At 72.0% G+C, this 56,911-nt stretch carries 50 protein-coding genes and 1 tRNA gene (1 of these 51 cut by a window edge); 22 read left to right on the top strand and 29 right to left on the bottom strand.

Annotated elements, in window-relative coordinates; all coding sequences use genetic code 11:
- Positions 1-559 carry the 3' end of a FadD3 family acyl-CoA ligase gene (locus K2224_RS04105; RefSeq protein WP_221905303.1) on the top strand. The gene continues 1,091 nt to the left of window position 1, outside the view, so 559 of the gene's 1,650 nt are visible here — the last part of the coding sequence; the start codon falls outside the window, past its left edge; its stop codon occupies positions 557-559.
- A 109-nt stretch (positions 560-668) separates the two neighbouring features.
- Here K2224_RS04105 and K2224_RS04100 read toward each other — a convergent pair whose 3' ends face one another.
- From K2224_RS04100 to K2224_RS04080, 5 genes are all read right to left on the bottom strand, one after another.
- Positions 669-1,628, bottom strand: coding sequence for a TIGR03619 family F420-dependent LLM class oxidoreductase (locus K2224_RS04100; RefSeq protein ID WP_221905302.1), 960 nt, complete (start codon positions 1,626-1,628; stop codon positions 669-671).
- Positions 1,629-1,761: 133 nt separating this feature from the next.
- The gene (locus K2224_RS04095; protein ID WP_221905301.1) at positions 1,762-3,357 is read right to left on the bottom strand and encodes a class I adenylate-forming enzyme family protein; all 1,596 of its coding nucleotides are present in this window, start codon (positions 3,355-3,357) and stop codon (positions 1,762-1,764) included.
- Between the two features lie 319 nt (positions 3,358-3,676).
- Complete coding sequence (locus K2224_RS04090; RefSeq protein ID WP_221905300.1) at positions 3,677-3,925, bottom strand: hypothetical protein; 249 nt, start codon at positions 3,923-3,925, stop codon at positions 3,677-3,679.
- 308 nt (positions 3,926-4,233) lie between these two features.
- A complete protein-coding gene (locus K2224_RS04085) occupies positions 4,234-4,536 on the bottom strand; it encodes a hypothetical protein (protein ID WP_221905299.1) in 303 nt (100 codons plus the stop codon).
- Between the two features lie 213 nt (positions 4,537-4,749).
- Positions 4,750-7,686: a BTAD domain-containing putative transcriptional regulator gene (locus K2224_RS04080; protein ID WP_221905298.1), complete on the bottom strand. Its 2,937-nt coding sequence runs from the start codon at positions 7,684-7,686 to the stop codon at positions 4,750-4,752.
- 569 nt (positions 7,687-8,255) lie between these two features.
- On the opposite strand from K2224_RS04080, the gene K2224_RS04075 reads away from it, so the two are divergent.
- Positions 8,256-9,542 carry an amidohydrolase family protein gene (locus K2224_RS04075; RefSeq protein WP_221905297.1) on the top strand — a complete coding sequence of 429 codons (1,287 nt, stop codon included), beginning with the start codon at positions 8,256-8,258 and terminating at the stop codon, positions 9,540-9,542.
- 98 nt (positions 9,543-9,640) lie between these two features.
- Here the strand turns inward: K2224_RS04075 and K2224_RS04070 are convergent, their stop codons facing one another.
- The 5 genes from K2224_RS04070 to K2224_RS04050 all read right to left on the bottom strand — a co-directional run bounded on the left by K2224_RS04070 (position 9,641) and on the right by K2224_RS04050 (position 13,222).
- Positions 9,641-9,829: a hypothetical protein gene (locus K2224_RS04070; protein ID WP_221905296.1), complete on the bottom strand. Its 189-nt coding sequence runs from the start codon at positions 9,827-9,829 to the stop codon at positions 9,641-9,643.
- A 336-nt stretch (positions 9,830-10,165) separates the two neighbouring features.
- A complete protein-coding gene (locus K2224_RS04065) occupies positions 10,166-10,984 on the bottom strand; it encodes a helix-turn-helix transcriptional regulator (RefSeq protein ID WP_260693407.1) in 819 nt (272 codons plus the stop codon).
- Positions 10,985-10,995: 11 nt separating this feature from the next.
- A complete protein-coding gene (locus tag K2224_RS04060; RefSeq protein ID WP_221905295.1) occupies positions 10,996-11,505 on the bottom strand; it encodes a DUF6879 family protein in 510 nt (169 codons plus the stop codon).
- Positions 11,492-11,710: a hypothetical protein gene (locus K2224_RS04055; protein WP_221905294.1), complete on the bottom strand. Its 219-nt coding sequence runs from the start codon at positions 11,708-11,710 to the stop codon at positions 11,492-11,494. Before K2224_RS04055 ends, K2224_RS04060 begins: the two co-directional genes overlap by 14 nt.
- Positions 11,711-11,995: 285 nt before the next feature.
- The gene (locus K2224_RS04050; protein WP_221905293.1) at positions 11,996-13,222 is read right to left on the bottom strand and encodes a helix-turn-helix transcriptional regulator; all 1,227 of its coding nucleotides are present in this window, start codon (positions 13,220-13,222) and stop codon (positions 11,996-11,998) included.
- Positions 13,223-13,509: 287 nt separating this feature from the next.
- On the opposite strand from K2224_RS04050, the gene K2224_RS40205 reads away from it, so the two are divergent.
- From K2224_RS40205 to K2224_RS04020, 6 genes are all read left to right on the top strand, one after another.
- Positions 13,510-13,842, top strand: a complete 333-nt coding sequence (locus tag K2224_RS40205) for a hypothetical protein (RefSeq protein WP_260692330.1) — start codon at positions 13,510-13,512, stop codon at positions 13,840-13,842.
- A gap of 616 nt (positions 13,843-14,458) precedes the next feature.
- Complete coding sequence (locus K2224_RS04040) at positions 14,459-15,409, top strand: TIGR03619 family F420-dependent LLM class oxidoreductase (protein ID WP_221905292.1); 951 nt, start codon at positions 14,459-14,461, stop codon at positions 15,407-15,409.
- Between the two features lie 71 nt (positions 15,410-15,480).
- Complete coding sequence (locus tag K2224_RS04035; RefSeq protein WP_221905291.1) at positions 15,481-16,266, top strand: SDR family NAD(P)-dependent oxidoreductase; 786 nt, start codon at positions 15,481-15,483, stop codon at positions 16,264-16,266.
- Between the two features lie 150 nt (positions 16,267-16,416).
- Positions 16,417-17,556 (top strand): LLM class flavin-dependent oxidoreductase, encoded by a 1,140-nt coding sequence (locus K2224_RS04030; RefSeq protein WP_221905290.1) that lies wholly within the window; start codon positions 16,417-16,419, stop codon positions 17,554-17,556.
- 79 nt (positions 17,557-17,635) lie between these two features.
- Positions 17,636-19,375 carry an amidohydrolase family protein gene (locus tag K2224_RS04025; protein ID WP_221905289.1) on the top strand — a complete coding sequence of 580 codons (1,740 nt, stop codon included), beginning with the start codon at positions 17,636-17,638 and terminating at the stop codon, positions 19,373-19,375.
- A complete protein-coding gene (locus K2224_RS04020) occupies positions 19,372-20,874 on the top strand; it encodes an aldehyde dehydrogenase family protein (RefSeq protein WP_221905288.1) in 1,503 nt (500 codons plus the stop codon). The genes K2224_RS04025 and K2224_RS04020 overlap by 4 nt, the downstream gene beginning before the upstream one ends.
- Positions 20,875-20,982: 108 nt before the next feature.
- On the opposite strand, the gene K2224_RS04015 is transcribed toward K2224_RS04020, so the two are convergent.
- Positions 20,983-22,119, bottom strand: a complete 1,137-nt coding sequence (locus K2224_RS04015) for a protein-L-isoaspartate(D-aspartate) O-methyltransferase (RefSeq protein WP_221905287.1) — start codon at positions 22,117-22,119, stop codon at positions 20,983-20,985.
- Positions 22,120-22,156: 37 nt separating this feature from the next.
- The gene (locus K2224_RS04010; RefSeq protein ID WP_221905286.1) at positions 22,157-23,092 is read right to left on the bottom strand and encodes a radical SAM protein; all 936 of its coding nucleotides are present in this window, start codon (positions 23,090-23,092) and stop codon (positions 22,157-22,159) included.
- A gap of 788 nt (positions 23,093-23,880) precedes the next feature.
- Between K2224_RS04010 and K2224_RS04005 the strand changes: the two genes are divergently transcribed.
- Positions 23,881-24,720 carry a DUF5753 domain-containing protein gene (locus K2224_RS04005; protein ID WP_221905285.1) on the top strand — a complete coding sequence of 280 codons (840 nt, stop codon included), beginning with the start codon at positions 23,881-23,883 and terminating at the stop codon, positions 24,718-24,720.
- A 67-nt stretch (positions 24,721-24,787) separates the two neighbouring features.
- Positions 24,788-24,919 carry a DUF397 domain-containing protein gene (locus tag K2224_RS41565; protein WP_399017626.1) on the top strand — a complete coding sequence of 44 codons (132 nt, stop codon included), beginning with the start codon at positions 24,788-24,790 and terminating at the stop codon, positions 24,917-24,919.
- A gap of 128 nt (positions 24,920-25,047) precedes the next feature.
- On the opposite strand, the gene K2224_RS03995 is transcribed toward K2224_RS41565, so the two are convergent.
- The gene (locus K2224_RS03995) at positions 25,048-26,580 is read right to left on the bottom strand and encodes a CehA/McbA family metallohydrolase (protein ID WP_221905283.1); all 1,533 of its coding nucleotides are present in this window, start codon (positions 26,578-26,580) and stop codon (positions 25,048-25,050) included.
- Positions 26,581-26,877: 297 nt separating this feature from the next.
- On the opposite strand from K2224_RS03995, the gene K2224_RS03990 reads away from it, so the two are divergent.
- The 3 genes from K2224_RS03990 (at position 26,878) to K2224_RS03980 (ending at position 31,157) form a co-directional block, all read left to right on the top strand.
- Positions 26,878-27,702 (top strand): TIGR03619 family F420-dependent LLM class oxidoreductase, encoded by an 825-nt coding sequence (locus K2224_RS03990; protein WP_221905282.1) that lies wholly within the window; start codon positions 26,878-26,880, stop codon positions 27,700-27,702.
- A 276-nt stretch (positions 27,703-27,978) separates the two neighbouring features.
- A complete protein-coding gene (locus K2224_RS03985) occupies positions 27,979-28,380 on the top strand; it encodes a VOC family protein (protein WP_221905281.1) in 402 nt (133 codons plus the stop codon).
- A gap of 113 nt (positions 28,381-28,493) precedes the next feature.
- Positions 28,494-31,157: a bifunctional FO biosynthesis protein CofGH gene (locus tag K2224_RS03980; protein ID WP_221905280.1), complete on the top strand. Its 2,664-nt coding sequence runs from the start codon at positions 28,494-28,496 to the stop codon at positions 31,155-31,157.
- 66 nt (positions 31,158-31,223) lie between these two features.
- Here K2224_RS03980 and K2224_RS03975 read toward each other — a convergent pair whose 3' ends face one another.
- Together K2224_RS03975 and K2224_RS03970 are read right to left on the bottom strand one after the other, a co-directional pair.
- Positions 31,224-31,478: a hypothetical protein gene (locus K2224_RS03975; RefSeq protein WP_018538657.1), complete on the bottom strand. Its 255-nt coding sequence runs from the start codon at positions 31,476-31,478 to the stop codon at positions 31,224-31,226.
- A gap of 95 nt (positions 31,479-31,573) precedes the next feature.
- Positions 31,574-32,575, bottom strand: coding sequence for a D-2-hydroxyacid dehydrogenase family protein (locus K2224_RS03970; protein ID WP_221905279.1), 1,002 nt, complete (start codon positions 32,573-32,575; stop codon positions 31,574-31,576).
- Positions 32,576-32,745: 170 nt separating this feature from the next.
- Between K2224_RS03970 and K2224_RS03965 the strand changes: the two genes are divergently transcribed.
- Positions 32,746-33,867 (top strand): ADP-ribosylglycohydrolase family protein, encoded by a 1,122-nt coding sequence (locus tag K2224_RS03965; protein WP_221905278.1) that lies wholly within the window; start codon positions 32,746-32,748, stop codon positions 33,865-33,867.
- A 161-nt stretch (positions 33,868-34,028) separates the two neighbouring features.
- On the opposite strand, the gene K2224_RS03960 is transcribed toward K2224_RS03965, so the two are convergent.
- The 5 genes from K2224_RS03960 to K2224_RS03940 all read right to left on the bottom strand — a co-directional run bounded on the left by K2224_RS03960 (position 34,029) and on the right by K2224_RS03940 (position 38,754).
- Complete coding sequence (locus tag K2224_RS03960; protein WP_221905277.1) at positions 34,029-34,667, bottom strand: DUF2690 domain-containing protein; 639 nt, start codon at positions 34,665-34,667, stop codon at positions 34,029-34,031.
- A gap of 184 nt (positions 34,668-34,851) precedes the next feature.
- Positions 34,852-36,075, bottom strand: coding sequence for a PLP-dependent aminotransferase family protein (locus K2224_RS03955; RefSeq protein ID WP_221905276.1), 1,224 nt, complete (start codon positions 36,073-36,075; stop codon positions 34,852-34,854).
- Positions 36,076-36,345: 270 nt separating this feature from the next.
- The gene (locus K2224_RS03950) at positions 36,346-36,555 is read right to left on the bottom strand and encodes a DUF397 domain-containing protein (RefSeq protein WP_221905275.1); all 210 of its coding nucleotides are present in this window, start codon (positions 36,553-36,555) and stop codon (positions 36,346-36,348) included.
- Between the two features lie 263 nt (positions 36,556-36,818).
- Positions 36,819-37,685, bottom strand: coding sequence for a helix-turn-helix transcriptional regulator (locus K2224_RS03945; protein ID WP_221905274.1), 867 nt, complete (start codon positions 37,683-37,685; stop codon positions 36,819-36,821).
- 298 nt (positions 37,686-37,983) lie between these two features.
- Positions 37,984-38,754: a GPP34 family phosphoprotein gene (locus K2224_RS03940; protein WP_221905273.1), complete on the bottom strand. Its 771-nt coding sequence runs from the start codon at positions 38,752-38,754 to the stop codon at positions 37,984-37,986.
- 267 nt (positions 38,755-39,021) lie between these two features.
- Between K2224_RS03940 and K2224_RS03935 the strand changes: the two genes are divergently transcribed.
- Positions 39,022-41,886, top strand: a complete 2,865-nt coding sequence (locus K2224_RS03935) for a D-alanyl-D-alanine carboxypeptidase family protein (protein WP_221905272.1) — start codon at positions 39,022-39,024, stop codon at positions 41,884-41,886.
- A gap of 323 nt (positions 41,887-42,209) precedes the next feature.
- Complete coding sequence (locus K2224_RS03930; protein ID WP_221905271.1) at positions 42,210-43,685, top strand: glycosyltransferase family 39 protein; 1,476 nt, start codon at positions 42,210-42,212, stop codon at positions 43,683-43,685.
- Positions 43,686-43,734: 49 nt separating this feature from the next.
- Here K2224_RS03930 and K2224_RS03925 read toward each other — a convergent pair whose 3' ends face one another.
- Positions 43,735-44,565 (bottom strand): helix-turn-helix transcriptional regulator, encoded by an 831-nt coding sequence (locus K2224_RS03925; protein ID WP_260692328.1) that lies wholly within the window; start codon positions 44,563-44,565, stop codon positions 43,735-43,737.
- Between the two features lie 63 nt (positions 44,566-44,628).
- On the opposite strand from K2224_RS03925, the gene K2224_RS03920 reads away from it, so the two are divergent.
- Positions 44,629-45,558: an isocitrate lyase/phosphoenolpyruvate mutase family protein gene (locus tag K2224_RS03920; protein WP_221905270.1), complete on the top strand. Its 930-nt coding sequence runs from the start codon at positions 44,629-44,631 to the stop codon at positions 45,556-45,558.
- Positions 45,559-45,572: 14 nt separating this feature from the next.
- Here K2224_RS03920 and K2224_RS03915 read toward each other — a convergent pair whose 3' ends face one another.
- Positions 45,573-45,857 carry a hypothetical protein gene (locus K2224_RS03915; RefSeq protein ID WP_221905269.1) on the bottom strand — a complete coding sequence of 95 codons (285 nt, stop codon included), beginning with the start codon at positions 45,855-45,857 and terminating at the stop codon, positions 45,573-45,575.
- A gap of 354 nt (positions 45,858-46,211) precedes the next feature.
- Here K2224_RS03915 and K2224_RS03910 point away from each other — a divergent pair, with 354 nt between their 5' ends.
- Positions 46,212-46,865, top strand: coding sequence for a hypothetical protein (locus K2224_RS03910; protein WP_221905268.1), 654 nt, complete (start codon positions 46,212-46,214; stop codon positions 46,863-46,865).
- Complete coding sequence (locus tag K2224_RS03905) at positions 46,862-48,154, top strand: HAMP domain-containing sensor histidine kinase (RefSeq protein ID WP_221905267.1); 1,293 nt, start codon at positions 46,862-46,864, stop codon at positions 48,152-48,154. The genes K2224_RS03910 and K2224_RS03905 overlap by 4 nt, the downstream gene beginning before the upstream one ends.
- A gap of 71 nt (positions 48,155-48,225) precedes the next feature.
- On the opposite strand, the gene recQ is transcribed toward K2224_RS03905, so the two are convergent.
- The 5 genes from recQ to K2224_RS03880 form a co-directional block, all read right to left on the bottom strand.
- Complete coding sequence (gene recQ, locus K2224_RS03900; RefSeq protein WP_399019948.1) at positions 48,226-50,217, bottom strand: DNA helicase RecQ; 1,992 nt, start codon at positions 50,215-50,217, stop codon at positions 48,226-48,228.
- A gap of 126 nt (positions 50,218-50,343) precedes the next feature.
- Positions 50,344-50,568 carry a cold-shock protein gene (locus K2224_RS03895; protein WP_221905266.1) on the bottom strand — a complete coding sequence of 75 codons (225 nt, stop codon included), beginning with the start codon at positions 50,566-50,568 and terminating at the stop codon, positions 50,344-50,346.
- 109 nt (positions 50,569-50,677) lie between these two features.
- A tRNA-Arg gene (locus K2224_RS03890) sits at positions 50,678-50,750 on the bottom strand.
- A 90-nt stretch (positions 50,751-50,840) separates the two neighbouring features.
- Positions 50,841-51,131, bottom strand: coding sequence for a hypothetical protein (locus K2224_RS03885; RefSeq protein WP_221905265.1), 291 nt, complete (start codon positions 51,129-51,131; stop codon positions 50,841-50,843).
- Positions 51,128-51,292 carry a hypothetical protein gene (locus tag K2224_RS03880; protein ID WP_221905264.1) on the bottom strand — a complete coding sequence of 55 codons (165 nt, stop codon included), beginning with the start codon at positions 51,290-51,292 and terminating at the stop codon, positions 51,128-51,130. The genes K2224_RS03885 and K2224_RS03880 overlap by 4 nt, the downstream gene beginning before the upstream one ends.
- Positions 51,293-51,460: 168 nt before the next feature.
- Here K2224_RS03880 and K2224_RS03875 point away from each other — a divergent pair, with 168 nt between their 5' ends.
- Positions 51,461-52,102 (top strand): TetR family transcriptional regulator, encoded by a 642-nt coding sequence (locus tag K2224_RS03875; protein ID WP_221905263.1) that lies wholly within the window; start codon positions 51,461-51,463, stop codon positions 52,100-52,102.
- Here the strand turns inward: K2224_RS03875 and K2224_RS03870 are convergent.
- Positions 52,062-53,492, bottom strand: coding sequence for a M6 family metalloprotease domain-containing protein (locus K2224_RS03870; protein WP_221905262.1), 1,431 nt, complete (start codon positions 53,490-53,492; stop codon positions 52,062-52,064). The genes K2224_RS03875 and K2224_RS03870 overlap by 41 nt on opposite strands.
- 338 nt (positions 53,493-53,830) lie before the next feature.
- On the opposite strand from K2224_RS03870, the gene K2224_RS03865 reads away from it, so the two are divergent.
- Together K2224_RS03865 and K2224_RS03860 are read left to right on the top strand one after the other, a co-directional pair.
- Entirely contained in the window at positions 53,831-54,475 is a 645-nt protein-coding gene (locus K2224_RS03865; protein WP_221905261.1) for a TetR/AcrR family transcriptional regulator, read from the top strand.
- Between the two features lie 161 nt (positions 54,476-54,636).
- Positions 54,637-56,160, top strand: coding sequence for an MFS transporter (locus tag K2224_RS03860; RefSeq protein WP_221905260.1), 1,524 nt, complete (start codon positions 54,637-54,639; stop codon positions 56,158-56,160).
- 142 nt (positions 56,161-56,302) lie between these two features.
- On the opposite strand, the gene K2224_RS03855 is transcribed toward K2224_RS03860, so the two are convergent.
- Entirely contained in the window at positions 56,303-56,803 is a 501-nt protein-coding gene (locus K2224_RS03855; protein WP_221905259.1) for a MarR family winged helix-turn-helix transcriptional regulator, read from the bottom strand.
- Between the last annotated feature and the right edge of the window lie 108 nt (positions 56,804-56,911).

The raw sequence follows: 56,911 nt of genomic DNA, 5'->3' as shown, positions 1-56,911 counted from the left end.
GGGCCGCGCGATACCGGACACCGAGATCCGGATCGTGGATGCCGCCGGACGCCCGATGCCGCCCGGCGAGCCGGGCGAGGTCCTGGTCCGCGGCTACCACGTCATGTCCGGCTACTTCGAGGACCCGGCCGCCACCTCCCGCGCGATCACCCCCGACGGCTGGCTGCGCACCGGTGACGTCGGCGTGCTCGACCCGGACGGCAACCTCCGCATCACCGACCGCATCAAGGACATGTTCATCGTCGGCGGCTTCAACGCCTATCCCGCCGAGATAGAGCAACTCCTCCTCCGCCACCCGGACATCACCGAGGTCGCCGTCGTCGGCATCCCCGACCGCCGCCTCGGCGAGGTCGGCAAGGCGTATGCGGTCCGCCGCCCCGGCTCCCGGCTCACCGCCGACGACCTGATCGCCTGGTCCCGCCGCGAGATGGCGAACTACAAGGTGCCCAGAGAGGTGGAGTTCCTCCCCGCCCTCCCGCGCAACGCCGGCGGGAAGGTGATGAAGGGGCAACTGAGGGGCGGGCGTTCGGGCGTGGGGAGGGCGCTGCGGATGCTCTAGGGGCGTGGTGCGGAGAGGTTCGGGGCGCGGCCTGGCTGCGTACCCGATCAGGCTGGGGACGCGGCCTGGCTGTCTTGCCCGGTGAGGTCGGTGAGGTCGGTGACGCGGCCTAGCCGCCTTGCCCCGAGAGGCCGGGGACGCGGCCGTCGGTCACCCCGGTCGCCTCCGCCAGTGCCCGCATCCGATCGGCGAAGCCGTCGTCCGCCGCCCCGAACCACACCCCGAGGTCCGCCGCGCCGGCCGCCTCCCAGGCCGCGACCTCGGCCGCCAGCTCCGCCGCCGTCCGGTCCGGGCCGTCCCAGGCGATCCGGGCCCCGGCCGCCACCCGGGTCCCGCGCCCGGCGGCCCGGCGCCGCAGCCGCGCCGCCCGCTCCGCGAACTCCCGCGGCGCGAGCCCCACGGCCTGCCAGTAGCCGCCGAACTCCGCCGCGCGCCGCAGCGCCGCGTCCGAGTTCCCGCCGACCAGGAACGGCACCGGCTCCTCGGGCCGCGGCTCGAACACCGCCCGCCCGTCGAACGCCAGATGCCCGTCGTCGTACGGCCCGCCCGCCCCCGTGTGCAGATGCCGCACCAGCCGCAGCGCACGGTCCGTCAGCGCACCCCGGTCGCCGAAGTCCACCCCGGCCGCGTCGAACTCGTAGGGCTGCCACCCCACGCCGACGCCCAGCACGAACCGGCCGCCGCTCAGCCGCGCCAGCGTCGCCGACTGCCGCGCCAGCAGCAGCGGTTCCCGCAGCGGGGCGATCAGCACCGACGTCCCCAGCACGACCCGTTCGGTCGCCGCGGCCAGGTACGCGAGGGTGGTCAGCGCCTCGTACACCCCGCCGTAACGCTCCGGCAGTCGCCCGTACGGGCCCGGCGGCAGCAGATGGTCCGGCAGCCAGACCCCCGCGTACCCCAGCCCCTCCGCCTCCCGCGCCAGCTCCACCGGCGCACCGGCGGCCATCGCCCCCGACTCGGACGGCAGCACGACGTGCAGCCGCATCCGCCCCGGCGGTCGCCCGCCGGCTGCGGGGTGGACGGTGGGGAGCACCGTGGGCTGCTGTGCGCTGCGAGCGTCGTCGTTCATGGGGGCCTCCGCGAAGCTGCTTCCCGAAGCACGTGGCTCGGTCGGACGCCCGCCTTTCTACGGCCTGACATGGATGTGAGGGTCAAGGGGCGGGACGGGGCCACGCGCCCGTACGGGAACCCGGCCGAGCGCCCTAGCGCCCGTACCGTTCCCGCAGCGCCGCCTTCAGCACCTTGTTCAGCGGTCCGCCGCGCGGCAGGGTGTCGGTGATCTCCAGCTGTTCGGGCAGCTTCTGCGTCATCAGGCCGGCCGCCCGCAGATGCGCGCAGAGCGTGGCCAGGCTCAGTGCCCCCGCCCCGCCCTCGTCCGCGTCCCTGCCCCCAGCCCCATCCCCCTCCCCGGCGAGCGTGACGACCGCGCAGACCCGCTCCCCCCGCTCCCGGTCCGGCAGGCCGATCACCGCCGCCTCCGCCACCGCCGGGTGGGTGCGTACCAGGTCCTCGATCTCCTGCGCCGAGATGTTCTCGCCCTTGCGGATGATGATGTCCTTCAGCCGCCCGGTGAGCACCAGGTGCCCGTCGGCGCGCAGTCGCCCCAGGTCGCCGGTGCGGAAGAAGCCGTCCGCGGTGAACGCCTCCGCCGTCAGCGCGGGATCGGTGTACCGCCGGCAGACCATCGGCCCGGAGACCGTGACCTCACCGGTCTCGCCGGTCGCGGCCTCGCTCCCGTCGGCCCGTACGATCCGCACCCGCGCGCCCGCCACCGGCCGGCCCACCGTGTGCGCCAGCTGTTCGTCGCTGTCGTACGGCGTCCCCATCGCGATCATCGGGCACTCGGTCATCCCGTATCCGTGCACGACCGCGCAGCCCAGTTCGCGCCCGGCCGCCCGGTACAGCTCGGGCGGCAGCGGCGCGCCGCCGCCGGACAGCAGCCGCAGCGAGGGGATCAGCGGCCCGGCGTCCGGCGCGGCCCGCCGGCGGCGTCGCGACGCGTCGTGGAACGCCTGGTAGAAGGCGGTGCTGCCGCCCGCCATCGTCACCCCGTGGCGCCGGTAGACCGCGGCGGCCCGCTCCGCGTCGAACGTCTCCAGTACGACTGCCGGGAAGCCGCTGACCAGCATGGCGACGACGTAGTCCGGCCCGGCGATATGCGCGTAGGGGAACGCGATCGAGCCGATGTCGGCGGCCGACATCCCGAGCGCGGTGGCCAGCCCCACCCCGCCCGCGATGAGCGAGGCGTCGGTGTGCTCGACTCCCTTGGGCGCGGAGGTCGTTCCGGACGTGTAGTAGATCCATCGGGTGCGGCCGTCCGCTTCCTCCGGGGGCTCCGGCAGCGTGCCCGGGTCCCCGTCCGGCAGCCCGTCCGCCATGGAGAGCACCCGCACACCGTCGCGCCCCCGGGCCGCCCCGCGGGCCATCGCCGCGTAGTCGAACCCCCGCCACACCCCGGGCACGAGGGCGAACTCCGCCGCCGACTCCGCCAGGACGAACCCGACCTCCCGGGCCCGGTGGAGATGGATCACCGGGGTCTGCACGGCCCCGAGCCGGGCCAACGCGAGCGACGCGACGATCGTCTCGACGCGCGTCGGCAACTGCCACATCACCCGTGTCCCGGGCCCGATCCCCAGCTCCCGGAAACCGGCCGCCGCGCGCAGCGCCGCGTCCCGCACCCCGCGGAAGGTGATGCTCGGCCCGCCGCCCCCGTCGAAGAACATCGGCGCGCCGCCGGAGGCCCGCGCCCGGTACTCGACCAGCTCCCACAACGTGCGTACACGGCCGATCTCGAACACGGCGCGCCTCCAGGGGTGGACGGGCGGTGCAGGTCCGGACGGCGCGACTGTAGCAGCGGAGCTGATGGGGCGTCAGATGCTGTGCGGCGCCCCGCGCGATGCCTCGCGCATGCGTCGCTGTGTGGCACCTCGGGCGCCCCTTGCCTGCGCCGTCCGCTGCGTTCTTTGCTGCGTTCTCTGCTGCGTTCTCTGCTTCGTCGGTGCCGCGGAAAGTGTTTCGGAATGAAAACGTCCGGCCCCCGAAAAGCCGGACGGGGCCGGGTCTTCCGCCCGGCCCCGTCCGCGACGCCGCGAGTGGAGGCTGTTCTCCGACTCCCGGTCAGGGCATGTGGTTGTCCAGCGGCAGCAGGCCCGCGTGGTCGCCCTGCGGAGCCACCGGAATGTGGCTGTCCTGCGGAGCCACCGGAATGTGGCTGTCCTGCGGGGCCACGGGCGTGTGGCTGTCCTGGGCCGTCACGGAATTGGACGGGCTGGGTATGTGACTGTCGGCCAGTGCGGGCACCGTGGCGGCGCCGAGCGCGGCCACGGCAATGGCGGCGGCGGCCAGGGACTTCCTCGTGCGGGTCATACCAACTCCTCAGAATCCGGGGGTCGTTGCTGTTCCCAGAAACAAACTAGCGCTAAGTGTGTGCAGATGTTCGACTCTTGTCGGGGAAAACCGCGGAATATCGCAGGTTTCACTTCCCGGGCGGAAACGCCGCAGGGGCCGGTTTTTCCGTGGCTTCCCCTCCCAGCCACGGGAAAACGGCCCCTGCGATCCCCCGGATTCCCCCGAATTCCCCCCGGATCCCCCGGATTTCCCTCGGAGGTCCCCCGACCCCCGGTTGTGCTCCCCCGTATCCCCGTATCCCCCGTGTCCCCCCGTTCGTCGGTGGACTACTTGAGTCCGCCGACGGGCTGGTGGCTGTCCATGGTGGTGATGTTCTTGTCCTTGACCGGCTTCTCGGCGGTGCCGCCCGCGGGCGCCTCCGCGGTGCCGGCATCGGACGCGGCGATGGGCTGGTGACTGTCCATCGGCTTGACGACATCGCGGTCCCGGGGCTTCGGGACCTGCGGCGTGGCGCCGGGGCCGAGGATGGGCTGGTGGCTGTCACGCGGCGCGATGATCGGCTGGTGGCTGTCACGCGGGCCGACGACGTCTCGCTCCCCCGAATTCTGAACTGTGTTCTCGGTGCTCATTGCGATCAACTCCTGATGGGCGCTTGAAGGCTGTCCGCCCGCCCGGCGACTCCCCCGTTGGCCGCCGGACGGACGTGACATGGCCGCTCACGATAACTGTGCGGCCTGGGCACCGAGCCGCTTGCCCCCCGAGGCGGCGGATCGGTAGGAATAAGAGTGGCCCGGGCCGATGAACGATCGATAAACGTCGGCGGCGACCGGTGAAACGGGACGTCAGCCGACCGTCGCCGGGGCAAGAAGCCTCCGGACCGCGGTGCTTTCCGCGGAGCCGAGACGCTCGAAGATGGCCAGGGCCTCCTGCCAGCACACGCGTGCCCGACCGCTGTGCCCTATCTCGTTCAACGCCCGGCCCAGCGTGGTCAGGGCGCAGGCCCGCCAGGATTCCCCACCGATTCCGCGCAGCGCGGTCAGCGCCTGCTCGGCGCGGTTGGCGGCGGCAGTGGGGCGGCCGGCCGCCAAATCGACCTCGGCCAGCCGGAAATTGGTCATACCTTCCCAGAAGCGCTGCCGGCTGTCCTGGAAGATGCCGAGGGCGGCAGCCAGTCGCTCGGTTGCCTCGGCCAGCCGCCCGGCCTGGGTGTATGCCAGGGCGAGTGCGTACATGCCGTTGGCGAGGCGGCGCTTGGCGCCGAGTTCGCGGTAGATGGCGATGCCGTCCTCCGCCAGGCTGATGGCACTCTTCACCCGGCCGGTGTCCAGGTGCACCCGGGAGAGGTTGCACAGTGCACTGGCCTCGGACTGCCGGTTCCCGTCGTCGCGGAAGGCCGCCAGGGCCTGCAGGAGATACGCCTCGGCGTCCTCGTGGCGGCGCTGCGCGTTGGCGATGATGCCGCGGTCGTTGGGCGCGTACGACGAGGAGAACGGGTCTCCGGAGGCGAGCCCCAGCAGCATCGCGGACTTCGCGTTCTCGTCGGCGTCCTCCAGCCGGCCCGACAGGGTCCGGACGTACGCGAGCGCCGTGTGGATGCGGGCCTCGGCGTGCGCGTCGCCGGCGTCGCGGGCCGCCGCCAGCAGCGTGGTGTTCGCCTGCTCGTACTGGAGGGCGTCGGCACCCGACTCGGCCAAGTCCTTGGTGAGCAGCAGCAGGTCGGCGGCGCGGCGAAGCATGGCCGGGGTCGTGGACTGTCGCGCGCAGGCCAGCAGGCATCCAGCCTCGCTGAACAGCCACTCCAGTGCCGAGGCCCGGTCCTGGAACTTCAGTCCCGGGTGCTCGGAGTGTTCCATGTGGGCGATCAGCCGGTCGCCGGGGCGCTCCAGCGCGTACATCCGCGACGCCGTCACCAAGTAGAAGTCCAGCAGCCGCGACAGCGCCGCGTCGCGCTCGGACGGCGGGTGTTCGTCGCGTTCGGCGCAGGCCCGGGCGTAGAGGCGGACGAGGTCGTGGTAGCGGTAGCGGCCCGGTGCGGCGGACTCCAGCAGGGAGGTGTCGACGAGGGATTCGAGGAGTTCCTCCGTCTCCTCGGTGTCCAGGTCGAGGAGGGCGGCCGCCGCGGTCAGGGAGATGTCCGGGCCGTCGGCCAGGCCCAGGAGGCGGAAGGCGCGGGCCTGGGCGGGCTCCAGCTGCTTGTAGCCGAGTTCGAAGGTGGCCTTCACGGCCAGGTCGCCGGCGCGGAGTTCGTCCAGCCGGCGGCGCTCGTCGGCGAGCTTGCTGGCCAGGGTCGAGACCGTCCAGGTGCGGCGGGCGGCCAGCCGGGACGCGGCGATGCGGATGGCCAGCGGCAGGAAGCCGCAGGCGCCGACGACGGCCATGGCGGCCTTCCGCTCGGACGTCACGCGCTCCTCGCCGACGATGCGGGTGAAGAGGGTCAGGGCCTCCTCGGGGCTCATCACGTCGAGGTCGACCAGGTGGGCGGAGGCGAGGTCGATCATCCGCGACCGGCTGGTGATCAGGGCCGCGCACCCCGCCGTACCGGGCAGCAGGGGACGGACCTGGGCGGCGTCCCGGGCGTTGTCCAGCAGCGCCAGGACGCGCCGTCCGGCGAGCGCGGAGCGGTAGAGCGCCGCCCGCTCCTCCAGGCCGTCCGGGATGGCGGAGTCCGCCGTCCCCAGGGCGCGCAGGAACGCGCCCAGCACGGCCTCCGGTTCGGCCGGGTTGTGCCCCGCCCCCTGGAGGTCGACGTAGAGCTGGCCGTCGGGGAAGTGCTCGCGCGCGGTGTGCGCGACATGCACCGCCAGGGTCGTCTTCCCGACCCCGCCGATCCCGGCGACGGCCGAGACCGCCATCACGCTGCCCTCGGCCGTGGCCAGCTGGTCGCTGAGCTCGGTGACGAAGGCGGTGCGGCCGGTGAAATCGGCGACGGTGGCCGGGAGTTGGCGGGGACGGACGACGGTGGACTCGGTCGAGCCGGAGTCGCCGGCGGCCGGCGCGTCCAGTTCGGTGTCGGCCCGCAGGATCCGCTGGTGGAGTTCGGAGAGCGAGGCGCAGGGGTCCACGCCCAGCTCGTCCGCGAGCAGTCGGCGGGTGTCGGCGTACACCGCGAGCGCCTCGGCCTGCCGGCCGCTGCGGTACAGCGCCAGCATCAGCAGCTCCCGCAGCCGCTCGCGCAGCGGGTGCGCGGCGGTCAGCGCGGTCAGCTCGGAGACCGCCTCGGCGTGGCAGCCGGCTTCCAGGTCGAGTTCGAGACGGGTCTCGGTCAGCGACAGCCGCCGCTCCTGGAGGCGGGTCCGCTGGTTCTCGGCGTACGGGCCGGGCAGCCCGGCGAGCGGTTCGCCGTCCCACAGGTCCAGTGCGGCGTCGAGGAGTTCGCGGGCCCGGCCGCGGTCGCCGGCGGCCTTGGCCTTCTCCGCCTCGGCGGCGAACTGCTCGGCGGTGTCGTGGTCGAGGTCCAGGGGCCGGCCGTCCACGGGCCGCAGCGCGTAGCCGCCGGACTCGCTGACCAGGGCCTCCGCGTCGGCGCCGAGCGCCTTGCGGAGCCGGGAGGCGTAGGTCCGCAGGGCGGCCAGTGCGGCATGCGGCGGTTCGTCGCCCCACAGGGCGTCGACGAGCTCGGGCGCGGTGGCGGTCCGGCCGCCGCGCAGCAGCAGCGCCGCGAGCAGGGCGCGCTGCTGCGGCGAACCCGCCGCCAACGGCGTCTCGCCGCGCCAGGCCCGCACGGGACCGAGCACGGTGAAGCGGAGCCGCTCCCGCACCTGTCCCGGACCGTCGTCCATGGTGTCCCCCTGCCGTGTCCCGTCCGTTCGCGCTGCCATGACCGTCCAAAGCTTTGCGCTGAGCGCAACGGTCAGTCTGCCCTGTCGCGACCCTCTACGTCAGTAGGGGTCCGGAGCGTGCACAAAGCCTCCCCGTGCGGTCGGACGGGCCCGGCGCCGCGCCCCGCCGGACCGTCGAAGGGGAACCCTCCGTTCCCGCCCCGAGGCGCCGCCCGGGCCGCCCGCCGGAGCATTCGCCCAGGTGGGCAGGGGTGTTCGGCGCCGGACGACCAGCTGCCCGCCCCTTACGGGTCCGTCCGTACGCGGTGTGGCCGATGTGGTGGCCAGGCGTCCGTCGCCCCCTACCCGGAGCTCCGGACCCCATCCCCGACTGGCTGGTTTGTTTCTGCCGGCAGACCGTTACCGGCCGCCTGACCTGCCTGCGTACACGCCCATCGGGGCCGGTCGGTTCTCCGATCGCTCGTCTTGCCCGCCCGGGCGGCAGCGCCCTCCCTCCCGCGTTCATTCCTGTCACGTCCGTTCCTCCCGCATTACTGACGGGCCGTCAGATCGGCGCTACCGTAACGCCCATGGAGACCACGGAACCCGACAAGTCCAGTAGCTCCGACAAGGCCGACGGATCGAACGAAGCCTTCCCCCGGATCATCTCGGTCGACGACCACACCGTGGAGCCCCCCGACGTCTGGCAAAACCGGCTCCCGTCGAAGTACCACGACACCGGCCCGCGCATCGTCCGCGCCCCGATCAGGGACATGACCTTCGTCGGCGGCAAGTTCACCCCGACGATGGGCGCCCCGGGGGAGGGCGGCCCGATAGCCGACTGGTGGGTCTACGAGGACCTGCGCCGTCCGCTGACCCGCCTGGACACCGCCGTCGGCCACCCCCGCGACGAGATCAGGCTGGAGGGCATCACCTACGAGCAGATGCGCCCCGGCTCCTACAGCGTCCCCGAACGCCTGGCCGACATGGACGTCAACCACGTCCAGTCCGCCCTCTGCTTCCCCACCTTCCCCCGCTTCTGCGGCCAGACCTTCACCGAGGCCGAGGACCGCGAACTGGGGCTGCTGGGCGTGCGCGCGTACAACGACTGGATGGTGGAGGAGTGGTGCGGCCCGCAGGCCGGCGGCCGGCTGATCCCGCTGACGATCGTCCCCCTGTGGGACGCGGAGCTCGCCGCCGAGGAGGTGCGCCGCAACGCGGACCGCGGCGTCCGCGCCGTCTGCTTCAGCGAGATCCCGCCGCACCTGGGGCTGCCCAGCATCCACACCGACCACTGGGACCCGTTCCTGCGCGCCTGCGACGAGACCGGCACGGTCGTCGCCATGCACATCGGCTCGTCCTCCAGGATGCCGTCCACGTCGGCCGACGCCCCGCCCGCGGTCGGCTCCACGATCACCTTCGCCAACTGCTGCTTCTCGATGACCGACTGGCTGATGAGCGGCAAGTTCGACCGCTTCCCGGGGCTGCGGATCATGTACGCCGAGGGGCAGATCGGTTGGATCCCCTACATCCTGGAGCGCGCCGACATCGTCTGGGAGGAGAACCGCGCCTGGGGCGGTGTCGCCGACAAGGTCCTCCGGCCCCCGTCCGAACTCTTCGCGGGCCGCGTCTACGGCTGCTTCTTCGACGACGCCTTCGGCCTGCGGAACCTCGACGCGATCGGCGTCGGCAACGTCCTCTACGAGACCGACTACCCCCACTCGGACTCCACCTGGCCCAAGTCCCGCCAGATCGCCGAGTCCCAGATGGCCCACCTCGACCACGACACCGTCCGACGCATCGTCCGCGGCAACGCCATCGAACTGCTGGGGCTCACGGGGGAGGGGCTTTGGGGGCCGTCGGTGGGCGGGAGCTGAGCGCGGTGCGGACGATCGGCGCCGCGCACGGAACAGGGGCCCGCCCGCACGCCATGGGTGGCGCCCACGGGCGGGACCGGTTCAGTTTGCTCCGGGGCCTACTTGCCGTCGCCCTCCTGCGGTTGCGGGTCACGTGGTGCCTCCGGGGGCATCGGTCCGCCGTCGTGCTTCCCGCCGTCGGCCTGTGTGACGACCTTCAGGTCGCGGGGGTGCCGGAACGGGATTCCGCGCCAGCCCTCCGAGTCGGGCGTGCGTGTGTCGTACGTCTCGACGGTTGCGGTGCCCATCTACCAACTTCCTCTTCCGTGAGGGGCCATGCCGCCGTAACGTCGAGGCATGGCCCGTGGCCCGCAGGGTTCCTGCGGTGGGGTCACCCGCTCCGGCCGCTCGACTGTCCAGATCACCGCGGGCGGGGCGGGAATCTCACTCTCCGGTCATCGGCGCAGTCATCAGCTGACGGCGCCGACAGAGCACCTACTGGCGCTTCTTTTCCCGGCAAATGGAACATGGGAATGGGCACGGCGGGACCCTTGTTCCACGAGGGATCGATACCACGGGCATAGTTCGGATACCTCCCCGGCTGCTTCTGAGAAAGTCATCATCCGGTGCCGAGCTGGGGATGCCTAGCCTGTTTCCTGTTCCCTCAAGAGTTCGTCTCGGATTCCTTCAGCCAGGTCCCTCATGGTGTCTCCGTAGAAGGCGACTTCGGTGAAACGATTGAACGTCGCGGTATAGATCTCCACGTCTTTCGGGTCACGAGTTGTGTACTCGGCATAAAACGTTTCGATGATGACCAGCCAGTCGTCGTGAAGACTGAAGCAGTTCATCGGGAAGTCCGGCATGCGGCCTGCCTGCGGCACGATCCCGATGCGGACGTTGGCGAGCCGGGAGAGGGAGACCAACCGGTCGAGCTGGAGGGCCATCACGGCAGGCGCACAGATCAGCCACCGAAGGGCGTGCTCACAGATCAGAAAGTGGAAGCTCCGCCCGCCTTCGTACAGGGCCGCTTGTCGCTCAAGTCGCGCTGCCACCGTTCGTGCCCTGGTCTCCTCGGGCAGCGCCGGGGGCAGTCCGAACACTGCGGATGCGTATTCGGCGGTCTGGAGCAGTCCAGGAACCAACTGCCCCTGAAACAGCCTGAGAGAAGCGGTGGCGGCCTCAATGGCCTTGATGGTGTGCTGGTGTTTCCACGGCCCCAGGCGGCGTAGCAGGCGCCACGCGGTGGCTTCTGTGACTTCTATACGGACTGTGGCCAGGAATTCGTCTTTCACCGCTTCGGAAATGCCGAGGGCGCTCAGGACCGGGTCTACGTCCTGGATCGTGGGCAGAGTTCGCCCATTTTCGATCTTGGATAGTTTTCCGGCTGACATCGAAGCCCTTCGGGCCACGGTGCTTCCGGTCAGTCCGGAGGCGATCCGCAGCGTCCGAAGGGCCCTGCCGATCGACTCTGCGCTCAGTGCTGCCGCTCCCAGTAGTCCGCGAACGGCACAGCATGAGTCAACGCCAAGTCGCGGTAGCCCTGGTACTCGCTCAGCTTGCCCGGTGGCAGCAGCTCACCGCCGATAAATGCGCCGGTCTCCGTGTAGTGCATGCGGTAGACCTGACGGTCGTCGAACAGCCAGAAGTCGTGTCCGGGAAGACCTTTTACGGCCTGCTCGGCGAAATCGATGATCCCGATGGATTCCCCGGCCTTGATGTTGCCGGGGTATGCAGCGAGCTCGTATCGCAGGTAGTCGGTCAACGGCGATGTAAGGACGTGGACCCGAGACACCTGCTTGCCCTTGTCAGTCATCGACCGCACCCAAGGGTTGTCGGCCCACTCCGGACCCATGTCTTCACCGGCAAGGAAACGAGCGATCTCTTCGCGCTCTTCCTCGACGTCGTACTCGGGCAGCGTCTCCAGCCGGAACGCCGTCCGCTCGAAGCTCTCGAAGAGCCGGCCGAACTGCTCACCGCTGAGCACGGAAGTACCCCTCCAGCACTGCAGCGGGAATCCGTACGGCCGTCTCCCCGTCGGGAAGATCAAGCTGTGCCAGTTCTTCCGGATCGGTGATCACGTAGCCCTGCACCACGTAGTCGTTGGTGGCGGTCTTGGCCCACAGGGTCGGGCATGTGCCGTTCCTGCAGTCCGGCGACCCGGACAGCTTGCGCAGTGGCTCAGCGGCCATGGATTCCCCCTCGGAGTCTTCGCGGTCCTCTGTCGTGTCCGATGCTCTGACGCGGCCGCGGCCCGGTCAAGGACTGATCCTTTCCACAACAGGAAAGGTTGAGTGCCGGTGACTGCAGAGGAATTCAGTGACTTTCGGGAAGCCGGTCACAGGATGAGGTGGCTGTGACGTGGCCAGCAGGAGGCGGAACTGCAACACACGGCACGAGGGAGCTTGTGCTTGACAGACGTAGCTGTTGAGGACGTTCACCGTACGGTCATGCGCTATCGCCTCAGATGGCCCTATTCACACCACCCCCAGGCGAATGCCCAGTTCGGCCAGCCGTCCGCGCTTCTGAGTGCGGAGCATTGTGCCCACGGTCTCGCGGACTCCCGCATGCATCCGGGTTGCCTGCGGGGCGAGGCGTTCCGCCTGGAGAAACGCGTCCAGTGCCTGGTCACGCTGCCCGTTGTAGAAGTGCGCGCGCCCTATGTCGATGAAGTGGTGTGAGCGGCGCTCGCGACTGTAGGTCTCCGGCAACCTGACCCGCTTCGCTCTGTCGACGGCCAGGCGCCCCTGCCCCAGCTCGACGGGCAGGCTCACACCCCAGATCGCTACGTTCGTGGGCCCGAACTGGAGATGCCAGTCGTCGCGGTCCCCGCCAAGCTCGTGCGCTGCCGATTCCGCCCTTCGCCAATGGCGGTCGGCCGCGTCTTTTTCGGCCGCGCGGGCGTGGTTCAAGGCGGCCTTCAGCTCGAAGGCGCCACGGAGCGACACTGCTTCGGGCGGTGGTGACGGCACGCGCGTGAGCGTCGTCAAGGCGTCATCGATGATGGCCCCCGCCTCGTCGTGCTCACCGATGTTCAGGAACTCACCGGCGTCGTACCACTGGGCGGCCAGAACACGCAGCGGGTCGCCGGTGGCCTCGGCAGACCACACGACACGTTCCGTCGCGAGGGTGGCGTCCGAGACATGACCCAGCTTGTACAGGTACTGCATGGCGCACTCGTAGGCGGTGGCCAGCATCGAGAACGCCGCTCGGTGTGCAGTGCCTTCGGAGACCTCGGCCGCAACTTGGAGGTCCCGGAGCAAGACGGGCAGTGTCTCGCCGGCGCTTGCCAACTTCGCCGCGTGGCGGTCGTCGTTGGCCGCCCGGGTCCGGGTGCGTAGCTCGACAAGGTCTACGTTCGCGACCTCTTCCTCGGTCGGACGCGCAGGCCGACCGTGCCGGAGGACCGCTCGACGGACCGCCGCCACGCCGGCGACTGCCGCCTGCCCGGCGAGGTCGGATTGTGGGGGGATTACGGGGCCTCCGGTGATCTCGGCCGGATGGCAGTCGAGGACGCGGCACAGGGAGAGGATCACTGCGGGCCGGTCCAGCGCCCTGCGCCCCTGCTCGAATGCCTTTACCGCGGAAATGCTGTACCCGGTCTCGGTGGCAAGACGCTGCTGTGTCCATCGGCGGCGCATCCGAATGCGCGCAAGCCGCTGGCCGTTGCTGTCCGCCTCTTGCATGTCAGGGAAGTGGGCCATAGGGGGCTCCGATCTGACGTCGACACTCGGAACGGTACGCCTGGTTGGGACCGGCACGCAGCGCTCGGCCCGCCGTCACTCAACGGGACCGCTGTTCTGCTGGACCAACCGGTCGAACTAGGCACAGTTGCTGCCGAGTTGCTGCGCAGGCGTGGGGCTACAAACTGTGTCCCTTTGTCCTCCTCGCGGGCCATACCGTCGGTCTCCACGTGGCCACTCACTCAAGTCCCCCGCAACCGAGGCGAACGGTTCGGGGGCGTGGCCATCAATCCCTGGAGGTTGACGGCATGCGCAAACATAGCGCTTGGATCTTCGAGACGCTGCTGCGGCTGTTACTGCCCGCCCGAGGGCGTCACCGCTCCGCCGGTTCACTGCCTGTCTCGGGTAGTTCGGCGGACGAGTCGACGTTCACGCGTCCGCTGGTCCCTGTCCAGCGGCAGCCGAAGCTGCTGCATGACGCGGACGATTCCCTTATCCGTCCCTACGTCCTCACCCTCGAGGAACGCCGGCGGCGACGGGAACGGCGCCTGCAGCGCAGCCGCCGGCGGACCCTGTGGCTCGCGGCGCACGGGATCGACGCCGGACCGCGCTGGATCCACGGTGTGGAGGTGGCGAGCTGATGGGCAGTATGGGCCTGCCGGTTCAGCTGAGGGGACCGTTGCAGGAGCCCTTGCCGGTTGCCGGGTGTGATGTCTGCGAGGCGCTGGCCGAGCAGCGTGCGCGCGCCTGTGCCGTTGGCGACTGGTCGAAGGCGACGGACTGCAACGTCGAGATGCGTCGGCACCCTCACCCGAGGCAGGGATGCCGGTGAAGAGGGCCGACAAGGACCGTAACCGACTCTGACTGCCCGTAGTTGGGCTGGGCTCCGCACCTCCCCGCTGGGTTGGGGTCCGTCCCGTAAAGGGAACGCGCAATGAAGTTCCGGCCTTGCAGGGAGGAGGCCCGGTGAACATCCGATCGGAAACCACTTCGTGCAAGGCGGCGGCCATGGCAAAGTCGACGGCGACGGCCACCCCGGGCAGCCCTGGACGCCGACCGGCGAGCCGCACCCGGACGGGTCCACGCCTCTCGGCGATGGGACGCACCGGAATCGACATGCTCCCGGCCGCATCGGGTACCCGGGGCGAGCAGTCCGTGACGCACCCCTTGTCTGATGTGGTGTCAGATACCACCATGACCCCACTTCGAGTGCGGCGCGGTGGGCGCCGGGTCGGGCAGGGGCGGAGGAGCGTGGACATGGTGCAAGTGCTGCCGCAGGGGCGGCTGGTGTACGGGATGCAGCTGCCGGTGCAGGCGCAGAGCGCGGTCTTCGCGGAGGGGTGGGAGGCGGGGGCCGGGCCGGCGGATCTGGTGGCGGTGGCGCGGGCGGCGGACCGGGCCGGGTTCGCGTATGTGGCGTGCTGTGAGCATGTGGCGATACCGCGGCGGCTGGCCGGGGCGATGGGGACGGTCTGGTACGACCCGGTGGCCACGCTGTCCTATCTGGCGGCGGTCACGGAGCGGGTCCGGCTGCTCAGTCATGTGGCGGTGGTGGGGCTGCGGCATCCGCTGGTCGGCGCCAAGCAGTACGCGACGGTGGACCGGCTGTCCGGCGGGCGGCTGATCCTCGGGGTCGGCGCCGGGCATGTGCGCGAGGAGTTCGAGGCGCTCGGGGTGGACTTCGCGCGGCGGGGCGCGGTGCTGGACGAGGCGATCGACGCGTTGAAGGCGGCGTTGGGGGAGGAGGAGTTCCCCGAGTTCAAGGGGGAGCGGTTCGGGTTCGGGGGGTTGGCGTTGGGGCCGCGGCCGGTGCAGTCGCCGCGGCCTCCGGTGTGGGTGGGGGGCTCGTCCCCGGCGGCGGTGCGGCGGGCGGCGGTGCGCGGGGACGGCTGGCTGCCGCAGGGGGACCGGAGGGAGGAGCTGCCACGGCAGATCGGGAGGTTGCTGCGGACGCGGGAGGCGGCCGGGATCGCCGAGCCGATCGAGATCGGGGCGATCGCGGAGCCGGTGTACGTGGGCGAGCCGGGGTGGGACGTCGGGCGGCGGACGCTCGTCGGGGCGCCGGAGCGGATCGCCGCCTCGCTGCGGGAGTACGGGGCGATGGGGGTGCGGCAGGTCCAGGTGCGGTTCCGCAGCCGCGGCCGGTCCGAACTGGTCGAGCAGATGGCGGCCTTCGGGGCCGAGGTCGGTCCGCTGCTGAACGACTGACCGCGGCCCTCCTTGCGGGGAGGACGGGGCGGCGGAGGCGGGGCCTTGGCGGACATCACGGGAGCGCAGGCATGGGCAAGCTCGACGGCAGGGTCATCGTGATCACCGGCGCGGCGCGGGGGCAGGGGGAGCAGGAGGCGCGGCTGTTCGTGGCCGAGGGGGCGCGGGTGGTGCTCGGTGATGTGCGGACGGAACAAGGGGAGGCGCTGGCGGCCGAGTTGGGCGTGGAGCGGGCCCGGTTCGTGCGGCTGGACGTGGCGGTGGAGGGGGACTGGGCGGCGCTCGTCGAGGTCGCCGAGGGGGCGTTCGGGAAGGTCGACGGGCTGGTGAACAACGCGGGGATCCTGCGGTTCAACGCGCTGGTGGACACCCCGCTGGAGGAGTTCCGGCGGGTGCTCGACGTCAATCAGACCGGGTGCTTCCTGGGGATCCGGACGCTGGCGCCCCGGATCGCGGCGGCCGGCGGCGGGACGATCGTCAACACCGCCTCGTACGCGGGCCTGACCGGCATGGCGTTCGTCGGCGCGTACGCCGCCACCAAGCACGCGGTGGTGGGGCTGACCCGGGTCGCCGCGCTGGAGCTGGCGGGCCGGGGGATACGGGTCAACGCGGTGTGCCCGGGGGCGATCGACACACCGATGACGAACCCGGCGGCACTGGACCCGTCGGCGGATCCGGAGGAGTCCGTGCGGGCGGTGGACGAGCTGTACCGGAGGCTGGTGCCGCTGGGGCGGATCGGGCGCCCCGAGGAGGTGGCCCGGCTGGCGCTCTTCCTGTCGGGGGAGGACTCGTCGTACATCACCGGGCAGCCGTTCGTGATCGACGGGGGGTGGCTGGCGGGGGTGAGTCCGTTCTGAGGGTCTGCCGCCCGGACCGTACCTGATGGAGCGTCAGCTTTGCCCGCTGCGGGTATTGACGGGCCCCGGCGCCGCTGGAACAGTCGGGGCATCAGATCTGACGGTACGTCAGAAAGAGCCGCGGCAGCGGAAGAGGGACGGTGAACCCCCTTGGAATTCGGGCTCTTTGTGCAGGGCTATGTGCCCGCCGCGCGTGCGCAGGCCGATCCGGAGGCCGAGCACCACGCACTGATGGAGGAGACCGAGTACGTCATCCAGGCGGACAGGTCGGGCTTCAAGTACGCCTGGGCCTCCGAGCACCACTTCCTGGAGGAGTACTCCCACCTCTCCGCCAACGACGTCTACCTCGGCTACCTCGCCCACGCGACCGAGCGGATCCACCTCGGCTCGGGCATCTTCAACCCGCTCGCCCCCGTCAACCACCCGGTGAAGGTCGCCGAGAAGGTCGCCATGCTCGACCACCTCTCCGCCGGACGGTTCGAGTTCGGCTCCGGCCGGGGCGCCGGCAGCCACGAGATCCTGGGGTTCCTGCCGGGCATCACCGACATGAACCACACCAAGGAGATCTGGGAGGAGACCATCGCGGAGTTCCCCAGGATGTGGCTCCAGGACGAGTACCAGGGCTTTCGCGGCAAGCACTGGCAGCTGCCGCCGCGCAAGGTCCTGCCCAAGCCGTACGGGGCCTCGCACCCGGCGATGTGGTACGCGGCCGGGTCGCCGTCCTCGTACGCGATGGCCGGGAAGAAGGGGCTGGGCGTCCTCGGCTTCAGTGTGCAGAAGGTCGCCGACATGGAGTGGGTCGTCGACTCGTACAAGAACGCGGTCAAGGACGCCGAGCCGGTCGGGGACTTCGTCAATGACAATGTCATGGTGACGTCGACCGCCATCTGCGCGGAGACGCACCGGAAGGCGGTGGAGATCGCGGTCGGCGGCGGGCTCAACTACCTCCAGTCGCTGCTCTTCCGCTACCACGACACCTTCCCGCGCCCGGACGGCATCCCGGAGTGGCCCGCACTGCTCCCGGACTACACCGAGGAACTCGTCGAGCTGCTGATCGACGAGGAGTTGATGATCTGCGGCGACCCCGACGAGGTGCTGCGGCAGTGCAAGCGCTGGGAGCAGGCCGGCGCCGACCAGCTCTCCTTCGGGCTGCCGATCGGGGTGTCCTACGAGGACACCATGAACACCATCAGGCTGATCGGCGAGCACGTCATCCCGAAGATCGACACCGATCCGGTGCACCGGACGACCCGCTTCCGGCAGGCGGCGGGAGCGGCGGCGGCCGGCTGAGGCGTCCAGGGCCTGTGCCGGAAGCCCCGGCTGCCCCGCACCCGCCCGTACCCGCCGCACCCGAGAAGGGACGCACGCCATGCTCGACCACCTCATCCGGGCCGCGACCGTCGTGGACGGCACGGGCGCGCCCGCCTTCGCGGCCGACGTCGGCATCCGGGACGGGCGGATCGCGGTGATCGCCGAACCCGGCGCCGTCGTCGAGCCGGCCAGGACGCGCGAGGACGCGCACGGCCTGGTCCTCGCCCCCGGGTTCATCGACCCGCACACCCACTACGACGCCCAGCTGTTCTGGGACCCGTACGCCACCCCGTCCCTCAACCACGGCGTGACCACCGTCGCAGGCGGCAACTGCGGCTTCACCCTCGCCCCGCTCCACCCCGACCGGCCCGAGGACGCCGACTACACCCGGCGGATGATGAGCCGGGTCGAGGGGATGTCGCTGGTCGCCCTGGAGCGGGGCGCACCCTGGAACTGGCACGGCTTCGGCGACTACCTGGACGCGCTGGAGGGGCGGATCGCGGTCAATGCCGGCTTCATGGTGGGGCACTGCGCGCTGCGGCGGCACGTGATGGGCCCGGACGCGGTCGGCGGACAGCCCACGGCCGGCCAACTCGACGCCATGCTGCGGCTCTTCCACGACGCGATGGACGCCGGGGCGTGGGGGCTGTCCACCACCCAGTCGTCCAGCCACTCCGACGGCGACGGAGCACCGGTCGCCTCCCGGCACGCCCGCCCCGAGGAACTGCTCGCGCTCTCCCGCGCGGTCGCCGAGCACGAGGGCACCCAGATCGAGGCGATCGTCGCCGGCTGCCTGGACCGCTTCACCGACGACGAGATCGACCTGCTGGTCGAGATGTCGGCGGCGGCCGGCCGGCCGCTCAACTGGAACGTGCTGACCATCGACTCCGCGGTCCCCGAACGCGTGCCCCGGCAACTCCTCGCCAGCGAACGCGCCCGCCGGGCCGGCGGGCGCATCGTCGCGCTGACCATGCCGATCCTCACCCCGATGAACATGTCCCTGGGCACCTTCTGCGCCCTCAACCTCATCCCCGGCTGGGGCGACGTCCTCGGCCTCCCGGTGCCCGAGCGGATCGCCCGGCTGCGCGACCCGGACGTCCGGGCCAGGATGCTGCGCCGCGCGCACGGCGAGGAGGCCGGGGTCCTCCGCCGGCTGACCGACTTCGCCCGGTACGTCATCGGGGACACCTACTCCGCGGCCAACGAGGGGCTGACCGGCCGCGTGGTGCGCGACATCGCCGCCGAACGCGGGCAGGAGCCCTTCCACTGCCTGATCGAGATCTGCGCCGCGGACCGACTGCGCACCGTGCTCTGGCCGATGCCCACCGACAACGACCCCGCCAGCTGGACCCTGCGGCAGCAGACCTGGCAGCACGAGGACGTCATGCTCGGCGGCTCCGACGCCGGGGCGCACCTGGACCGGATGTGCGGCGCCCCGTACACCACCCGCTTCCTGGGGGACTGCCTGCGCGGCCGGAAGCTGGTCGGGCTGGAACAGGCGGTGCGGATGCTGACCGACGACCCGGCGCGCCTCTTCGGGCTGCGCGACCGCGGCCGGATCACCGAGGGCCACCACGCCGACCTGGTGCTCTTCGACCCGGAGCGGATCGACGCGGGCGCCGCGAGGCTGGTGCACGACCTGCCCGGGGACGGCCCGCGGCTGGACTCCCGCCCGATCGGCGTGGTCAGCGTGCGCGTCAACGGGGTGGAGACGATCCGGGACGACGAGGTGACCGGCGCCGTGCCCGGGACCGTACTGCGGTCCGGGCGGGACACGAGGACGGTGAGCACCAGGTGAGCACCGCGGGGCGTAACGGCCGGGGGCGCGGGCGCGCGGCCGGGGAGGCGGGTTCGCGGCTGTTCATCGGCGGCGAGTGGGTGGCGCCCGAGGGCGGGCACTACGACGTGATCGACCCGGCGACCGAGGAGGTCGTCGGGCCCGCGCCGGAGGCGAGCCCGGCACAGGTGGCCGCGGCGGTGGACGCCGCCCGGGACGCCTTCGACGGCTGGTCGCGGACCGCGCCCGAGGAGCGCGCCGCGGTGCTGGACCGGGCGGCCCGGGTGATCCGCCGGGAGGCAGTCGGCCACGCGGAGTTGGCCCAGGCGGAGAGCGGGGCGACGACCGGGACGGCGCGCGCCCTCCAGGTCGGAGTGGCCGCGGCCCGCTTCGCGCGGTACGCCCGCGGCGCCCTGGAACCGGTGGAGACCGCGATTCCGCCGCAGGTCAACGCGGCCGGCCCGATAGGCGGCGGTGGTGTCTTCGGGGCGGTCGCGGTGCGCCGCCCGGTGGGCGTCGTCACCTGCATCACCTCGTACAACAACCCGTGGGCCAACCCGGCGGGGAAGGTCGCGCCGGCGCTGGCGATGGGCAACACGGTGGTGGTCAAGCCGGCGCCGCAGGACCCGCTGTCGGTGTACCGGATGGCCGAGGCGCTGGCGGAGGCCGGGGCCCCGCCGGGAGTGGTCAACGTCGTCAGCGGGGCGCGGCCGGAGGTCGGTGAGGCCGCGGTGGCGGCCGACGGCGTGGACATGGTCAGCTTCACCGGCTCCACCGCGGTCGGACAGCGGATCGCCCAGGAGTGCGGCCGCGGGATGAAGCGGCAGCTGATGGAACTGGGCGGCAAGGGCGCGGCGCTGGTCTTCGACGACGCCGACCTGGCGTCCGCGGTGTCCGGGATCGGCACCACGTTCTCCTTCTACAGCGGTCAGATCTGCACCGCGCCGACCCGGGTGCTGGCCCAGCGCGCGATCTACCAGCGGCTGGTGGCCGGTCTGGCGCGGTACGCGGAGCGGCTGACCGTCGGCGACCCGCGAGATCCGGCCACGGTCGTCGGCCCGGTGATCTCCGCCGCGCACCGGGACCGCGTCGAGGGATACATCGCGCTGGCGGTGAAGGAGGGCGCCCGCCTGGTCACCGGCGGCGAGCGGCCGGAGCGGGCGCGCGGCTTCCATGTCGCGCCGACGCTCTTCGCGGACTGCACCGGCGCCATGCGGGCGGTCCGCGAGGAGATCTTCGGGCCGGTGGTGACGGTGGTGCCCTTCGACGACGAGGAGGAGGGCATCGCGCTGGCCAACGACAGCGACTACGGGCTGCTGGACTACGTCTGGTCCGGCGACGTGGCCCGGGCCTTCCGGGTCGCGGGGCGGCTGCGGGCCGGCGGGGTCGGCATCAACACGGTCGGGCGGAACATGGAGGCGCCGTTCGGCGGCTTCAAGCGCAGCGGCGTCGGCCGCGACGTCGGCTCGTACGCGCTGCACGCCTACAGCGAGCTGCAGTCGATCGTCTGGCCTGGGTGAGCGACGGCGAGGGAGCGCGGAGAGCCCCGTCCAACCGCCGTGGCGGACGCGACGGACAGACGGGGCGGCCAAGGGGCGCGGGCGCCGTTCTACCGGCTGTGGGGCCGGTCAGTCTGCGATGGTGGCTGACCAGGCACCGCGCTTGAAGTGCGTGGTGCCGTCCGGGTCGATCCGGACGCGCGCACCGTAGACCGGCAACCCGCCCTCGGCGTTCAGCCGGTGCCGGATGCGCTCCAGACCGTCCCACAGGCGGCGTGGGCCCCCCTGGTGCACGGTGGGTGGGTCGATCCAGCGTCCTTCGGCACGGGCCCACGACCCGTCGGCGTGCACCATCCAGGCCCGTCGCCGCCGGTCCGGTCCTTGCTCGTAGCGGTGCTCGATCCCGGGTGTGGTGAGGGACAGCATGGACCAGATGTCCCAGGCTTCGCGCACGTCGAGGACCGGATAGCGGCCGGTGGTGACCTGCTCGCCTTCGGCGTCGCAGATCTCCTCGAATCGCTCGGCGAGGCCGGGCGGGTAGTCCTTGCCGGCGCGAGTGCGCATGAACCCGGCGCGGTCCCACTCGACCCGGCCTGTCGCGCCGCCGTCAGGTGCCTTGTCCGCTGTGACGATCAGCCCGGTGTCCGCGATGGTGGTCACGAGGCGTCCGCCGGGGCGCAGCGCGGTCAGCACTGAGGCGGGGACGCGTCGTACGGACACGGTCAGCACGATGCGGTCGTAGTCCCCGGGCAGGGGGCTGGTGATGTCACATACGGCTGTCTGAGGGTGTAGACCGACGGATTCCAGTCGGGAGCGTGCTTTGTCGACGAGGGCAGGGTCGACGTCGATGCTTGTCACGTGTTCGTCGCCAAGGCGCCGGCAGGCGAGTGCGGTTCCGTAGCCCGATCCGGCCGTGACCAGCACGTCGGCGCTGTCGCTGATCACCGCATGTCGGTACATCGTGACGACGAGGCTCGGCAGTGTGCTGGACGAGGTCGGTTGCCCTGCGGTGAGGGAGGTACGTGGCGCGGCGTCGTCGGCGTGGAGCGGGCCCACACGGGTCACCAACGTGCGGTTGCTGTAGGCCGCTTGCATCCACGCTTCGGGGTCAGCTGGCCCGTCCTGCAGCATCCATCGGCCGCCGTCGTTTGCCCACCAGCGCGGCACGAAGACATGACGGGGGATGGTGGCGAGCGGTCCGTGCCAGCGGGATTCGGGCCGGACGGTATCGGCCGCCAGGCGGCGGGCGGGTGTCTCCCAGTCCATCGGGTGCCTCCTCAGTGGGCGGGGTCGCAGGCGATCACTACTCATAGGCGGGGTCACATGCTTCCTCTTCCGCCGGCGCGCAGTCGGAACTGTCGCTGTCGGGATTGCACGCCGTCACGGTGCCCGGGGAGGGTTGGCACGAGTCCTCGCGCGGCGTGCACGAATCCGGCACGCAACCGCCCTTGCGGCGAGGGGGGATGACGGTCATTCGCCCGGCCCACTCGGGGCCGTTGAGAATCGCGGCGAGCGTCTGCGCCCGAACGGTCCCAGCTGTCAGCCATCGAGACATCACGCACGGGGTCACGACGCCGTCGGGGCTGATCGCGGCGCGGTCGCTGCCGCACCGCCCGCACAGTTCGGCCGGATCGTGGAAGGCGACGCCGGTGATGTCGCCGTTGCCGATGGCGCGGACCCGGTCGAGGCGGATTTCGCCGGTGACGCCGAGCTGCCGCAGCTCTGAACGGGCGCCGTCGATGGCCTGGCCGTCAAGGACGTGAACGAGAGAGGCACGCAGCGGGATGCTGCGGCGGATCGCCTCGGCGATGTTCGCCTTCGTGCGGGCGTAGGAGCCGCGTCCGCCGGTGATCTTCTCGTGTTCGGTCGCGTTGTTGCTGTAGTAGGAGGTGGCCAAGGAGACGCCGGGCCGGGCGAAGGTCTCCCACATCGACGGGCGCACGTGTACGAGGTTGCTGAACACCTCCACGCGCATGCCGAGACTCAGCGCGCGGTCGATGAGCTGCGGGAGGTGGGGGTGCAGGGTGGGCTCACCGCCGATGTACTGCACCATGGTGACGCCAAGCCCGGCGGCCTGGTCCAGGAGCGCGAACCAGTCCTCGCGACGCATGCTGCCGTGGCTGCCGCGCGGGCCGGACTTGGCGTAGCAGTGCGAGGCGCAGGTGTTCTGGCACTGTCCGGTGATTTCCAGCGCCAGCGAACGGATGTGTGTGGTGGGGCGCGTATCCGTGGCGGTCATGGTCCCTGGTTCCTTTGGTCGGTTCCGAGCGTGCCCCGGCGCTCTATCCCAGGAAAGGGCGCCGGGGTGGAGTTGGTGACTGGCGGGGCAGGAGGGGGAACGCTCCTGCCCCGGTCAGTGGGGGTGGCGACGGATCTCGACGTTGCAGTCGGTCACCTTCGACTTGTCGCCTACGGCGTAGGCTTCCGCGCGCTGCCGGGCCAGGGCCCCGCACACATCACATCCGGACGCCGGCTCCGGGGCCGAGCCCGGTTCTCCCAGGTGAACGGCACGGCACATGCGGGCCATCAGGCCGCCACCTCTACGGATGCCAGCCACAGCGCAGGTCGCCGCCCATGCCGCGCACGTCGTTCCCGCTGTTCCCCGGGGGTGAGGAGGTACGGGCGGACGAGGGCGGTGTCCTCACCGCGCAGTGCCCCCGAATGACGGACGCGCACGCGGGGAAGCGCGAGCGTCGGTGCGTCGTTTCCGACCACGGGCGCGGGCGGAGCGACGGCCGCACGGTGGCAACCCCGGCCGGGCAAAAACCAACACAGCAGCGATTCGAAGATCGTTCGGATACTGTGAGCCATGCTCATCAACCTCCAAGGCGGTTGAGGGCCACGCCCCCGGGCCGTCCACCAACGGTCGCGGGGGTCTCGTGCGTGGCCGAACTTTCTTGTGGGAGTACCCGTTTGGGGTGCGTCCTGGTTCTCACCATTGCCCACGGGGAGCGCCGAGTACAGGCTTGGCCTGTCACCAAAGCGACCTGGGTGACGGCAAGTTGAGGTGAGGAAAGGTTCGACCGAGTGGAGTTGAACAGTGACGATGTCAGGCTTACGCCACGCCTCAGGCTGGGGCGACGCCTCCGCCGCCTGCGGGAACGGAAGGGGCTCTCCCTCCGCCAACTATCGGAACGGGTAGGCGGCTACTCGCACAGCTACTTGGGGCGCGTGGAACTCGGGGAGCAGTTGGCGTCGGAAGCGTTGGTCAACGCCCTGGACGAGTTCTTTGACAGTGACGGCGTGCTCTCCGAACTGCTGGAGCTGGCGCATGACACGCTGATTCCGGATTACAGCCGAAAAGTCGTTGCCAAGGAGCCCGAAGCGGAGCGCATCCAGGTTTTCAACAGCAGCCATGTCACCGCCTTGCTTCAGACGCCGGAATACATGCGCGCACATTTCCGAAAGTCCCAACTGCACGACTCCGAGGAGCAGATCGAAGAGCGCGTCGCCGCTCGCATGAAGCGGCAGCGCATCCTGGAACGCGCCAGGCCACCTTATTACTGGGGAATTATGGATGAAGCTGCACTAAGGCGCCCAATTGGCGGTCGAAGGTGCATGGCTGAGCAGCTGAAGCATCTGCTTCAGCTCGGGGGCCGGCCGCGTGTGACCGTGCAGATTCTCCCCTTCGACAGGGGCGCACATCCCATCCTCGGTGGGAGCCTCACCTTGCACACCTTGCCCGATGGGACGACCATCGCCGGTGTCGAGAGCTTCGACTCAGGGGAATCAGTAGAGTCCCCGAAAAGGGTTCTTGAGCTGACGCAGTGGTTCGACGTAGCCCGCTCGCTGGCCCTCACCGACGATGAGTCGCTCGACCTGATCCGCACATACTTGAAAGAGTACGAAGTTGAAGACGATACCTAACGCATCGACTCTCCCCGTCTGGCGAAAGTCCAGCTACAGCGAGAACGGGCAAGGCGGCTGCATCGAGGTGTCAGACGGATACCCGGATGGCGTCCCGGTCCGTGATTCCAAGGACCCGCACGGTCCGGCGCTGGTGTTCCCGACCTCGGTCTGGTCGTCGTTCGTGGACGCAGTCAAGGGCGGGGGAGTTTCCCTCTGATCTCCGTGGCAAATCCCCAAGTGACCGGCCCTCGCTGAGCAGCGGAGGCCGCCGTGGTCTCGCTACCCGGGCGCCGCTCGCTGTCGCCACGCCGCGGAGTTGACAACTCGAGGTCCAGACATGATCCGTCAACTCCGGCCGAGAAACACCGGGTTCGTCATCGCCGCCATCGGGCCCGGGAGGTCTGCGGAGGTCGACGGGTGGCGGACCTCTGCGCGTATGTAGGCGGCGTTGGCAGGGGTGGTTCGCCAGGTGATCGTGCCCGTGCCGGAGGGTGGGAGCGGGGCGGTGTGTCTGCGGCCCTGGTCGGTGACGAAGGAGACCGTGCAGCCGGGCGCGCCGGAGACCGTCAGCCGTGCGGTGACCGCGGCCGCGTCGGGCACCGCCAGGCGTTCGCCGATGCCGGCGTGTTCGCCGCGCTCGCCGGTGACCGTGAACGCGAGGTCCACACGCGCGGATTCGGCGATCCAGACCCGGCCCGCCCGGATGCCTTCCTGGAGAGCGCGGCGCGAGAGGTCGTCGGCCAGGACGACCGTCTGCGGCAGGCCGACCACGTCCGGATCGCGGTGGGCGTCGCTGTGCCCCACCGCCGGCAACCAGGCGCCGCGGCCCCGGGAACCGGCGACCAGGGTGTTGTCCCACTCGGCGAGGGTGGCCTCGTCGTCGGGGCCGTACGGGCCGTTCCACACCTCGACCGCGTCCGCGTCGTTCAGCCCGAACTTCCAGTTGCAGCCCACACAGGTGGCGTGCGGATGCGCCGGGATGACCAGGCCGCCGGCCCGCCGGATGGCCCGGGCGTAGCGGCCGAAGGCGTTGTCCCGCGCCCGGTAGCGCCAGTCGATGAAGACCTCGGGGTCGGTGCCCATCGCCACCACGTGCCCATTGCGGGTGGTGACCTCCTCACCGGTGAGGATCAGCAGGTCGTCACCCCACAACCCCTCCCAGGCGCGGTGCGCGGCGGTGGTGTTGTGCTCGGTGGTGGTGATGAAGTCCAGCCGCGCGGCCCGCGCCAGCGCCGCGATCTGCGCCGGCGTCCGCTTGCCGTCCGAATAGACGGAGTGCAGGTGGTTGTCCCCGCGGTACCAGGCGCGGCCGCGGCCCCGGGCCCGCTCCGGCGGGTGCACGGGCGCCGGCGTCGTCCCCCGGGGGCCGTGCCGCAGGGTGACCGTGACCTCGTAGTCCAGACCCTGCGGGGCGACGGTGTACGGGCCGAGGGCGATGTGCCAGGTGCCGGCGTTGACCGGGCCGGGGAGATAGCCGGGCGTGGCGTCGTCGGCGCGCAGGAAGAACTCGGTCCGCGCCCCGCCAGACCAGCCGCGGAAGCCGGCGCCGCCCGGCGCCGTGCCGCGCTCGTCGAAGATGCCGATGTCGCAGGCGTTCCCCGCGGTGCCGTCGGGCACGGGCGGCTTGTCGTAGCGGTACGCGACCGCTAGCTCCCGTACGCCGTGCGGGACGTCCACCGGCAGATAGACGAAGTCCGGTGCGCCGACGGGCAGATGGCCGGTGACCGTGCGTCTCTGCTCGGCCGGCGCGCCCCCGGCCGACCCGCCTCCGGTCCGCCCGGCGGTCGGCGCAGCCTCGGCGAAGCTCACCCGCCCGAGCGTCAGCGCACCCGCCGCGCCGGCCGCCGCGGACAGCTTCAGCACCTCGCGTCGTTCCATCTCCGCCCCCTCGTCTCGTCCGTCTCGTCCGTTCCCGTCCCGCCGCGGCCCGTCCGCCACGGCACAGCGTGCGCACCCGCGCCTGCCGTCGCCTCGCCTGCCGTCCTCGTGTCGTCCCTGTGCCGCCCTCGTATCGCCTTCCTGCCGTCCGCCGCGTCGTCGCGCGCTGTGAAAACTGTTCTACGCGCGTGTGACACGCGGGAAAAGCCCTGTGGATAACTCGCGGACGGTGCGGCAACATGCGGTCTCCACCCGGTCCGACCACTCCACCCACGCCCGACGCGGAGGTAGCCCAGCATGCGGATCGCGACCACGATCTTCCTGACGGACGAGACGATCCGGCCGGTCAGGCTGGCCCACGAACTGGAACAGCGCGGCTTCGACGGCCTGTATCTGCCCGAGCACACCCACATCCCCGCCTCCCGGGACACCCCGGCCCCGATGGGCGAACCGCTGCCCCGCGAATACGGCCGCACCCTCGACCCGTTCATCGCCCTCGGCCAGGCCGCCGCGGTCACCGAGCGGCTCCGCCTGGGCACCGGCATCACCCTCGTCGCCCAGCACGACCCGATCGACCTCGCCAAGCAGATCGCGACCCTGGACCACCTCTCCGGCGGCCGCTTCACCCTCGGCGTCGGCTACGGCTGGAACGTCGAGGAGGCCGCCGACCACGGTGTGGAGTGGGCGACCCGCCGGGCACTGGTCCGCGACCGGCTGGCACTGATGCGCACCCTGTGGGCCGACGAACCCACCGCCTACGAAGGCCCGTTCGGCTCCGTCCGCGCCTCCCTCGCCCACCCCAAACCGGCCGGCGGCGCACCGCGCGTCCTGCTGGGCGGCACGGCCGGCCCCAAGCTCCTGGCGGAGATCGCGGCCACCGCGGACGGCTGGCTGCCCATCGGTGGCGGCGGCCTGTCGGAGACCCTCCCGGCCCTGCGGCGCGCCTGGACGGAAGCCGGCCGCGCGGGCGAGCCGGCGGTGGTGCCGTACGCGGTCCGCCCGACGCCCGGCAAGCTGTCCCACTACCGGGACCTGGGCCTGCGGGAAGTGGTCCTCCAGCTGCCGCCGGCCGGCGAGGCGGAGATCCTGCGGACGCTGGACGACTACGCGCAGTACCTGTGAGCGGAGCGCTCACGAGCGAAGCGACACCGATCAGAAGCGCCCTAGGACCACCGGCGTACGGCCCCACCGCACGGGGCCGGTACCACAGACCGATCCGCGCGGACGGCCCCGGGCGTAGCGTCGATGGTGAAGGCGCAACAAAGGCCCCACCACGTACCGCGGGCTCCACGGACCACCTCCCCGAAGGAGCCCACCCGAGCCCCGAGCCCCGAGTCCCGAGCCCCCACTCCGGGCTCCCGACTCCCAGCTCCCACCCCCGGAGACCAAGGAGACGCCATGCCCCTCCTCGACCACACGATCGTGCACAGCAAGGACCGTTTCGCCTCGGCCCGTTTCCTCGCCGAGCTGCTGGACGCCCCCGAGCCCAAGGCGTACGGCCCGTTCGCGGCGGTCAAGATGGACAACGGGGTGACCCTCGACTACGCCGAGCACGTCGCCGGCGGCCGGGAGTTCGTCGCCACGCACTACGCGTTCCTGGTGACGGAGGAGGAGTTCGACGGGATCCTGGCCCGCATCCGGAAGCGGGAGCTGCCCTACTGGGCCGACCCGAGGCACACCAAGCCGCAGGAGATCAACCACCGCGACGGCGGGCGGGGCGTCTACGTCGACGACCCCGACGGCCACGCCATGGAGTTCCTGACCCGGACGTACTCCGAGGAACTGCTGAACTCGTTGTGACAGCAGGGGCGGACGCCCCGGCGGAGACCACCTCCGTTTGACGTGAGCAGCGGCACATCGATCGCCTGCCTTCCGGCGGCGGAGATGTCGGTGGTCGCTCGTATGCTCGGGGCATGACTTCGCGCGCGCAGGGATCCGACCAGGGGTCCCACCGGGGATCTGACCAGGCATCGGGCCGGGCCGGCCAGGGCGGGGCGGCCCCGCGGCCGACGGCCAACGCCATGCGCCGGGCGCTCAAGCGGGCCCGGGACGGCGTGGCGCTGGACGCCACCGAGGCCGCGGTGCTGCTCCAGGCCCGCGGCGAGGATCTGGAGACGCTGTGCGCCTCGGCGGCCCGGGTGCGCGACGCGGGCCTGGAGGCCGCCGGCCGCCCCGGTGTCATCACGTACTCCAAGAGCGTCTTCGTCCCCCTGACGCGCCTGTGCCGCGACAAGTGCCACTACTGCACCTTCGCCACCGTCCCCGGCAAGCTCCGCCGGGCCGGCCACGGGATGTTCATGTCGCCGGACGAGGTCCTGGCGATCGCCCGCCGCGGCGCCGAACTCGGCTGCAAGGAAGCCCTGATCACCCTCGGGGACAAGCCCGAGGAGCGCTGGCCCGAGGCGCGCGAGTGGCTGGAGGCCGAAGGGTACGACGACACCATCGCCTACGTCCGCGCCATCGCGATCCGCATCCTGGAGGAGACCGGGCTGCTGCCCCACCTCAATCCCGGCGTGCTGTCCTGGACGGACTTCCAGCGGCTCAAGCCCGTCGCCCCGTCGATGGGCATGATGCTGGAGACCACCGCCGAGCGCCTGTGGAGCGAGCCCGGCGGCCCGCACCACGGCTCGCCGGACAAGGAGCCCGCCGTGCGGCTGCGGGTCCTGGAGGACGCCGGGCGCAGCTCCGTCCCGTTCACCAGCGGCCTGCTGATCGGCATCGGGGAGACGTACGAGGAGCGCGCCGAGTCGCTGTTCGCGCTGCGCCGGGTCTCCCGCGCCTACCACGGCGTCCAGGAACTCATCATGCAGAACTTCCGTGCCAAGCCGGACACGGCGATGCGCGGCATGCCCGACGCCGAGCTGGACGAGCTGGTCGCCACGGTGGCAGTCGCCCGGCACATCATGGGCCCGGCCGCCTGCCTCCAGGCGCCGCCCAATCTGGTGGACGGGGAGTACGGCCGGCTGATCCGGGCCGGTGTCGACGACTGGGGCGGCGTCTCCCCGCTCACCCCGGACCACGTCAATCCCGAGCGCCCCTGGCCGCAGATCGACGCGCTCGCCGAGAAGTCCGCCGCCGAGGGCTTCCGGCTGCGCGAACGCCTCGCGGTCTACCCGGAGTTCGTCCGGCGCGGCGAGCCCTGGCTGGACCCGCGGCTGCTGCCGCACGTCACCGCCCTCGCCGACCCGGAGACGGGCCTGGCCCGGGAGGACGCCGTGGTGACGGGCCGCCCCTGGCAGGAGCCCGACGAGGGCTTCGTCGCCTCCGGCCGCACCGACCTGCACCGCACCATCGACACCGAGGGCCGCACCGCCGACCGCCGGGACGACTTCGACGAGGTCTACGGCGACTGGGCGGCGCTGCGCGAGGCCGCCGCCCCCGGCATGGTGCCCTCCCGGCTGGACGGCGACGTCCGGCAGGCCCTCTCGCAGGCCGCCGACGACCCCACCAGGCTCACCGACGCCGAGGCGCTCGCCCTGCTGCACGCCGACGGCCCGGCGCTGGACGCGCTCTGCCGGATCGCCGACGACCTGCGCCGCGACACGGTCGGCGACGACGTCACCTACATCGTCACCAGGAACATCAACTTCACCAACGTCTGCTACACCGGCTGCCGTTTCTGCGCCTTCGCCCAGCGCCGCACCGACGCCGACGCCTACACCCTCTCCCTCTCCCAGGTCGCCGACCGCGCCCAGCAGGCGTGGGACGTGGGCGCGGTGGAGGTCTGCATGCAGGGCGGCATCCACCCCGACCTGCCGGGCACCGCGTACTTCGACATCGCCCGCGCGGTGAAGGAGCGGGTCCCCGGCATGCACGTGCACGCCTTCTCCCCGATGGAGGTGGTCAACGGCGCGACCCGCACCGGCCTGTCCATCCGGGAGTGGCTGAGCGAGGCCAGGGCCGCGGGCCTGGACACCATCCCCGGCACCGCCGCGGAGATCCTGGACGACGAGGTCCGCTGGGTCCTCACCAAGGGCAAACTCCCCACCGCCACCTGGGTCGAGGTCATCAAGACCGCCCACGAACTGGGCATCCGCTCCTCGTCGACGATGATGTACGGCCATGTGGACCAGCCCCGCCACTGGCTGGGCCACCTCCGGCTGCTGGCCGAGATCCAGCAGTCCGCGCTGTCCAAGGGCGTCGAAGGGTTCACCGAGTTCGTCACGCTGCCCTTCATCCACACCAACGCCCCCGTCTATCTGGCCGGTATCGCCCGCCCCGGCCCCACCACCCGCGACAACCGCGCGGTGACGGCGATGGCCCGGCTCCTGCTCCACCCGCACCTCACCAACATCCAGACCAGCTGGGTGAAGCTCGGCACGGAGGGCGCCGCGGAGATGCTGCGCTCCGGTGCCAACGACCTCGGCGGCACCCTGATGGAGGAGACCATCTCCCGTATGGCGGGGTCGAGTTACGGCTCCTACCGCTCCATCCAGGATCTGGTCGGCATCGCCGAGCTCGCCGGCCGCCCGGCCCGCCCCCGGACGACGACCTACGGCGACGTCCCCGCCGAGCGCCGGGCCGCCGCGCTGGCGTCCGACGGCCATCTGCCGAAGCTGCTGCCCGTGGTGGAGTAGCGGCCCGCGGTCCGATGCCGGCCCGGCCGGGCGGAGCTGCCGCCCCGCCCGGCCGGTTTCGGCGCCTCACTCCCCGCTGTGCTCCGCCTCGTGCTGGAGGATGCACTGCTGCCACTGCGACAGGGCCTCCTCGCGGTCGCCGCCGGCGTCCTGGGCGGCGACGATCAGCGCATCCGCGGCCATGGCGGCCAGTCGTACCGCGACATGGCACACGTCGCGCTGGGGGAGCGGCCGGAGGAGTTCCACCGCGCCGTCGCTGTCGCCGGACAGTGCCGAGGCGACGACGGCCATCGTCGTGCGATCCCACTCGTACTCGGACATGGGGAGAGCATGCCCAGCGGGCGGCACCCCCATCACCGAACGCTTGCCCGGAGAGGGAACGCGCCAGTTGGCCGCCGCCCGGGGCCGGACGGGTCTCACCCCAGCCGCCGGACGGGCTCCCCGGCCAGATAGGCCGCGATGTCCTCGACGGCCTCTCGGAAGTAGCCCTCGTAGTTGCGGCGGGTGACATAGCCGAGATGGGGGAGGGCGAGGACGTTCGGAAGGGTGCGCAGGGCGGCGTCCGCGGGCAGCGGCTCCGGGTCGTAGACGTCCAGGCCGGCGCCGGCGATCCAGTTCTCGCGCAGGGCCCGGACCAGCGCGTCCTGGTCGACGAGGCCGGCCCGCGAGGTGTTGACCAGATAGCCGGTGGGACGCATCCGGCGCAGTTCGGGGGCGCCGAGCAGCCCGCGGGTGCGGTCGCCGAGGACGAGGTGCAGCGAGACGAAGTCGGCGGCCTCCAGGAGCTCCTCCTTGCCGGCGGCGGCGCGCACGCCCACCTCCGCGGCCCGCTCGGCGGTCAGGTTCTCGCTCCAGGCCACCACGTCCATCCCGAAGGCCAGCCCGACCCGGGCCACCCGGCTGCCGATCCGGCCGAGGCCCAGCAGCCCCAGCGTCCGGCCGTGCAGATCGGCGCCGACGGTGCTCTGCCAGGGGCCGCCGGCCCGCATCGCGGTGCTCTCGGTGACGACGTTGCGGGCCAGGCCCAGGATGAGCGCCCAGGTCAGCTCGACGGGCGGCTCGCCGTTGCTGGCGGTGCCGCAGACCGTCACGCCGTGCCGGGCGGCCGCCGCCAGATCGATCGCGGCGTTCCGCATCCCGGACGTGACCAGCAGCCGGAGCCGCGGCAGCCGGGCCAGCAGCGAGGCCGGGAACGGCGTCCGCTCGCGCATCGCGACCACGATCTCGCAGTCACCGATCGCCGCGACCACCTCGTCCTCGGTGCGCAGCGGTGTCCGCAGCGTCCGGACGTCCACGGCGCCGGCCAGCGGCGACCAGTCGGCCATGGTCAGGGCCACGCCCTGGTAGTCGTCGAGCACGGCACAGCGCGGTGCCGCGCCCGAAAGGTCCGGTACGGGCACGGTGGCAGGCGAGGTCATGGTGTCTCCCGGGGCAGGAGCGGGCAGTGGGCCGCCCCACCCGCCACATCACAATACGAACCTGAAACAAACCCGGCCCAGTTCCGATCATTCTCGGTCGATACAGTGCTGAGCCAGGGGCAAACCGCAAGGCCCCGAACTGTCGAGGCCGAGCGGAGCGAGGTGTGGGCATGGGCGCAGCGGCGGGCGGCACCGCCATCTGGGGCCGCGCCGAACAGCAGGACTTCCGCAGCCGGGTGCGCGGCTGCCTGCTGGGCGGCGCCATCGGGGACGCGCTCGGCGCGGCCGTCGAGTTCGACTCCCTGGACGCGATCCGCGAGGCACACGGCCAGGAGGGCGTGACCGGCATGGTGCCCGCCTTCGGGCGCCGCGGCGCGGTCACCGACGACACCCAGATGACACTCTTCACCGTGGACGGCCTGATCCGCGCCCAGGTCCGCCGCGACACCGGTGCCTGGCACCCGCCCACCGACGTCCACCGCGCCTACCTCCGCTGGGCCGCCACCCAGCGCGACTGGGGCCCCGACGAACGCAGGGAGGACGACGGCTGGCTCGCCCGCGAGGAATGGCTCTACGCCCGCCGCGCCCCCGGCCGGGCCTGCCTGAGCGGCCTCGGCGACGAGGCGATGGGCACCCTCGACCAGCCGAAGAACCCGGACTCCAAGGGCTGCGGCGCGGTGATGCGCTCCGCGCCGTTCGGCCTGCTCGTCGGCTGGGAGCCGCAGCTGGTCTTCCAGCTCGCCGTCGAGTGCGCGGCCCAGACCCACGGCCACCCCACCGGCTACCTCGCGGCCGGCGCGTTCGCCGTGATCAGCCACTCCCTGGCGCGCGGCGAGGACCTCGACGGCGCCGTCCAGAAGGCCCTGGCCCACCTCGCCACCCGCACCGGCCACGAGGAGACCACCGACGCCCTCAAGCGCGCACTGGGCGCCGTACGGCAGGGGATGCCGACGGCCGCCCGGGTCGAGTCGCTGGGCGAGGGCTGGACGGCCGAGGAGGCGCTGTCCATCGGCGTCTACTGCGCCCTGGTCGCCGAGGACGTCCGGCACGGCCTGCTGCTCGCCGTCAACCACAGCGGCGACAGCGACTCCACCGGCTCCGTCTGCGGCAACCTCCTGGGCACCCTGCACGGCGAGACCGCGCTCCCCCCGGACTGGCTGGTCGAGCTGGAGGGCCGCGCCACGATGCTCCAACTCGCCGACGACTTCGCCATGGAGATGACGCAGGGCCCCGCCCTGCACGGTCCGGCCGGTTCGGCGCCTGGGTGGTTGGCGCGGTACCCACGCGCCTGACGGCGCGCGGTTCCCACGTCGTCGGCCTTCCGGCCGTGGGTGGCTTGCCTGTTGCGCCTGCGGCGCGGTGCCCGCCTGACGGCGGGATTGTGGCCCCGCGAAGCGGACCAACAACGCCCGCGAAGCGGGCCGGAACAGCCCCGCGCAAGCGGATTGGCGGACTACTGCCACGCAGCCGCTTCCGTCGCCTCGAAGCAGTACTTCACCCAGGAGCGGGACCGCCCAGGATCACTCGTCGGCACCGCGCAGAACCGCACCCGGAAGGTGTCGCCCACCGATGCCATCGGTGTGAAGACGTCATGGTTGGCGCTGATGAGCGCGCTGCGGGACGCGCCGCCCTGGACGCTGACCGTGACCGTGTCGCCGACCGCGCCGGCCGTGATCCGCCCCCACACCGCACCGCAGCGCCTGCTGTACCGCAGGTGGAGGCGGACCGGGTTGCCCTCCGTCGGCTCGAAGGTCGTCGCGTCCACCCCGCACCCGGTGGCCTGCGGGTCCTTGCCGTCGCACCCGGCACCGGGGCAGGAGGGCGGCGGGTCCTCGTAGAGCTTGGGGAGTTGGGCGGCGGCGAACGTGGCGAGCGCGCCGACGACGGACGTCACCACGCCCACCACCAGGGCGTGCCGGGCGTGTGCACGCAGCCAGCGCCCGGCACCGCGCAGCCGCCGCCCGACGCCGCGCAGCCGGGCCCGCAGCCGCCGGCCGACGCCGCCGAGCCGGGCCCGAAGGCGCCGGGGGAGAGAGGGGGACGGGGGAGTCGGGGGATCCGCGGGATCCCGCACATCGGGGCCACTGGTCATCCGGCCTCCTGGGAGGACCCTGGTCCGTCTGCCCTCGGGGCGCACCACCGCGGGCGCCGGCCGTCGGGCCGTACGCCACGGGGCGGCTCCCTCGGGTCGTAAGCCGTGGACCCTCCAGTGTCCGGCAGGGCCGGGCCCGCGGGAAGCGGATTTTCCGCCGCCTACGGGCCCGTGGAAGCCCCCGTCAGGCCGCCCTACGGGCCGTCGTCAGACCCGTGCGCAGCCGCCGCAGCCCCTCCTCGATCTCCACCGGTCCATGGGTCACGAACGAAAGCCGGATCGCCGCCGGATCCGGTCGCCCGGCGAAGAACGGTGCCCCGGGGACGTACGCCACGTCGTGCCGCACCACCTCCGGCAGCAGCGCGGTCGCGTCGTACCCGGCCGGCAGCGTCGCCCACACGAACATCCCGCCCGCCGGCCGGTTCCACCGCGAGCCCTCGGGAAGCGCCGTGGGCAGCCCGGCCAACAGGGTGTCCCGCCGCTCCCGGTAGGCGTCCCGGACCCGCGCCAGATGGGCGTCCAGGTCCGAGGCCGCCAAGTACCGTGCCGCGGCGGCCTGATCGACGGTCGAGGTGTGCAGATCGGCGGCCTGCTTGGCGACGACGCAGGCCCGCCGCAACTCGGCCGGCGCCCGCAGCGTGCCCAGCCGCAGCCCCGGCGCCATCACCTTGGAGAACGACCCGAGCAGCACCGTCCGGTCCTCGGCGCCGGGGAAGGAGGCGACCCAGCGCTGCGGCTCGCCCTCGAAGCGCAGCTCGCCGTACGGGTCGTCCTCGGCGATCCACAGCCCGCGCCGCGCGGCGACCTCGGCGACCGCGGCCCGCCGCTCCGCGTTCAGCGTGCGCCCGGTGGGGTTCTGGAACGTCGGTATGACATAGAGGAGTTTGGGGTTCTCGCGGGCCGCGATCTCGTCCAGCGCCGCCGGGTCCAGTCCCTCGTCGTCGGTCGGCACCGCCACCACCCGCGCGCCCGCGAGGGAGAAGATCTGCAGCGCCGCCAGATAGCAGGGGTCCTCCACCAGCACCACGTCGCCCGGCTCCAGCAGGGCGGTGGCCAGCAGCGTCAGCCCCTGCTGGGAACCGGTGGTGACCAGCAGGTCGTCGGCGTCGGTGGGCAGCCCGCGCGCCGTGGTGCGCGCCGCGACGGCCGCCCGCAGCGCCGGATCGCCCTCACTGGTCGAGTACTGCAGGACCCGCCGTGGCGCCTGCGCCAGCACTTCCCGGAACGCCGCGGATATCCCCTCGACGTCGAAGAGTTCGGGCGCCGGCAGCCCGCCGGCGAACGAGATCACCTCGGGCCGGGCGGTCAGCGCCAGGATGTCGCGTACGGGCGAGCTGCCGGTCCGGGCGGCCCGCGCGGCCAGCTCGGGCACCGGGGCGGAGGCAAGGGGCAGGGCCGGATTCGACATGGCAGCTCCAATCGCTCGGGATCTGCGTTAACCACCGTTAGCTACAGACGGCAGGAAGCTTAGACACTTTCCGGCCATCCGGGCAGGGCTGCCCGGATGCTGAACCCGCGCCGGTGCCCCGTATTGCGCGCCCCGGTCGACGGCCCCGGCGCCGAACCGGGCCCGGGGTGCGCGGACATGGCCGAGCCCCCTCGGCCGGGACGGCGATCCAGTCGAGAGGGCTCGTTTCCGCGCGGGTGTCACACGGACTGTGGTCGGTGACGACTCGGTTCAGGACAGGTCGAACGTGCCCGTGGCGACGTCCGAAACGAAGCTGCTCCAGGAGGCGTTGCCGAAGGTGAGGCGCGCACCGTCGGGGACCTTGGAGTCACGCACCGCGATGGCCGCAGTGGACGGCGTGGCGATCTCCACGCAGGCGCCGTTGCCGCCGGAGTACGAGGACTTGGTCCAGGAGAACGCGGAATTGGGCTGAACGGCCATGTTCACTCCATCTTACTCTGAGTTACCGCGGATTCGGTGAGAACGACGCTACGCGCCAACATCACCGGCCGCAGAGGGCCGTTCACCCGTCCGAATGGCGTATTCCGTGATCCCTTTTCAGGCCACCTGGCTCAGGTGTACCGTGCGGCCCCGTTCACCGGAATTCAACATTCCGCACTCCAGGGGCCGTCGCTCCCGGCCCATCGATCTCACCACGACCTCACCACGACCTCGCCATGAGGTCGCCGAGGCCCGCCGGGATCTCAACTCGTCGCATCCGCATGTCGCTTGGCGGCCTCCGCGATGAACTCGCGGCTCGCGTCCGCGCTCAGCGCCTGCGCCCGCAGGTGCTCGTACATGATGGTGTATTTGTGCACATCGTTGGTCTTCTCCAGATAGAGATCGCTGGTGACACCCTCGATGTAGACCACGCTGGAGTCCGCGGCGTCGTCGAATTCCAGGATCGAGAACGTCCCCGACATCCCGGCGTGCGCGCCGGCGTCATAGGGCAGCACCTGCACCGTCACATGCGGCAGCTTGCTCACCTCGACGAGGTGTTCCAGCTGCTCGCGCATGATCAGGTGGCTGCCGACCACCCGCCGCAGCGCGCTCTCGTCCAGCACGACCCACAGCCGCAGCGGCCGCTCGGTGTCGCGCACCCGCTCCTGGCGCCGCATCCGCACCTGGATGCGTTTCTCCAGATCGTCCGGTGCCAGCTCCGGGACCGTGCCGGGGATGACGGACTCGGCGTAGCCGGGCGTCTGCAGCAGACCGGGCACCAGCAGGGACTCGTAGGTCCGCAGCGACGCCGCCTCGGTCTCCAGGCCGATGTAGACGCTGTACGGAATGTCGCCGAAGGCGTGCCACCAGCCTTGCTGGCGCGAATCCTTGGCCATCTGCATCAGCGAATCCACTATCCGGCGGTCCTCGACCTCGTAGACCCCGCACAGGTCGCGGACGTCGCGCTGGCTGATGCTGCGGCGGCCGTTCTCCAGTCGGCTGATCTTCGACTGGGAGACCAGCAGCCGTTCGGCCACCTGCTCCGCCGTCAGGCCCTTGTCCTCCCGGAGCCTGCGCAGCTCCTGGCCCAATCGGCGTCGCCTGACGGTCGGGTTGACGTTGGACGCCACGGTACGTGCACCTCCGGCTCCGTACTGCTTCATTTCCTGGTGAGCAGACTGCCACTTCCCGTGGACGGCGCGCAGTCAAATGAACACAGTAGGCGAGCGCACATGTGCACGGGGTGGCGGACCCGGCCGTCGTCCGAACGGCCCGGTCCGCCACCCCGTGCTTCTCAACGCGGCTCCCGAACAGGCCCGGGAAGGGGTGCTGCGGTGGCGCTGACGGGTGCGCCCGGGTGTGCGGGTGCGGCCCTGGTGGTGCGGTGGTGCGTGGTGGTGCCCGGCGTGTCCTGCGGCGCCGGCGGCCTCAGCGGGCGCCGACCCGCGCCATGCTGCCGTGTCCGTGCCGCCGTGACTGGCCCGGCACGCCGGCCGCCGCGTCGGACGTCGAACGGCCCGCCGTCTTCCGGGGAGCCGGGCCGCTGCCCGGTCCCGAGCCCCGGCGCGGCTGCGCCGCGACACCGTTCTGCACGTCCATGACCGCGTGTGCGACCAGCCCGCCCATCGGGTCGTGCCGGATCAGATCCCTCAGACGGGAGCGCGATGACCGCCCCTCGTTCCCTGGGTAGAGGTGCTTGCCGAGGCCGACCGCGTGGGCCAGCGCGGCGAGCGCCGCGGTCCGCGGGTCCGGTGGGACGCCGGTGCGGATCGCGTTGTCGAGCCGGGCCCTGATCTCCCGGCTGATGGCCGTCTCCGTCGCCTGGTAGCGCGTCGTCGGCAGCACTCCACACATCTGGCCCGCCACGGCATGCACCATGCCGCACCGTTCGAGATGTGTGAGGTACGTCTGGCGCAGCCCCAGCCGGGGCCCGCCGATCCAGTGGACCGCGCGCACCGGACTGCCGCGACGGCGCAGCAGTTCGAGCGCGGAGTCCAGAGTCGGATCTCCTGTCGGCCGTGCCATCACCACGGCGATACGATCCCCGTCTGGGGCTATCCGTCCTGCCAGGGCCAGCTCCACTAGCTGGGCCCCGGCCAGGCCGAGGTCGAGCGACTGCGGCTGTGCTGTGGTGCCCGTGGCCGGGTCCAAAGCCAGCAGCAGAAGCTCCTCCGGAATTGTTCTGCGACTCCTGCCCATCCAAGCCTCCCCGCGTGGATGAATGACAGGGTGACCCCTCTCACATTCATCTGTCGAGGGTGCGTGGGGGGTTCGATAGGGAACCGGTAGGTATGTCGTTCTCGTCTAGCAGGTCGGCGACACCTTCCGAGGGGCGCGGCCGACACCGGTTCGCGTGGCGGTGTGAGGCGGCGGCTCGGACACAGGACACTTGGGAACACTGGTTCCGTTCGGTTCGGTACCAGGTGGCACCAGGCAGGGCAGTGCGACGTAGTGAAGGAGACATCGGTGGCGGGCGAGTCCCCCGACAAGTCGGACAAGAAGTCGGGCAAGGAGCAGTCGTCGGGGGAGACGGCGCGCACCGAACGGGACCCGCGGCTGGCGGTCCTCCGCGACGAGCGGGGGGAACGGGACGGCGCGGGGGATACCGGGAAGAGCGGCGGCGGCAAGGGCGCTGCTGAGGCGGCGGTCGACGGGGCCGGGGACGGCTCCGTGGACGGTTCCCGGAACGGTTCTGCGAAGGGCGCCGAGGGGGGCACTGCGGGGGGCTTCTCGAAGGGCGCGGCGAAGGGCACGGCGAATGGTGCCGTGAAAGGCGCTGCGAAGGGCGCCGGCGCCGCGAAGGATTCGGCGGAGGCCGGGGCGAAGGATTCCGTCGGGAATTCCGCCGGGGACGCCGTGGATTCCGGCGAGGATGCGGCGGATTCCGGCAAGAGTTCCGGGAAGGGTTCCGAGGAGCGTTCCGGGAAGGACGGCTCCGAGGTCGAGAACAAGGCCGAGAACAAGGCCGAGGACACGGCTGAAGACAAGGCCGAGACCGGGGCCGCGAAAAAAGCCGGGAAGGCGCCTGAGGGGTCTCAGAGGGCCGCGCAGGGGGATGCCGAGGGTGAGGCCGAGGCGAGCGCGAGCGCGAAGCCTGCGGGGAAGGCCGAGTCCGCCGGGAAGCCTGCCGAGGTCGAGGCCAAGGCCGTCGATCAGGCGACCGCTGTCTTCAAGACCGTCGAGCCCGAGAAGGCCGGTGAGCCCAAGAAGGCCGACGAGTCGAAGAAGGCCGACGCCGAGTCGGGCAAGGGTGGGAGCGCCGAGGAGGCGCCCGCCGATGATGCGACACGAGTGTTTGCCGTAGCGAAGATCGGGAAGTCCGGGGCGTCCGGGAAGGGTGCCGCGGAGAGGCCCGTCGACCAGCCGACCGCGGTCTTCAAGTTCGGCAAGGACGCCGGTGGCAAGGACGCCGAGGCAAAGGGTGCCGAGGCGAAGGACGCCGACGGCAAGGCCGGCGAGAGCGGCAAGGCCGGCAAGAGTGACAAGGCCGAGGGGGGCGGCGCCAAGGAGAAGGGCGCTGCCGCCGCCGGCGCCGCGGCCGATGAGCGGGACGCCGAGCGGACCAGCCAGTTCGTGGCGCTGAAGTCGTCCGACGACGGCTCGGCGGAGCGGTCGATCGGCAAGACCGCGCCCCGGACCCCGCTCCGTAAGCCCGGCAGCGCCGACGAGGCGGAGAAGGGCCAGGAGAAGGACGGCGAGCAGGCGGCGGGGGCCGCCAAGGGCGCGGCGTCGGCCGGTGCCGCGGCCAAGGCGCCCGAGAAGGCGCCGGAGAAGGCGAAGGCGCCGGAGAGGGCCCCTGAAAAGGCCGGCGACAAGGCGTCCGACAAGGCGGGCGACAAGGCTCCCGACAAGGCTCCCGACAAGGCTGCGGGCAAGGCGCCCGGTGCGATGCCGCCCGCCGCGCCGCCGAAGCCGGCTCGGAAGCCGGATGCCGGTGCCGCGACGGCGTCCGCCGCCGGGGCCGCCGACGAGGCCGGAGCGTCCGCGGCCGAGGCCGAATCCGAGCGGACCCGTCAGGAGCCGCTGCCGCCGCTCGACCTGCTGGCGAAGCTCACCAACACCCCGCCGCCGCCCGAGACCAAGCTGCGCTCCGTCGTCCGGCGGTTCAAGATCTGGACCCCGTTGGCGGTGCTGCTGGCGATCATCTTCGCGGTCGTCCAGGCGGTGCGGCCGCTGCCCGCCCCGACGCTCGTCCTCGGCAGCGCCCAGTCCTCGTTCACCTTCGCGGGCGACAAGCTCTCCATCCCGTGGCCCGCGCAGGGGCAGGCGGCGGTCAAGGTCGTGGGCTCCGGCGAGGTGGGGACGTTCGGCGAACAGAAGCCGGTGCCGACCGCCAGCGTCGCCAAGATCATGACGGCCTACGTCATCCTCAAGGAGCACCCGCTCAAGAAGAACGAGAAGGGTCCGCAGATCGAGGTCGACGGCAAGGCGGTGGCCGAGGGCAACTCCGAGAGCGAGTCGCGGATCGCCGGGCTCAAGGCGGGGCAGAAGTTCAGCGAGCAGGACATGCTCAAGATGCTGATGATCCCGTCCGGCAACAACATCGCCCGGCTGCTGGCCCGTTGGGACACCCAGTCCGACAACGAGGCGGCGTTCGTCAAGAAGATGAACGCGGCCGCCAAGGACCTGGGGATGACCAACACCACCTACACGGACCCCAGTGGCCTGGACGCCAAGACGGTCAGCACCGCCGTCGACCAGATCAAGCTGGCCGAGGCCGTCATGAAGTTCGACGCCTTCCGGCCGATCGTGGCCTTGCCCAACGCCGAGATCCCGGGCCTGCCGGAGCGGATCAACAACAACAACGACAACCTGCTGCTGGCCGGGATGAGCATCAAGGGCATCAAGACCGGTTCCAGCACGGCGGCCGGTGGCACGCTGTCCTGGGCGGCCTACAAGACCGTGGACGGCAAGGACCGGCTGATTCTCGGCACGATGATGGACCAGCACTTCAAGGGTCTGGACCCCAACGCCTCCAACAGTCTCACCATGGTCAAGGACAACAGCAAGAAGGTCATCGAGACCGTGCGCGGCGCGCTGACCTCGGCCACGGCGGTGAAGAAGGGGCAGGTCGTCGGCTATGTCGACGACGGCCTGGGCGGGTTGACGCCGGTCGTCGCCACCAAGGACCTGAGCGCGGTCGGAGTCCCGGGCCAGAAGCTGGAGTTGAACGTCGGCAGCGGCACGGCCGTGCCGCACGAGGCGAAGGCCGGGACCGTCGTCGGCGAGCTGACCGCCGGGAACGGCGCCAGCCAGCAGAAGGTTCCGGTGGCGCTCCAGGCGGATCTGGCCAAGCCCTCCTTCGGGGCCAAGCTGACGCGACTGGGCTGAGGTGACGGCCGGACCGCCGGGCGGATGACCAGCATCCCCCGGCAGTCCGGCCGTTTGCTTTTCCGTCTCCCCTCTTCCGCCTTCCCTCTGCCCTCTCCCCCTTCCGCCCGGCGGCTGTTCGTTCGCCGCCCCTGATGTGACCGGAGTCCGCCATCGACGCGTCGCAAGCGCCGCCGCAGCCGTCGTCGGCCGATGCCGGTGCCGGGGCGGTTGCCGGCTCCTCGTTCTCCCCTTCCTCCCCGTCTTCCCCGCCCTCTCTGCTCTCCCCGTTCTCCCTGTCCTCCTTCGCCGGGGTCCGTCCGGCGTGGGCCGTGCGGAGTGCGGTGGTGCTGGTGCCCGCGGGTCTGATGTTGTTCCTGGGGGCGTGGGGAATCCGCCGCCAGGACGCCATCTGGCGGGACGAGGCGGTCACTTACGACATGGCGCACCGCAGCTTTCCCGAGCTGTGGGCGACGCTGCTGCACGTCGACGTCGTACACGGCCTGTACTACGCGTTGATGCACTGCTGGTTCGCCGTCTACGACGCGACCCTCGACGACACCCTCGGCGCGGTGATCGGTCTGCGGCTGCCGTCCGTCGTGGCCATGACGGCCGCCGCGGCCGGGGTGGCCCTGCTCGGACAGCGCCTGGTCGGCCGGCGGGCCGGGCTGTGCGCGGGGCTGACCTTCGCGCTGATCCCGGTCGTCCAGCAGTACGCGCAGGAGGGCCGCTCCTACGCGATGGTCTGCGCCCTGGTCGTCTGGGCGTCGTACCTGCTGGTGCTCGCCTGTACCCAGGAGCCGCTGCGGGCCGGCACCTCGCGTTCGCCCCGCGCCCTGTGGCCGGGCTACGCCGCGCTGATGCTGCTGGCCTGTCTGCTGCACGAGTTCGCGTCGCTGGCGCTGCCCGCGCACGGCGCCGCGGTCGCACTGGGCCGGCTGCCCCGCCGCGTCCGGCGGTCGTGGATGTACGCGGCAGGGACCGTCGTCGCCCTGCTCGCCCCGGTCGCCGTCTTCAGCACCAGCCAGGCGGCCCAGGTCAGTTGGCTGCTGTGGCCGAATCCGGTGCAGCTCCTCACCTTCGCGGTGCTCGCCGTGCTCGGCGGCCTCTGCGCCCGTGTCCCGGTGCGCTCCCGCGGCCCGATCGGTCTGCGCGCCCTCGGCATCCCGCTGCTCCTCCTGCCCACCGTCCTGCTGCTGCTCCTGTCGAACGTCGAGCCCGCCTACGTGGACCGTTACGTCCTCTACTACGTCGCCGGGTTCGCGCTGGTCGCGGGCGCCGCGCTGGCCCGGCTGCTGCGCCCGGCCGGCGAGGCGGGACAGACCCGCGGCCGGCGGCTGCGGTGGCTGGCCGCGGTGACGCTGGTGCTGGCCGCCCTGCTGCCCGTGGACGTCCATCTCCGCAGTCCGGACAGCCGGGTCGACGACGTCACCGCGGTCGCCCAGGCCGTCCGGCAGATCTCCGAACCGGGCGACGGCCTGCTGTTCGCCCCGTCCCGCCGCCGGATCTGGAGCGCGACGCGGCCGCACGACTTCCGCGGGTTGCACGATCTGGCCCTGGACCGGAGCCCGGTGGCGTCGCACAGCCTCTATGGGACGGAGGTGTCCGGCGACGAGATCCGCCGCCGGATGCTGGCCAGCCGCCGCATCGTGGTCGCCGGCGACCCGGCCGGGCAGCCGCTCGACGCCGATGACCGGGAACTGGCCAAACGGACCACGCTGCGTTCGGCGTTCGTGGCATGCCGCAGCACTGAGGTGCGCGGGGCGCAGATCACGCTCTACGCGCGGGTGGGCGGGCCCGGGGGGAGCGGGCACTGCTGAGGGGAGGCCAAGCCCCGCGTCGCGCCCGTCAAGCCCGGCCCCGCGCCCGTCAAGCCCGGCCCACCGCCTCCTCGTCGATCCCCAGCAGGTCCCGTAGCGCGACCGTGCCCTCCGGGGTGAGGCGGACCGCGCGGCCGGTGCCGATCCGGCGGATCCAGTGCCGCTCCAGCAGCCGTTCGCAGAGCCGGGCGCCGGCCGTACCGGCGAGATGCTGACGGCGTTCGGTCCAGTCCAGGCAGCCGCGGGCCGGTGGGCGGCGGCCGGCGCGGAGCGCTTCGGGCGGGACGCCCAGGGCGGCCTCGAACCACTCCCGCCCGCTGTCGGTGAGCGCGAATCCACCGTCCTGGTCCAGCAGGCCGCGCCGGGTCATCGCGTCGGTGACGGCGACCCCGAGGCGCCCGGCCAGGTGGTCGTAGCAGGTCCGGCCGCGGGCCAGCGCCGCCGACGCGGTGGCCGCCCGCAGCCCGCGCGGCGCCGCGGCCGGCGGGTCGAGATGCGCGGTGACCGACTCCAGCAGCTCGGCGACGCGCGGCCCGGCGAGCTGGGCGTAGCGGTGCCGGCCCTGCCGTCGTTCGACGAGCAGCCCGCCGTCGATCAGCCGGGACACATGCTCGCTCGCGGTCGACGGCGCGACCCGCGCGTACGCGGCGAGTTCGCCGACCGTCCAGGCCCGCCCGTCGAGCAGCGCCAGGCAGAACGCGGCCCGGGTGCGGTCCGCCAGCAGCGCGGCCAGCCGGGCCAGCTCATGGCTGTGGTCGGGCACCGCGGCGGCCCGGCCCGCCGCCCGTCCGGCCGGTGCCGTCGGTGCTGCCGCCGGTGCCACTGGTGCCGTCGGTACCACTGGTGCCGCTGGTGTCCGCTTCCGCTTGGGCGACGTCATGGCTCCATTGTCCGCCGCGACACTTCGGCGGCCACCGACACGTCCTCGTCCTACGGTGCCCGCATGACCAGCGATACGCGCAAGGACGCCGTACCGGGACCCGGCCCGCGCCGCGCCGACGCCCACGCCTTTCACGCCCTCCACCACAACCCCGGCCGCCCGCTGCTGCTCCCCAACGCCTGGGACAGCGCCTCGGCCGCCGCGCTCGCCGCCGCCGGCCATGCCGCGATCGGCACGACCAGCCTGGGCATCGCGGCCGCCCACGGCCATCCGGACGGCGAGGGCCTCCCGGCCGTCCGGGCCGCCACGCTCGCCCTGGCCCGCCGGCTCGCGGGCCGGCTGCCGTGCCCGTACACCGTCGACATCGAGGGGGGATTCGGCGGCGGGCCCGGCCAGGTCGCCGAGTTGGTGGCGGAGTTGGCGGACTGCGGCGCGTCGGGGATCAACCTGGAGGATGGTCTGCCCGGCGGCGGAGGACTGCAAGACCCGTCCCGACAGGCCGAGTTGATCGCCGCGGTGAAGGAACGCGCCCCGGATCTCTTCCTCAACGCCCGGATCGACACCCACTGGCTGGTGGACACCCCACCGCCCCTGTCGCAGGCCCTCGCCCGGGCGGAGACCTACCTGGCCGCCGGCGCGGACGGCGTCTTCGTGCCGGGCGTCACCGCCGACGCCGACATCACGGTGCTCGTCCGCGAGATCGCCGCGCCCCTGAACATCCTGTTCACTCCGGGCCGGCACCCCGTCCGCCGTCTGGCCGACCTCGGCGTACGCCGCATCAGCACCGGCTCGCTGCTGTTCCGTACGGCCCTGGGGGCGGCCTGCGCGGCGGCGGACGCGCTCCGCACCGGGCCCGTCCCGCCGTACGGCATGGACGATGCCCCGGCCTACGGGGAGGTGCAGCACCTGGCCGGAGACGTCGCGGCCGGCAGCCGGGGCGCTACGGACAAGGCCGGGCAGCGGGGTGGCGACCCCACAGCCCGGCCTCGATGATCAGCGGGTCCGGATCAGCGGGTCCGGTCCGTCGACGCGTGGCGGCGGCGCTGCACCGCGACGCCCACGCCCACCGCGCCCAGTGCCGCGGCACCGCCGATGACGCCCGCCTTCGGCAGGTGCCCGGCCTTCTCGGCGAGGCCGGCGAGGCCCTCGTCGGGGAGGATGATCGACGTCCGGCTCTCGGTCGGGGCGGTGGAGTCGGCGGCGAACGCGGCGCCCGTGGGGAGCAGCAGGACGGCCAGTGCACCGGTGGCGACGGCGGCGGTACGGATCACGGAGCGGCGCTGCGCACGCATGGGTACTCCTCGACGGGGGCGGCCGGCGGCTGCCCTGGGGTGCGGTACGTGAGAGCACGCTACGGAGCGTCCATAACGGCGACCCGTACGTTGTGTAACAGCCGGACCCTCCTCTCTGGTTCATTCCTGTGACGAAGCGGCCGAGGGGCGTGCGGTCGGCCCCGCCGTCCCGGACGCCCCCGGAACGGCCGTCCCGAAGATTCCCGGGCCCCGCACCTTGGGTAGCTTGGTCAGGCTATGTCCGCATTTCTTCCTGTATGGAGCGCGACGGCCGCTCGCCGCCGCAGCCGCGCCCGGGCCGGGTCCGCACCGGGGACCCCTGCCGCGCACGCGCCCGTGCCGCGGGCCCTTGCCATGCCCGCCGTTCTCGCCCTCGCCGTCGTCCCCCTGGCCCTCCTCGCCGGATGCGCCAGCCCCGAGGGTCTCCAGGACGAGGGCCGGGCGCGCCGGGTGAACGCCCCGCTGGCCCTCTGGCCGACGTATTCGCCCGCCCCACTGCGGGAGAACGAGAACCCGGCCGTCCTCGAACCGCTCCCCTCCCTGCCCCGCATCCCCGGCGGCTCCATGGCCGCCGCCGACCCGCTCGCGGTCCTCGACGCGGACTTCACCTCCTCCGGCGGCCCCCCGCCCAAGCCCGCCTCGGTGCGCCGCCCGGAGCTGCACGACCTCACCGACGACGGCAAGCCCGACCTGATCGCCGTCGTCGACGTCGACCGCCGCACCAGCGAGCTGCGCGTCTACACCGTCCGAAAGGGCGTGGTCACCCGGATCCTCGCGCTGCGCGCGGTGCTGGCCGGCGTCGAGCTGGCGGCCGGCCACCTCGCGGTCCGCGAGCCCACCAAGGACCCGCGCTATGTCAGCGTCACCGACTACGTCTGGGACGGCCACACCATGGGCCTGTGGGACCTCACCCTCGACGTGGCCCGCAAACCGAAGCCCGCCATGCCGGCCGCCACCCGGGCCCCGGCCCCCGCCCGCGTCCTCGCCCGCGCCGGGAACCCGCCGTGAGGCGCCCCCGCCCCGCCGTCTCGCTCCGCTGGAAGATCTCGCTGACCGTGACGGCGGTGTGCTGCGCGGTCGCCGCAGTCCTCGGTGTGCTCGTCCACAACGCGGTGGCCCGCCAGACCGTCGGCCAGGTCCGCAAGGAGACCCGCGCCGACCTCGACACCGCACTGGACCTCTTCGAGTACGGCACCTCGCGCGAAGGCATCAACTCCGTCCTCGATCCGCCCGAACTCCCCGACGAGCTACGGAAGTTGGTGCACCGCGGGCGGCGCGGCAGCATGGTCGGCAGCTATCGCGGACGGCTCGTCATGTGGGCGGCGGCGCCCGCCGACGGCCAGATCATGGCCGTCTGGTCGCCCTATGCGAACACCCGGGGGTCGCTGGAGAAGTTCGACACCGCGATCCTCGGTTCGGCCGTGCTCGCGGCCGCGGCCGTCGCCGCCGCGGGGCTCTTCCTGGCCCGGCGCATCAGCCGCCGGCTGGCCGGCACGGCGGCCGTCGCCCGCCGGATCAGCGCCGGCGACCTGGACGCCAGGGTCGGCGAAACGGCAGGTCGGCGGCGGCGCGGCGGGCGGGCGGCACCGGACGAGGTGGCCGCCGTCGCGGCCGCCCTGGACTCCATGGCCGGCACCCTCCAGAGCCGCCTCCAGGCCGAACAGCGCTTCACCGCCGATGTCGCCCACGAGCTGCGCACCCCGCTCACCGGCATCCTCGCCTCCGCCGCGCTCCTCCCGGAGGGCCGCCCCAAGGAGATGATCAACGACCGGCTGCACGCTCTGCACCGCCTCACCGAGGACCTGCTGGAGATCTCCCGGCTGGACTCCGGCACCGAGCACGCCGACCTCGCCGCCTACGAACTCGGCTCGCTGGTACTGCGGTCCGTGCGCACCACCGGCCTCGACGCCGAAGTGCGCATCCGTGCCGACACGGTCGTCGAGACGGACCGGCGCCGCCTGGACCGGATCCTCGCCAACCTCGTCCTCAACGCCCACCGGCACGGTCGGCCCCCGGTCACCGTCACCGTCGACGCCCTCTCCGGTGGCATCCCGACCATCGAGGTCCGCGACCACGGCCCCGGCTTTCCCGACGAGCTGCTCCGCCACGGCCCGCAGCGCTTCCGCACCGACGCCCCCGGCCGGGGCCGCGGGCACGGCCTCGGCCTGACCATCGCCGTCGGACAGGCCGCCGTCCTCGGCATCGACCTCCGCTTCGACAACCCACCCGACGGCGGTGCTCGCGCCGCCCTCACCTTCCCGCCTCAGCCGCCGCCGGGCCCGCCGCTCACCCCGTGACGGGCCGGCCGACGGCGGTCGCCGGCCGCGGCCGTCCGCCGATCCGCCGGGCCGGGTCGCGGCCCGCGCCCTCACCAGTCGATGTCATCCGGCGGCTCCGGCAGCACCTCCTCCTCCGGTGCCGGCTCCACCGCAGCCGTCCCGGCAGCCGCCGGGGTTCGGGGCCGGTCGACCCCACCCGGTGCGGCCCCATCGCCCCCGATGTCCCCTCCGGCCAACACCTCCAGGATCTGCTCGCCGTACTTGGCGAGCTTGTTCTCGCCGACGCCGCTGATCGTGCCCAGCCCGGCGATGTCGGCCGGCTGCGCCAGCGCGATCTCCCGCAGCGTCGCATCGTGGAAGATCACATACGCGGGGACGCCCTGCTCCTTGGCCGTCCGGCCCCGCCAGCCGCGCAGCGCCTCGAAGACCGGCAGCGCCTCCTCCGGCAGATCCACCGGGGCCCGCTTGCCCTTGGACTTCGCCTTGGCCGCGCGCGCCGGCTTCTCCGGCTCCCGCCGCATCGGCACCTGGCGCTGCCCGCGCAGCACCTCACCGCTCGCCTCGGTGAGCACCAGCGTGCCGTAGTCCCCCTCCACGGCCAGCAGCCCCTGGGCGAGCAACTGCCGCACCACGCCCCGCCATTCGGCCTCGCGCAGGTCCTCCCCGATCCCGAAGACGCTCAGCGCGTCATGGTCGAACTGGATGACCTTGGCGGTCTTCCGGCCCAGCAGGATGTCGATGATCTGCCCCGCGCCGAACTTCTGCCCCCGCTCGCGCTTCAGCCGTACGACCGTCGACAGCAGCTTCTGCGCCGGCACCGTCCCGTCCCAGGTCTGCGGCGGGGTGAGGCAGGTGTCGCAGTTGCCGCACGGGCCGCTCTCCTGCCCGAAGTACGCCAGCAGCCGCACCCGCCGGCACTCCACCGTCTCGCAGAGCGCCAGCATCGCGTCCAGATGGGCGGCCAGCCGGCGCCGGTGCGCGTCGTCCCCCTCCGAACCGTCGATCATCTTCCGCTGCTGCACCACGTCCTGCAGCCCGTAGGCCAGCCAGGCCGTGGACGGCTGGCCGTCGCGCCCCGCGCGCCCGGTCTCCTGGTAGTACCCCTCCACCGACTTCGGCAGATCCAGATGGGCCACGAACCGCACATCGGGCTTGTCGATGCCCATCCCGAACGCGATGGTGGCGACGACCACCAACCCGTCCTCCCGCAGGAACCGCGCCTGGTTCGACGCGCGGACCCGGGAGTCCAGCCCGGCGTGGTACGGCACCGCGTCGATCCCGTTGTCCACCAGGAACTGCGCGGTCTTCTCCACCGAGGCCCGCGACAGGCAGTACACGATGCCCGCGTCCCCGGCATGCTCGCTCCGCAGCAACTCCAGCAGCTGCCGCTTGGGTTCGCTCTTCGCCGCGATCCGGTACTGGATGTTGGGCCGGTCGAAGCTCGCCACGAAGTGCCGGGCGCCGTCCATCCGCAGCCGGGAGGTGATCTCGGTGTGCGTCGCCTCGGTCGCCGTCGCGGTCAGCGCTATCCGCGGTACGTCCGGCCAGCGGTCGTGCAGCATCGACAGCGCCAGATAGTCCGGCCGGAAGTCGTGCCCCCACTGCGCCACACAGTGCGCCTCGTCGATGGCGAAGAGCGAGATCTTCCCCCGGTCCAGCAGCTGCACCGTCTGCTCGACCCGCAGCCGCTCCGGCGCCAGATACAGCAGATCCAGCTCACCGGCCAGGAACTCGGCCTCGACCAGCCGCCGCTCCTCCAGATCCTGCGTCGAATTGAGGAACCCGGCCCGCACCCCCAGCGCCCGCAGCGCGTCGACCTGGTCCTGCATCAACGCGATCAGCGGCGAGATCACCACCCCGACGCCCGGCCGCACCAGCGACGGGATCTGGTAGCACAGCGACTTGCCGCCGCCCGTGGGCATCAGGACGACCGCGTCCCCGCCCCCGATGGCATGCTCGATGATCTCCTGCTGATCGCCGCGGAACGCGTCGTACCCGAAGACCCGGCGCAGCACCTGCACCGCCTCGCCGTCCCCCGACGCGCCCTCCGCGCCTCCGTCCACATCCACGTCCACGTCCACGTCCACCACGATCACTCCCACGTCCGCCGAACCACCCGAAAGCCTACGAGCTCCACCCCACCCCTCGCAGACCCTGTGGATAACTCCACCCCAGCCGGTCGTCGCCGACGTCGACATCGGGGGGAGTCAGCCGAGCCGGGGCACGATGCGCAGCGCGCGGTAGTCGTACCCGTCCTGCTGGAAGCCGGGGGCCTCCCATTCGAGCTCGACCTGCTGCCCGGCCGACAGCGTGCGGAACCCGCTCGTCTCGATGTCCGAGAAGTGCCCGAAGCACCCACCCGGAGTCTCGGCAGAGTCGAGCACCCCCCACCCCTCCTCCTCGTACCACTCACGCACCGTCGCAGTCACCATGGCCAGAACCGTAGAACTCCGCCCCCCGGCCGCACAGTTCCATTCGGCCAACACCCCCTGGAACGCCAAAAGGCCACCCAGGAACTGTCCTGGATGGCCTCTCCAACAGTGCCCCCGGCAGGATTCGAACCTGCGACACCCGCTTTAGGAGAGCGGTGCTCTATCCCCTGAGCTACGGAGGCGGGGATCGGGGTGAGCCGATCCGGCGACAAGCGTAGCGGATGGTGGGTGGCGGGTGGGTGGGTGTTGGGGTGGTGAGGGCGCCGGGGCGGTCAGCCGATGTGCCAGCTGAGGGTGCCGTCGGCGGCGGTGAGGGCGACGAGGAGGAGCAGGTCGGCGGCGCCGAGGGCGAGGCCCAGGAGGGCGCGGCCGCGGCGGGTGGTGCCGCGGGCGAGGGCGAGGGTGCCGAGGACCAGTGCGCAGGGGCCGAGGACGACGTTGAGGACCAGGGTGCCGACCAGGCCCAGGACGAAGGAGGCGACTGCCATGCCGTCGGCCTGGGGGCGGGGGGCGGGCCTCGCCGTGCGCGCCGTGGCTGCCGGGCTGGTGGTGAGCGTGGTCATCGGGCGGTCCCCTCGGTGTGGTGGCGGCGTTCGCGCAGGTAGAAGACGAGCAGCCAGGCGGCGATGACCGCGGCCGCGACGAGGGTGACCGGGACGGGGAGGTGCGCCGCGGTGCCCAGCGCGATCCCCATCAGGAGGAGGGCTGCGACGAGGAAGAGCATGGTCTGCCTTTCCGGGGCCGGTTCCGGTGCGGGGCCCGTCGGGGTCCGTCGGGTCCGTTTGCGGAGTGCGGCCGAGAGAAGTTTGAGAGGACAGTTGTTCACTGACTTCTTCAGTGTACGACCGTGGTCGGATGGATTGGTTCGGAGAACGGTTGTTTACTGGATGACATGAGTCACAGTGTGGGCGGAGTCCGTCAGGCGCAGAAGCAGAAAACCCGTCAGGCGCTGCTGGACGCGGCCCTCGGGCTGCTGGAGGAGCAGAGTCTGAGCAGCCTGGGGCTGCGCGAGGTGACCCGGGGGGTGGGCATCGCCCCCACCGCGTTCTACCGGCACTTCCGGGATCTGGGGGAGCTGGGCGTCGCGCTCGTCGAGGAGGCGCTGGGCAGCCTGCATGCGATGGTGCGCGCGATCCTGGCCGAACAGGACGCCGCCGAGGAGCGGATAGACCGGACGGTCGCGGTCGTCGAGCGGCATGTGCGGGAGCACCCCGCGCATGTGCGGTTCGTGGCGCGGGAGCGGCGCGGCGGGGTGCGCGCGGTGCGGCACGCCATCGCCGGGGAGCTGGAACGGTTCGCCGAGGAGGTCGCCGCGGCGCTCAAGACCCAGCCGCTGTCGGACGGTTGGCGGGACGAGGACGTCCGGATGCTGGCCGAGCTGTACGTCGACCGGCTGGTGACGACCGCGGGGGAGCTGCTCGACGCCCGGGAGGAGGGCGGCGAGGAGGCGGCCGCGCGGGTGGTGTGGCGCGCCCGGCGGCAGCTGCGGCTGATCAGTATCGGCCGCCGGCACTGGGGGGAAGAGGGAGGCTGATGGGGAGCGGGGTGCGGGCGGGGGTGGTGCGGACGCGGTAGGTGCCGTCGGCGTTCTCGGTGAGGACGGTGACGCTGACGCCGCTGATGTGGTCCGTGTAGGTCTCGCCGGGCCGGAAGGTGGCGTCGGTCAGGTCCGCGTCGACATAGCGGTCGTCGGTGTAGCAGCCGTCGCTGTGCGGGGTGCCGTCGATGACGCGGATGGGGGCGCGCCCCGAGGGGACGTTGGTGGCCACGTGGTAGACGAGGACACCCGGGCGGCAGACGATCGGGTCCAGCAGGCCGCTGGCCCGGGCCTCGACGACGAACGCGCTGTGCGGCCCGGTCGGAAGCACCACGATCTTGGTGCCGCCGGGGGTGGAGATCGGCGTGAGGACGTGCTCGGTGGGTGGCCCGCCGGCCGGTGCGCAGTGCACCTGGCCGGGGGCGAGCCAGCCCATCTTCCACTTGTGCCAGCCCATGAAGTCGTTGGTGGGTCCCCAGTCCTCGTCCATCGGGTCCCAGTGGCCCACCGGGGTGGAACCGCTCCGCTCGTCCGTGTAGTAGAGGTCGGGCAGGCCGAAGGAGTGCGCGTTCTCGTGGTTGAGGACCCGGAAGGCGCTCAGGCCGGTCTGCCGGCTCCAGATGAACGAGACGTTCCGGAGCGGCGCCCCGCGGGCGGTCTTCAGCCCCAGGTCGGAGCCGCTGAAGGTGACCGACAGGACCGAGTCGGTGGCGGCCGGCCCCGCGTTGGGGGCCGTGATGACGTTGACGACGTCGTAGTTCCGGAAGTCCACGTAGGGGTCCACGGCGTGCACCAGCTCCTGGGAGAGCGCGTGGTAGCCGCGGTCCGAGGACGGGTCGAAGCTGGCGTTGCGGGTGATGCCGTACGCCGCCAGCGGGTGCGACATGCGGATCCAGCGGAAGAGCGGCTTGGGGACGTATGTCAGCCTGCCGTACGAGCTGGTGCGGAAGTAGTCCGTCACGGCCGGGAAGAACTCGGCGTAGCGGGCCATGGGGGAGAGGCCGGCGGGGGCGTCCGGGAAGTCCACGAAGAGGGTGAGGGCCCGCACGGTGCCGGCGCCGTGCGCGAAGCCGGCGGGGGTGGGGGCCGCTTCGGAGACGTCGTCGGTGATGCCGTGGAGCGCGCAGGGGCCGCTGGGGGACGTCCCGGTGGGGGGACGGGGGGCACCGGGGCGGACCACGGTGGGCTTCCCGGCGCCGGCGGTCCCGGTGGGCGGCGGCAGGGGCTTGACGCCGAGGGCCGGTGGCACGGGGGCGATGGGCGCCGGGGGCGGGGGCGGGGGCGGTGCGGCCGTGGCGGCGTGGGGTGCGGCCAGGGTGGTGCCGGCGGCCGCGCAGGCGGCGGTCGCGGCCAGGGCGGCGCAGATCTTGTGCGTCAGGGTGCGCATGGCTCTGCCTTGAGCGTGCGGGCCCCGGCGGTTCGGGCGGGTGCCTTCTGCCTCATGGTGTTCAGCCTGCGGCGGGGGGTGGTCGCCCGCGCGTGGGGGTGCGTCAAATGGCGGGCCGGTGTGGTGCGGAGGGATGGCCGCGGCGCACCCCGCCGCCGGCGTGTCCCACCTCACATCCCGGCCGGGAAATATCCGGGGAGACGTTCCCCGGTTCCGAGGATGTGGTGCGTGACGTGATGCGGTGCGCATCGTGTGACGAGTGATGCGTGACGCGATCAGTGACGCAATGCGTGACGAGTGATGTGTGACGCGATGAGCGACGAAGGGAGTGTGTCGACGTGGCCGGAGCGGCACGGGTGAAGAGCGATCAGCCGCGACTGCGGGCCGACGCGGTGCGCAACCGGGAGCGGATCATCGCCGCCGCGCGGGAGACGATGGTCGAGTTCGGCGCCGAGGTGTCCTTCGATGAAATCGCTCGACGCGCGGGTGTCGGTAATGCGACGCTTTATCGTCACTTCGCGGATCGCCACGAGTTGATCCACCACGTCACGCTCTCTGTCATGTCCCGAATAGCGGACCGGGCGGAGCGCGCCCTCGCCGAGGAGCCGGATGCCTTCACAGCGCTGCGGCGCTTCGTCCACGACGCGGTGGAGGAGCGGATCGGGGCACTGTGCCCACTGCTCTCCGACGGCATCGACCCGGCCCACCCCGATCTGCTCGCCGCGCGCGACCGCCTGGACGCGGCCGTGCTGGCCGTCATGGGCGCCGCCCGCGACAGCGGCCGGCTGCGCACCGACATCGCCGTCGGTGACCTGATGGTCGCGCTCACCCAGCTCACCCGCCCGTTGCCGGGCACCGGCTGTCTCGACTTCGACAAGTTCGTGCACCGGCATCTGCAGCTGTTCCTGGACGGCCTGCAGGCCCCCGCCCGGTCCGAACTCCCCGGCTCCGCCGTCACGTTGGAGGACCTGAGGCGCCGCTGACCACGAGCCGCGGCGGCCGGTGAGGCGGCGGGGACCTGCCCTGCTCCGTCCTCGTCCCGTTTCCTCCCGTTCCCTCTCGCCCCCTCCCGTCCCCTCCGTTTCTTCTCGTTCTTCCAGAACCTCTGCCACGTTCCGTTACGCACCACTAGGTGGACCCCGTCATGTCTGAAACCGCCCCCTCCGTCGATCCACGGCGCTGGAAAGCGCTGATATTCATCGCCCTCGCGCAGCTGATGGTCGTCCTCGACTCGACGATCGTGAACATCGCGCTGCCCTCCGCCCAGAAGGCCCTGGACATCAGCGACGCCAACCGCCAGTGGGTCATCACGGCCTACGCGCTGGCCTTCGGCGGACTGCTGCTGTTCGGCGGCCGGCTCGCCGACCTCTGGGGCCGGCGCCGGACCTTCCTCATCGGCCTGGTCGGCTTCGCGGTGGCCTCCGCGCTCGGCGGGGCCGCGGCCAACGAGACGATGCTGCTGGGTGCGCGGGCGCTGCAGGGCGTCTTCGGCGCGCTGCTGGCGCCCTCCGCGCTGTCACTGCTGGCGGTGACGTTCACTGAGGCGCGCGAGCGGGCCAAGGCGTTCGGCATCTTCGGCGCGATCGCCGGTGGCGGTGCCGCCCTCGGGCTGCTGCTCGGCGGTGTGCTGACCGAGTACCTGGACTGGCGCTGGACGTTCTTCGTCAACATCCCGATCGCCGTGATCGCCGCGGCCGGTGCCGTACTGGTCGTCCGCGAGCCCGCCGAGGGCCGCAACCGCTCCCGGCTGGACGTCCCCGGTGTCGTCCTGGCGTCGCTCGGCCTGGTCTCGCTGGTCTACGCCTTCACCCGGGCCGAGTCCGACGGCTGGCTGGCCGGGGTGACGCTGGGGCTGTTCGCCGCGGCCGCCGTGCTGCTGCTGGCGTTCGTCCTGGTCGAGTCGAAGGTGGCGTCGCCGCTGCTGCCGCTGCGGGTGGTCGCCGAACGGAACCGCGCCGGCGTCTACGCCTCGCTCGGCCTGGCCGTGATCGGCATGTTCGGCCTCTTCCTGTTCCTGACCTACTACCTCCAGATCGTGAAGGGCTACACGCCGGTGGCGACCGGTCTGGCCTTCCTGCCGATGGTCGCGGGCATGATCACCGGCTCGACGCAGATCGGCGCCCGGCTGATGACCCGGGTCCGGCCGCGGCTGCTGATGGCCCCCGGTTTCGCGCTCGCCGCGGTCGGCATGACGGTGCTGTCCCAGATCGACCTGGACACCTCCTACCCGGCACTGATCCTGCCCGGCTTCGTCCTGATGGGCCTGGGGATGGGCACCGCGTTCATGCCGGCCATGTCGCTGGCCACGCACGGGGTCCAGCCGCGCGACGCGGGCGTCGCCTCCGCCATGGTCAACACCTCGCAGCAGGTCGGAGGCGCGATCGGCACCGCCCTGCTGAACACCATCGCGGCCAGCGCCACCACCGCCTACGCCACCGCGCACGCGGCCGGTGCGCGCTCGGCGGACCTGCTCAAGCTCCAGTCGATGGTGCACGGCTACGCCTCCGCCATCTGGTGGGCGGTGGGCATCCTGGCCCTGGCGGCGGTGATCGCCTTCACGCTCGTCAACACCGGGCGGCCGGGCGCCGGTTCGCCGACGGCCTCGTCGGACGGCGGCGCGACCGCCGATGCCGAGGACGGCGCGCAGATTCCGGTGATGGTGCACTGAGGTCGGAGTCGGGGAGCGGTGTCGGGGCCGGCCCCGTGAGGCCCCGGCACCCGCTGTGAGACCGCTCGGTCGCACGGTGTCGCGTCGGCCGGACCGGCCGGATCCGTGGCGTTGCGTCGGCCTCCCTTCGCCCCGCTGAGTGTCAGCGGAGCCAGGGGAGGTCGGCGCCCTGCGGCTGGAGGCCGTCGGCGATCACGCAGCAGATCTCGTCGAGTTGGCCGATCTGCTCCGGGGTGAGGCGGTCGAAGATCGCGGCCCGGACGGCGTTGACGTGTCCGGGCGCGGCCTTCTCCAGGACCCGCAGCCCCTCGTCCGTGAGGTGGGCGTTCTGGCCCCGCTTGTCGGAGGGGCAGTTCTCGCGCCGGACCCAGCCGTTCTTCTCCAGCCGGGCGACGGCGTGTGAGAGGCGGGACCGGGTGATCTTGGCGTTCTGGGCCAGCTCGGTCATCCGCATCCGGCGCCGGGGTGCGCGGGAGAGCTGGACGAGCAGGCCGTAGTAGACGTGCGGCATCCCGGCGTCGCGCTGTAGCTGGCGGTCGAGGTGGTCCTCGAGGAGCGTGGTGGCGTGGAGGTACGCCTGCCAGGCGTGCTGCTCCTCGTCGTCGAGCCAGCGCGGCTCGGTCGTCGCGGGTTCGTTGCTCATGCCATCCACTCTCTCACCGCTTCGAGAGTTATTGAATGTTTAACGATAAGGGTCCGACGGCGAACCGCCCTCCGCTCGGGGGCGGCGGTCGGAGGGTCTTCGCCGTGC

Origin of the sequence: Streptomyces sp. BHT-5-2 (genome assembly GCF_019774615.1) — a bacterium.
Classification (GTDB): domain Bacteria; phylum Actinomycetota; class Actinomycetes; order Streptomycetales; family Streptomycetaceae; genus Streptomyces.
The sequence above is the reverse complement of the archived record's forward strand: the minus strand, read 5'-3'. Positions and strand labels throughout refer to the sequence as shown.

Bases quoted from the DNA above. Each gene is read 5' to 3' on its own strand.
- K2224_RS04100 (WP_221905302.1), bottom strand. From the start codon at position 1,628: ATGAACGACGACGCTCGCAGCGCACAGCAGCCCACGGTGCTCCCCACC.
- K2224_RS04090 (WP_221905300.1), bottom strand. From the start codon at position 3,925: ATGACCCGCACGAGGAAGTCCCTGGCCGCCGCCGCCATTGCCGTGGCC.
- K2224_RS04085 (WP_221905299.1), bottom strand. From the start codon at position 4,536: ATGAGCACCGAGAACACAGTTCAGAATTCGGGGGAGCGAGACGTCGTC.
- K2224_RS04080 (WP_221905298.1), bottom strand. From the start codon at position 7,686: ATGGACGACGGTCCGGGACAGGTGCGGGAGCGGCTCCGCTTCACCGTG.
- K2224_RS04075 (WP_221905297.1), top strand. From the start codon at position 8,256: ATGGAGACCACGGAACCCGACAAGTCCAGTAGCTCCGACAAGGCCGAC.
- K2224_RS04070 (WP_221905296.1), bottom strand. From the start codon at position 9,829: ATGGGCACCGCAACCGTCGAGACGTACGACACACGCACGCCCGACTCG.
- K2224_RS04055 (WP_221905294.1), bottom strand. From the start codon at position 11,710: ATGGCCGCTGAGCCACTGCGCAAGCTGTCCGGGTCGCCGGACTGCAGG.
- K2224_RS04050 (WP_221905293.1), bottom strand. From the start codon at position 13,222: ATGGCCCACTTCCCTGACATGCAAGAGGCGGACAGCAACGGCCAGCGG.
- K2224_RS40205 (WP_260692330.1), top strand. From the start codon at position 13,510: ATGCGCAAACATAGCGCTTGGATCTTCGAGACGCTGCTGCGGCTGTTA.
- K2224_RS04040 (WP_221905292.1), top strand. From the start codon at position 14,459: ATGGTGCAAGTGCTGCCGCAGGGGCGGCTGGTGTACGGGATGCAGCTG.
- K2224_RS04035 (WP_221905291.1), top strand. From the start codon at position 15,481: ATGGGCAAGCTCGACGGCAGGGTCATCGTGATCACCGGCGCGGCGCGG.
- K2224_RS04025 (WP_221905289.1), top strand. From the start codon at position 17,636: ATGCTCGACCACCTCATCCGGGCCGCGACCGTCGTGGACGGCACGGGC.
- K2224_RS04015 (WP_221905287.1), bottom strand. From the start codon at position 22,119: ATGGACTGGGAGACACCCGCCCGCCGCCTGGCGGCCGATACCGTCCGG.
- K2224_RS04010 (WP_221905286.1), bottom strand. From the start codon at position 23,092: ATGACCGCCACGGATACGCGCCCCACCACACACATCCGTTCGCTGGCG.
- K2224_RS03995 (WP_221905283.1), bottom strand. From the start codon at position 26,580: ATGGAACGACGCGAGGTGCTGAAGCTGTCCGCGGCGGCCGGCGCGGCG.
- K2224_RS03990 (WP_221905282.1), top strand. From the start codon at position 26,878: ATGCGGATCGCGACCACGATCTTCCTGACGGACGAGACGATCCGGCCG.
- K2224_RS03985 (WP_221905281.1), top strand. From the start codon at position 27,979: ATGCCCCTCCTCGACCACACGATCGTGCACAGCAAGGACCGTTTCGCC.
- K2224_RS03980 (WP_221905280.1), top strand. From the start codon at position 28,494: ATGACTTCGCGCGCGCAGGGATCCGACCAGGGGTCCCACCGGGGATCT.
- K2224_RS03975 (WP_018538657.1), bottom strand. From the start codon at position 31,478: ATGTCCGAGTACGAGTGGGATCGCACGACGATGGCCGTCGTCGCCTCG.
- K2224_RS03970 (WP_221905279.1), bottom strand. From the start codon at position 32,575: ATGACCTCGCCTGCCACCGTGCCCGTACCGGACCTTTCGGGCGCGGCA.
- K2224_RS03965 (WP_221905278.1), top strand. From the start codon at position 32,746: ATGGGCGCAGCGGCGGGCGGCACCGCCATCTGGGGCCGCGCCGAACAG.
- K2224_RS03960 (WP_221905277.1), bottom strand. From the start codon at position 34,667: ATGACCAGTGGCCCCGATGTGCGGGATCCCGCGGATCCCCCGACTCCC.
- K2224_RS03955 (WP_221905276.1), bottom strand. From the start codon at position 36,075: ATGTCGAATCCGGCCCTGCCCCTTGCCTCCGCCCCGGTGCCCGAGCTG.
- K2224_RS03950 (WP_221905275.1), bottom strand. From the start codon at position 36,555: ATGGCCGTTCAGCCCAATTCCGCGTTCTCCTGGACCAAGTCCTCGTAC.
- K2224_RS03940 (WP_221905273.1), bottom strand. From the start codon at position 38,754: ATGGGCAGGAGTCGCAGAACAATTCCGGAGGAGCTTCTGCTGCTGGCT.
- K2224_RS03925 (WP_260692328.1), bottom strand. From the start codon at position 44,565: ATGACGTCGCCCAAGCGGAAGCGGACACCAGCGGCACCAGTGGTACCG.
- K2224_RS03920 (WP_221905270.1), top strand. From the start codon at position 44,629: ATGACCAGCGATACGCGCAAGGACGCCGTACCGGGACCCGGCCCGCGC.
- K2224_RS03915 (WP_221905269.1), bottom strand. From the start codon at position 45,857: ATGCGTGCGCAGCGCCGCTCCGTGATCCGTACCGCCGCCGTCGCCACC.
- K2224_RS03910 (WP_221905268.1), top strand. From the start codon at position 46,212: ATGCCCGCCGTTCTCGCCCTCGCCGTCGTCCCCCTGGCCCTCCTCGCC.
- K2224_RS03895 (WP_221905266.1), bottom strand. From the start codon at position 50,568: ATGGTGACTGCGACGGTGCGTGAGTGGTACGAGGAGGAGGGGTGGGGG.
- K2224_RS03885 (WP_221905265.1), bottom strand. From the start codon at position 51,131: ATGACCACGCTCACCACCAGCCCGGCAGCCACGGCGCGCACGGCGAGG.
- K2224_RS03880 (WP_221905264.1), bottom strand. From the start codon at position 51,292: ATGCTCTTCCTCGTCGCAGCCCTCCTCCTGATGGGGATCGCGCTGGGC.
- K2224_RS03875 (WP_221905263.1), top strand. From the start codon at position 51,461: ATGAGTCACAGTGTGGGCGGAGTCCGTCAGGCGCAGAAGCAGAAAACC.
- K2224_RS03870 (WP_221905262.1), bottom strand. From the start codon at position 53,492: ATGCGCACCCTGACGCACAAGATCTGCGCCGCCCTGGCCGCGACCGCC.
- K2224_RS03860 (WP_221905260.1), top strand. From the start codon at position 54,637: ATGTCTGAAACCGCCCCCTCCGTCGATCCACGGCGCTGGAAAGCGCTG.
- K2224_RS03855 (WP_221905259.1), bottom strand. From the start codon at position 56,803: ATGAGCAACGAACCCGCGACGACCGAGCCGCGCTGGCTCGACGACGAG.